The 54,934-nt window shown below is 71.7% G+C and carries 58 protein-coding genes and 1 tRNA gene (1 of these 59 cut by a window edge); 37 read left to right on the forward strand and 22 right to left on the reverse strand.

Features of this window, described 5'->3' with window-relative positions:
* Positions 1 to 1,058: phosphoenolpyruvate carboxylase (locus tag DW297_RS13925; RefSeq protein WP_136033404.1), on the reverse strand; the 1,058-nt coding region annotated here is incomplete at its 3' end.
* Positions 1,059 to 1,136: 78 nt separating this feature from the next.
* On the opposite strand from DW297_RS13925, the gene nhaA reads away from it, so the two are divergent.
* The 4 genes from nhaA (at position 1,137) to DW297_RS13945 (ending at position 5,195) form a co-directional block, all read left to right on the forward strand.
* Positions 1,137 to 2,342, forward strand: a complete 1,206-nt coding sequence (gene nhaA / locus DW297_RS13930; protein ID WP_136033406.1) for a Na+/H+ antiporter NhaA — start codon at positions 1,137 to 1,139, stop codon at positions 2,340 to 2,342.
* On the forward strand, positions 2,339 to 3,004 hold the full coding sequence (locus DW297_RS13935; RefSeq protein ID WP_136033408.1) for a MazG family protein: 666 nt from the start codon (positions 2,339 to 2,341) through the stop codon (positions 3,002 to 3,004). The genes nhaA and DW297_RS13935 overlap by 4 nt, the downstream gene beginning before the upstream one ends.
* 69 nt (positions 3,005 to 3,073) lie before the next feature.
* Positions 3,074 to 4,336 carry a histidine--tRNA ligase gene (gene hisS / locus DW297_RS13940; protein ID WP_240744635.1) on the forward strand — a complete coding sequence of 421 codons (1,263 nt, stop codon included), beginning with the start codon at positions 3,074 to 3,076 and terminating at the stop codon, positions 4,334 to 4,336.
* Positions 4,337 to 4,391: 55 nt separating this feature from the next.
* Entirely contained in the window at positions 4,392 to 5,195 is an 804-nt protein-coding gene (locus tag DW297_RS13945) for an SGNH/GDSL hydrolase family protein (protein WP_136033411.1), read from the forward strand.
* Here the strand turns inward: DW297_RS13945 and DW297_RS13950 are convergent.
* On the reverse strand, positions 5,167 to 5,703 hold the full coding sequence (locus DW297_RS13950) for a VOC family protein (RefSeq protein WP_136033413.1): 537 nt from the start codon (positions 5,701 to 5,703) through the stop codon (positions 5,167 to 5,169). The genes DW297_RS13945 and DW297_RS13950 overlap by 29 nt on opposite strands.
* A 95-nt stretch (positions 5,704 to 5,798) precedes the next feature.
* On the opposite strand from DW297_RS13950, the gene DW297_RS13955 reads away from it, so the two are divergent.
* Positions 5,799 to 6,578 carry an AraC family transcriptional regulator gene (locus DW297_RS13955; protein WP_136033415.1) on the forward strand — a complete coding sequence of 260 codons (780 nt, stop codon included), beginning with the start codon at positions 5,799 to 5,801 and terminating at the stop codon, positions 6,576 to 6,578.
* On the opposite strand, the gene DW297_RS13960 is transcribed toward DW297_RS13955, so the two are convergent.
* The gene (locus tag DW297_RS13960; protein WP_136033417.1) at positions 6,554 to 7,810 is read right to left on the reverse strand and encodes an APC family permease; all 1,257 of its coding nucleotides are present in this window, start codon (positions 7,808 to 7,810) and stop codon (positions 6,554 to 6,556) included. The genes DW297_RS13955 and DW297_RS13960 overlap by 25 nt on opposite strands.
* Positions 7,811 to 7,851: 41 nt before the next feature.
* Positions 7,852 to 8,322, reverse strand: a complete 471-nt coding sequence (locus tag DW297_RS13965; RefSeq protein ID WP_136033419.1) for a PaaI family thioesterase — start codon at positions 8,320 to 8,322, stop codon at positions 7,852 to 7,854.
* 100 nt (positions 8,323 to 8,422) lie between these two features.
* Between DW297_RS13965 and DW297_RS13970 the strand changes: the two genes are divergently transcribed.
* The 11 genes from DW297_RS13970 to DW297_RS14020 all read left to right on the forward strand — a co-directional run bounded on the left by DW297_RS13970 (position 8,423) and on the right by DW297_RS14020 (position 19,420).
* A complete protein-coding gene (locus DW297_RS13970; RefSeq protein ID WP_136033422.1) occupies positions 8,423 to 8,842 on the forward strand; it encodes a GntR family transcriptional regulator in 420 nt (139 codons plus the stop codon).
* Positions 8,839 to 9,909 (forward strand): DUF1648 domain-containing protein, encoded by a 1,071-nt coding sequence (locus tag DW297_RS13975; RefSeq protein WP_136033424.1) that lies wholly within the window; start codon positions 8,839 to 8,841, stop codon positions 9,907 to 9,909. The genes DW297_RS13970 and DW297_RS13975 overlap by 4 nt, the downstream gene beginning before the upstream one ends.
* Positions 9,906 to 10,898, forward strand: coding sequence for a CPBP family intramembrane glutamic endopeptidase (locus DW297_RS13980; protein WP_136033426.1), 993 nt, complete (start codon positions 9,906 to 9,908; stop codon positions 10,896 to 10,898). Before DW297_RS13975 ends, DW297_RS13980 begins: the two co-directional genes overlap by 4 nt.
* A 4-nt stretch (positions 10,899 to 10,902) precedes the next feature.
* Positions 10,903 to 11,562 carry an O-methyltransferase gene (locus tag DW297_RS13985; protein WP_136033428.1) on the forward strand — a complete coding sequence of 220 codons (660 nt, stop codon included), beginning with the start codon at positions 10,903 to 10,905 and terminating at the stop codon, positions 11,560 to 11,562.
* A 126-nt stretch (positions 11,563 to 11,688) separates the two neighbouring features.
* The gene (gene eno / locus DW297_RS13990; protein ID WP_136033431.1) at positions 11,689 to 12,969 is read left to right on the forward strand and encodes a phosphopyruvate hydratase; all 1,281 of its coding nucleotides are present in this window, start codon (positions 11,689 to 11,691) and stop codon (positions 12,967 to 12,969) included.
* Between the two features lie 75 nt (positions 12,970 to 13,044).
* The gene (locus DW297_RS13995; RefSeq protein ID WP_240744634.1) at positions 13,045 to 13,611 is read left to right on the forward strand and encodes an FtsB family cell division protein; all 567 of its coding nucleotides are present in this window, start codon (positions 13,045 to 13,047) and stop codon (positions 13,609 to 13,611) included.
* 47 nt (positions 13,612 to 13,658) lie between these two features.
* The gene (locus DW297_RS14000) at positions 13,659 to 14,198 is read left to right on the forward strand and encodes a DUF501 domain-containing protein (protein WP_136033433.1); all 540 of its coding nucleotides are present in this window, start codon (positions 13,659 to 13,661) and stop codon (positions 14,196 to 14,198) included.
* A complete protein-coding gene (locus tag DW297_RS14005) occupies positions 14,195 to 15,511 on the forward strand; it encodes a S8 family serine peptidase (RefSeq protein ID WP_136033435.1) in 1,317 nt (438 codons plus the stop codon). Before DW297_RS14000 ends, DW297_RS14005 begins: the two co-directional genes overlap by 4 nt.
* Before the next feature lie 25 nt (positions 15,512 to 15,536).
* Positions 15,537 to 17,036: an NAD(P)/FAD-dependent oxidoreductase gene (locus DW297_RS14010; protein WP_136033437.1), complete on the forward strand. Its 1,500-nt coding sequence runs from the start codon at positions 15,537 to 15,539 to the stop codon at positions 17,034 to 17,036.
* A 183-nt stretch (positions 17,037 to 17,219) separates the two neighbouring features.
* Positions 17,220 to 18,302: a hypothetical protein gene (locus DW297_RS14015; protein WP_168442874.1), complete on the forward strand. Its 1,083-nt coding sequence runs from the start codon at positions 17,220 to 17,222 to the stop codon at positions 18,300 to 18,302.
* A gap of 224 nt (positions 18,303 to 18,526) precedes the next feature.
* Positions 18,527 to 19,420, forward strand: coding sequence for a cation-transporting ATPase (locus DW297_RS14020; protein WP_136033440.1), 894 nt, complete (start codon positions 18,527 to 18,529; stop codon positions 19,418 to 19,420).
* 13 nt (positions 19,421 to 19,433) lie between these two features.
* On the opposite strand, the gene DW297_RS14025 is transcribed toward DW297_RS14020, so the two are convergent.
* A tRNA-Leu gene (locus DW297_RS14025) sits at positions 19,434 to 19,506 on the reverse strand.
* Positions 19,507 to 19,608: 102 nt separating this feature from the next.
* On the opposite strand from DW297_RS14025, the gene DW297_RS14030 reads away from it, so the two are divergent.
* The 3 genes from DW297_RS14030 (at position 19,609) to DW297_RS14040 (ending at position 22,815) form a co-directional block, all read left to right on the forward strand.
* Positions 19,609 to 20,856, forward strand: coding sequence for an alanine racemase (locus tag DW297_RS14030; protein WP_136033442.1), 1,248 nt, complete (start codon positions 19,609 to 19,611; stop codon positions 20,854 to 20,856).
* A complete protein-coding gene (locus DW297_RS14035) occupies positions 20,853 to 22,166 on the forward strand; it encodes a D-arabinono-1,4-lactone oxidase (protein ID WP_136033444.1) in 1,314 nt (437 codons plus the stop codon). The genes DW297_RS14030 and DW297_RS14035 overlap by 4 nt, the downstream gene beginning before the upstream one ends.
* 82 nt (positions 22,167 to 22,248) lie before the next feature.
* On the forward strand, positions 22,249 to 22,815 hold the full coding sequence (locus DW297_RS14040; protein ID WP_136033446.1) for a LemA family protein: 567 nt from the start codon (positions 22,249 to 22,251) through the stop codon (positions 22,813 to 22,815).
* 9 nt (positions 22,816 to 22,824) lie between these two features.
* On the opposite strand, the gene DW297_RS14045 is transcribed toward DW297_RS14040, so the two are convergent.
* Complete coding sequence (locus DW297_RS14045) at positions 22,825 to 23,724, reverse strand: hypothetical protein (protein WP_136033448.1); 900 nt, start codon at positions 23,722 to 23,724, stop codon at positions 22,825 to 22,827.
* Positions 23,721 to 24,980 (reverse strand): winged helix-turn-helix domain-containing protein, encoded by a 1,260-nt coding sequence (locus DW297_RS14050; RefSeq protein ID WP_136033450.1) that lies wholly within the window; start codon positions 24,978 to 24,980, stop codon positions 23,721 to 23,723. The genes DW297_RS14045 and DW297_RS14050 overlap by 4 nt, the downstream gene beginning before the upstream one ends.
* A gap of 85 nt (positions 24,981 to 25,065) precedes the next feature.
* On the opposite strand from DW297_RS14050, the gene DW297_RS14055 reads away from it, so the two are divergent.
* The gene (locus tag DW297_RS14055) at positions 25,066 to 26,262 is read left to right on the forward strand and encodes an AI-2E family transporter (RefSeq protein WP_136033452.1); all 1,197 of its coding nucleotides are present in this window, start codon (positions 25,066 to 25,068) and stop codon (positions 26,260 to 26,262) included.
* A complete protein-coding gene (ilvA, locus tag DW297_RS14060) occupies positions 26,259 to 27,488 on the forward strand; it encodes a threonine ammonia-lyase (RefSeq protein WP_136033454.1) in 1,230 nt (409 codons plus the stop codon). Before DW297_RS14055 ends, ilvA begins: the two co-directional genes overlap by 4 nt.
* 68 nt (positions 27,489 to 27,556) lie before the next feature.
* Here ilvA and greA read toward each other — a convergent pair whose 3' ends face one another.
* Both greA and DW297_RS14070 read right to left on the reverse strand, forming a co-directional pair.
* A complete protein-coding gene (greA, locus tag DW297_RS14065; RefSeq protein ID WP_136033456.1) occupies positions 27,557 to 28,045 on the reverse strand; it encodes a transcription elongation factor GreA in 489 nt (162 codons plus the stop codon).
* A 96-nt stretch (positions 28,046 to 28,141) separates the two neighbouring features.
* A complete protein-coding gene (locus DW297_RS14070) occupies positions 28,142 to 28,528 on the reverse strand; it encodes a DUF4307 domain-containing protein (RefSeq protein ID WP_136033458.1) in 387 nt (128 codons plus the stop codon).
* A 92-nt stretch (positions 28,529 to 28,620) separates the two neighbouring features.
* Here DW297_RS14070 and DW297_RS14075 point away from each other — a divergent pair, with 92 nt between their 5' ends.
* Entirely contained in the window at positions 28,621 to 28,890 is a 270-nt protein-coding gene (locus DW297_RS14075) for a hypothetical protein (protein ID WP_308194352.1), read from the forward strand.
* A 15-nt stretch (positions 28,891 to 28,905) separates the two neighbouring features.
* Here the strand turns inward: DW297_RS14075 and trhA are convergent, their stop codons facing one another.
* Positions 28,906 to 29,637 (reverse strand): PAQR family membrane homeostasis protein TrhA, encoded by a 732-nt coding sequence (trhA, locus tag DW297_RS14080; protein WP_136033462.1) that lies wholly within the window; start codon positions 29,635 to 29,637, stop codon positions 28,906 to 28,908.
* 97 nt (positions 29,638 to 29,734) lie between these two features.
* Between trhA and DW297_RS14085 the strand changes: the two genes are divergently transcribed.
* From DW297_RS14085 to DW297_RS14095, 3 genes are all read left to right on the forward strand, one after another.
* Complete coding sequence (locus DW297_RS14085; RefSeq protein ID WP_136033529.1) at positions 29,735 to 30,514, forward strand: isoprenyl transferase; 780 nt, start codon at positions 29,735 to 29,737, stop codon at positions 30,512 to 30,514.
* Positions 30,515 to 30,547: 33 nt separating this feature from the next.
* The gene (locus DW297_RS14090; RefSeq protein WP_136033464.1) at positions 30,548 to 31,678 is read left to right on the forward strand and encodes an aminotransferase class V-fold PLP-dependent enzyme; all 1,131 of its coding nucleotides are present in this window, start codon (positions 30,548 to 30,550) and stop codon (positions 31,676 to 31,678) included.
* A 158-nt stretch (positions 31,679 to 31,836) separates the two neighbouring features.
* Positions 31,837 to 33,219 carry a PhoH family protein gene (locus tag DW297_RS14095; protein ID WP_136033466.1) on the forward strand — a complete coding sequence of 461 codons (1,383 nt, stop codon included), beginning with the start codon at positions 31,837 to 31,839 and terminating at the stop codon, positions 33,217 to 33,219.
* A 70-nt stretch (positions 33,220 to 33,289) separates the two neighbouring features.
* On the opposite strand, the gene DW297_RS14100 is transcribed toward DW297_RS14095, so the two are convergent.
* From DW297_RS14100 to xseA, 5 genes are read right to left on the reverse strand one after another with little or no spacing between them, the layout of a single operon-like run.
* A complete protein-coding gene (locus tag DW297_RS14100; RefSeq protein WP_136033468.1) occupies positions 33,290 to 34,711 on the reverse strand; it encodes a class II fumarate hydratase in 1,422 nt (473 codons plus the stop codon).
* Positions 34,708 to 35,382 (reverse strand): carbonic anhydrase, encoded by a 675-nt coding sequence (locus tag DW297_RS14105; protein WP_136033470.1) that lies wholly within the window; start codon positions 35,380 to 35,382, stop codon positions 34,708 to 34,710. The genes DW297_RS14100 and DW297_RS14105 overlap by 4 nt, the downstream gene beginning before the upstream one ends.
* A complete protein-coding gene (locus DW297_RS14110; RefSeq protein WP_136033472.1) occupies positions 35,379 to 36,023 on the reverse strand; it encodes a DUF4245 family protein in 645 nt (214 codons plus the stop codon). The genes DW297_RS14105 and DW297_RS14110 overlap by 4 nt, the downstream gene beginning before the upstream one ends.
* Positions 36,020 to 36,259 carry an exodeoxyribonuclease VII small subunit gene (locus tag DW297_RS14115; RefSeq protein WP_136033474.1) on the reverse strand — a complete coding sequence of 80 codons (240 nt, stop codon included), beginning with the start codon at positions 36,257 to 36,259 and terminating at the stop codon, positions 36,020 to 36,022. Before DW297_RS14115 ends, DW297_RS14110 begins: the two co-directional genes overlap by 4 nt.
* Positions 36,260 to 36,295: 36 nt before the next feature.
* Complete coding sequence (gene xseA / locus DW297_RS14120) at positions 36,296 to 37,573, reverse strand: exodeoxyribonuclease VII large subunit (protein ID WP_136033476.1); 1,278 nt, start codon at positions 37,571 to 37,573, stop codon at positions 36,296 to 36,298.
* A gap of 64 nt (positions 37,574 to 37,637) precedes the next feature.
* Here xseA and DW297_RS14125 point away from each other — a divergent pair, with 64 nt between their 5' ends.
* From DW297_RS14125 to DW297_RS14135, 3 genes are all read left to right on the forward strand, one after another.
* A complete protein-coding gene (locus DW297_RS14125) occupies positions 37,638 to 38,720 on the forward strand; it encodes a 4-hydroxy-3-methylbut-2-enyl diphosphate reductase (protein ID WP_205812609.1) in 1,083 nt (360 codons plus the stop codon).
* Positions 38,721 to 38,722: 2 nt separating this feature from the next.
* On the forward strand, positions 38,723 to 39,511 hold the full coding sequence (locus DW297_RS14130; protein WP_136033480.1) for an IclR family transcriptional regulator: 789 nt from the start codon (positions 38,723 to 38,725) through the stop codon (positions 39,509 to 39,511).
* Between the two features lie 235 nt (positions 39,512 to 39,746).
* Entirely contained in the window at positions 39,747 to 40,286 is a 540-nt protein-coding gene (locus DW297_RS14135) for a DUF6264 family protein (protein WP_136033482.1), read from the forward strand.
* Positions 40,287 to 40,347: 61 nt separating this feature from the next.
* On the opposite strand, the gene fbaA is transcribed toward DW297_RS14135, so the two are convergent.
* A complete protein-coding gene (fbaA, locus tag DW297_RS14140; protein ID WP_136033484.1) occupies positions 40,348 to 41,376 on the reverse strand; it encodes a class II fructose-bisphosphate aldolase in 1,029 nt (342 codons plus the stop codon).
* 185 nt (positions 41,377 to 41,561) lie between these two features.
* Here fbaA and glpX point away from each other — a divergent pair, with 185 nt between their 5' ends.
* A complete protein-coding gene (gene glpX, locus DW297_RS14145; protein ID WP_136033486.1) occupies positions 41,562 to 42,548 on the forward strand; it encodes a class II fructose-bisphosphatase in 987 nt (328 codons plus the stop codon).
* A 193-nt stretch (positions 42,549 to 42,741) separates the two neighbouring features.
* Positions 42,742 to 43,026 (forward strand): hypothetical protein, encoded by a 285-nt coding sequence (locus DW297_RS14150; RefSeq protein WP_136033488.1) that lies wholly within the window; start codon positions 42,742 to 42,744, stop codon positions 43,024 to 43,026.
* A 26-nt stretch (positions 43,027 to 43,052) separates the two neighbouring features.
* On the opposite strand, the gene DW297_RS14155 is transcribed toward DW297_RS14150, so the two are convergent.
* Entirely contained in the window at positions 43,053 to 44,453 is a 1,401-nt protein-coding gene (locus DW297_RS14155) for a DNA recombination protein RmuC (protein WP_136033490.1), read from the reverse strand.
* A gap of 55 nt (positions 44,454 to 44,508) precedes the next feature.
* Positions 44,509 to 45,102 (reverse strand): 3'-5' exonuclease, encoded by a 594-nt coding sequence (locus DW297_RS14160; RefSeq protein WP_136033492.1) that lies wholly within the window; start codon positions 45,100 to 45,102, stop codon positions 44,509 to 44,511.
* 59 nt (positions 45,103 to 45,161) lie between these two features.
* On the opposite strand from DW297_RS14160, the gene DW297_RS14165 reads away from it, so the two are divergent.
* From DW297_RS14165 to DW297_RS14175, 3 genes are all read left to right on the forward strand, one after another.
* Positions 45,162 to 45,902 (forward strand): class I SAM-dependent methyltransferase, encoded by a 741-nt coding sequence (locus tag DW297_RS14165; protein ID WP_136033494.1) that lies wholly within the window; start codon positions 45,162 to 45,164, stop codon positions 45,900 to 45,902.
* A gap of 43 nt (positions 45,903 to 45,945) precedes the next feature.
* Complete coding sequence (gene ychF / locus DW297_RS14170) at positions 45,946 to 47,037, forward strand: redox-regulated ATPase YchF (protein WP_136033496.1); 1,092 nt, start codon at positions 45,946 to 45,948, stop codon at positions 47,035 to 47,037.
* Positions 47,038 to 47,521: 484 nt separating this feature from the next.
* Positions 47,522 to 47,830 carry a DUF7882 family protein gene (locus DW297_RS14175; protein ID WP_136033498.1) on the forward strand — a complete coding sequence of 103 codons (309 nt, stop codon included), beginning with the start codon at positions 47,522 to 47,524 and terminating at the stop codon, positions 47,828 to 47,830.
* Positions 47,831 to 47,851: 21 nt separating this feature from the next.
* Here the strand turns inward: DW297_RS14175 and DW297_RS14180 are convergent, their stop codons facing one another.
* A complete protein-coding gene (locus tag DW297_RS14180) occupies positions 47,852 to 50,209 on the reverse strand; it encodes a glycoside hydrolase family 65 protein (RefSeq protein WP_136033500.1) in 2,358 nt (785 codons plus the stop codon).
* A gap of 277 nt (positions 50,210 to 50,486) precedes the next feature.
* Here DW297_RS14180 and DW297_RS14185 point away from each other — a divergent pair, with 277 nt between their 5' ends.
* Positions 50,487 to 51,884, forward strand: a complete 1,398-nt coding sequence (locus DW297_RS14185; protein WP_205828307.1) for a M20/M25/M40 family metallo-hydrolase — start codon at positions 50,487 to 50,489, stop codon at positions 51,882 to 51,884.
* Positions 51,885 to 52,030: 146 nt separating this feature from the next.
* Positions 52,031 to 52,600, forward strand: coding sequence for an alpha/beta fold hydrolase (locus DW297_RS14190; RefSeq protein ID WP_136033502.1), 570 nt, complete (start codon positions 52,031 to 52,033; stop codon positions 52,598 to 52,600).
* Positions 52,601 to 52,649: 49 nt separating this feature from the next.
* Here the strand turns inward: DW297_RS14190 and DW297_RS14195 are convergent, their stop codons facing one another.
* Together DW297_RS14195 and DW297_RS14200 are read right to left on the reverse strand one after the other, a co-directional pair.
* A complete protein-coding gene (locus DW297_RS14195) occupies positions 52,650 to 52,949 on the reverse strand; it encodes a Fe-S cluster assembly protein HesB (protein WP_136033504.1) in 300 nt (99 codons plus the stop codon).
* Positions 52,950 to 53,055: 106 nt separating this feature from the next.
* On the reverse strand, positions 53,056 to 53,544 hold the full coding sequence (locus tag DW297_RS14200) for a GNAT family N-acetyltransferase (protein WP_205814405.1): 489 nt from the start codon (positions 53,542 to 53,544) through the stop codon (positions 53,056 to 53,058).
* A 119-nt stretch (positions 53,545 to 53,663) separates the two neighbouring features.
* Here DW297_RS14200 and DW297_RS14205 point away from each other — a divergent pair, with 119 nt between their 5' ends.
* Positions 53,664 to 54,215, forward strand: a complete 552-nt coding sequence (locus DW297_RS14205) for a Dps family protein (RefSeq protein ID WP_136033507.1) — start codon at positions 53,664 to 53,666, stop codon at positions 54,213 to 54,215.
* 58 nt (positions 54,216 to 54,273) lie between these two features.
* Here the strand turns inward: DW297_RS14205 and DW297_RS14210 are convergent, their stop codons facing one another.
* Complete coding sequence (locus DW297_RS14210; protein WP_136033509.1) at positions 54,274 to 54,798, reverse strand: DUF6328 family protein; 525 nt, start codon at positions 54,796 to 54,798, stop codon at positions 54,274 to 54,276.
* Between the two features lie 81 nt (positions 54,799 to 54,879).
* Here DW297_RS14210 and DW297_RS14215 point away from each other — a divergent pair, with 81 nt between their 5' ends.
* Positions 54,880 to 54,934, forward strand: partial view of a hypothetical protein gene (locus DW297_RS14215; RefSeq protein ID WP_136033511.1) — the start only. It continues 149 nt past the right edge of the window; 55 of the gene's 204 nt are visible here — the first part of the coding sequence; it begins with the start codon at positions 54,880 to 54,882; its stop codon lies off the right edge, out of view.

The following is a 54,934-nucleotide window of genomic DNA, read 5'->3' on the forward strand; positions in this document are numbered from 1 at the left end:
GCGAGCTCGGCGGCGACCTCGGGCTCGGCGGCCGCGAAGGCCTCCCACAGCGCGACGACCTCCGCGCTCGGGGGCGTGTCGTCGGCCGAGAGCGTGAGCGTGCGGCCGATGCGGTCCAGCGCGCGCTCGAGTCCGCGCAGCACGTGGTCGGAGGCGATCTGCGAGGCCTCGCGCGTGACGGCCGCGGTGACGAACGGGTTCCCGTCGCGGTCGCCGCCCACCCACGAGCCGATGCGCACGAAGGAGGGCACCACGGGCGCGCTGGCTCCGGACTCCTCGCCGCGCAGTGCGTCGTCGATGCGGCGGTACACGTGCGGCACCGTCGTGAAGAGCGTCTCGTCGAACACGCCCATGACGGTGCGGACCTCGTCGGTCGGGGAGGGCTTCTGCGCGCGCAGCGGGGCGGTGCGCCACAGCGTGTCGATCTCCTCCAGCATGCGACGGCGGGCGCGGTGCTCCTCGGCGCCGCCCGCGCTCGCGGCGTCGTGCTGCGTGAGCAGTTCCGACAGCCGGCGGATGCTCGACGACACCGCACGGCGGCGGGCCTCGGTCGGGTGCGCCGTGAACACCGGGTGGAAGCGCAGACCGGCGAGACGGCGGCGCGCCTCGTCCTCGCCGACCTCGTCGCGCAGGCGCGCGTAGGCCGTGGCGACCGTGTCGCTCGCGTCCTCCCGCCCCGGCTGGCCGGCCCGCTCGCGCAGCACGCGCACGCGCTGGTGCTCCTCGGCGAGATTCACCAGGTGGAAATAGCAGGTGAACGCCCGCGCGACCTCGTCGGCGCGGGCGATCGTGAATGACTCGGCGATCGCCGCGGCCCGCTCGAACGCGTCGGAGGTCTCGTCCTCGTAGGCCTGGATGGTCGCGAGGCGCAGACGCTCGACGTCGTCGAACAGGTCGTCGCCGCCGGCCTCGCGGAGCACCTGGCCGAGCAGCTGGCCCAGCATCCGCACGTCGGAGCGCATGGCATCGGGAATGCCGCGACCGGCTTCGAAACGACCGATCACGCGGATGGCCTCGGTGGGCGTCGGCTCGGAGAAAGCGGGGGAATCGGGGGTCACCCTCCGAGAGTATCCCGGGGTGAGAACGCCTCCTGCACGCATGACGGCCGGAGGACACCGCCGCCTACGATGGAGACGATGCGCATCACAGCGAACCCCCTCCGCGGTCAGCAGTTCCCCGCCGTCCTCCTGCTCGTCGCGGCCGGACTGGGGCTCCTCCTCGCGAACCTGCCCACCCACGACGCGATCGCGGGGCTGCTGGACGCGCACCTCGCGGTGCCGGGCACGGCGCTCGACCTGTCGATCGCGCACTGGGTCTCGGACGGTCTGCTGGCGGTGTTCTTCCTGGTGGTCGCGATCGAGCTGCGCCACGAGCTGACCCACGGCGAGCTCGACTCCCCGCGCAAGGCCGTGCAGCCGGCGATCGCCGCGACCGGCGGGGTGCTGGTCCCCATCCTGGTGTACCTGCTGATCGCGGGCGGCCCGGAGACGGCGTCCGGCTGGCCGATCCCCACCGCGACCGACATCGCCTTCGCGCTCGGTGTGCTGGCGATGTTCGGCCGCGGCCTGCCGTCGCGCGTGCGGGTGTTCCTGCTGGCGCTCGCGATCCTCGACGACATCATCGGCATCGTGTTCATCGCGGTGCTGTTCGCGCACGACGTGCAGTGGCTGCTGTTCGTGCTGGCCCTGGTCGGTGTGGCCGTGTTCTGGGTGCTCAGCCGGCTCCTGCACGCGAAGGGGCATCCGCTGATCGCGGTCGCGATGACCGTGGTCGGTGTGGTGACGTGGGCGCTCGTGGCGTCGTCCGGCGTGCACGCCACGATCGCGGGGGTCATGCTGGGGCTGGTGATGGCGCCGGTGCCCGCCGGCCGTACGCGGCACGCGCTCGAGCCCACGGTCAACGGGGTGATCCTGCCGGTGTTCGCATTCGTCGCGGCGTTCGTGGTGATCCCCGCGGTGGCGCCGACGGAGCTGTCGCCCGCGTTCTGGGCCATCGTGGTGGCCCTCCCGGTCGGCAAGATCGTCGGCATCACGGTGTTCGGCTGGTTCGCGATGCGCATCCGCCCGCGGGGAGCCGATCCGGCGCTGCCCTTCGCCGACATCGTCGCGGCGGGAGCGCTCGGCGGCATCGGCTTCACGGTGTCGCTGCTGCTCGCGAACCTCGCGTTCGCCGCCGACGCGGGCCTGCGCGACCAGGCGATCCTCGGGGTGCTGGTCGGCTCGCTCCTGGCACTGCTGCTCTCGGCGGTGATCGTGTCGCTGCGGGCCCGCTGGTACCGTCGCCTCGCCGGTGCCTCCTCCGCAGAGCGGGGCGGGCCTGACCGAGGAGCGGAGGACGCATGAGCGGGTCTGCCGACGAGTCGCGGCCTGACGTGGATGCGCTGCGGGCCGCGGCCGACACCATGCGGGCCGTGCGCGAGCGCTGCGTGTGGTCGCAGCGCATCACCCACCGCGACCTGGTGCCGTACCTGATCGAGGAGTCGCACGAGGTGATCGACGCCGTGGAGTCCGGCACCCGCGACGATCTGCGTGAGGAGCTGGGCGACCTGCTGTGGCAGGTGCTGTTCCACGCCGCGATCGCCGCGCAGGACCCCGACGATCCGTTCGACATCGACGACGTGGCCGCCACGCTCACCGAGAAGATGGTGCGCCGTCATCCGCACGTGTTCGGCGACGAGGTCGCCACCACGCCGGAGGAGGTGCTGATCCACTGGAACGCGGCGAAGGCCGCGGAGAAGCGCACGCGGCGCAGCGTGCTCGACGGCGTGCCACGGGGGATGCCGGCGCTCGCCCTGGCGCAGAAGCTGGTCGGCCGGGCCGCGGGGGCCGGTGTCACGGTGCCGCAGAGCCCCGTCGCGGCCACTCCGGCGTCCGAGGCGGAGCTCGGCGACGCGCTCCTGGCGCTGGTCGCGACCGCGCGCGCCGAGGGGTGGGATGCCGAGCGGGCGCTGCGCGAGCGGCTGCGGCTGCTGGAGGACGAGGTGCGCGGGGCGGAGGCCGGCTGACCCGACGCGCGGGTGCCGCCGACGACCTGGGAAGATGGACGGGTGGCTACTGTGAACCCGCCGCGCGGCATGCGCGACTTCCTCCCCGCCGACAAGGCCCGCCGTGAGCGCGTGCTCTCCGTGATCCGCGAGCGCTACCGCGCGCACGGGTTCGACGAGATCGAGACGCCCGTGGTGGAGGAGTACGAGCGGCTGCACGCGGGCATCGGCGGCGACAACGAGAAGCTGTCGTTCGCGATCCTGCGCCGCGGTCTCGACGCCGACGCGATCCGCGCCGCGGCCGACGACCCCGCCGCGCTGTCCGACCTGGGGCTCCGCTACGACCTGACGGTGCCGCTGGCGCGCTTCTACGCCAGCAACCGCGGTCAGCTCCCCGGTGTGTTCCGCTCCGTGCAGATCGCGCCGGTGTGGCGGGCCGAGCGGCCGCAGAAGGGCCGCTACCGCCAGTTCGTGCAGTGCGACATCGACATCATCGGGGATGCGTCGGGGCGGGCCGAGGCCGAGCTGCTCGTCGCATCGCTCGACGCCGTCGACGCGCTGGGGCTCGAGGGTGCCACCGTGCGCATCAACGACCGCCGCCTGCTCGACTGGATGCTGGGCCACCTGGGCTTCACGACCGAGGAGCGCCCGCAGGTGCTGATCACGATCGACAAGCTCGACAAGATCGGGCCGGAGGGGGTCGCGGCCGAGCTGCGCGAGCGCGGGGTCACCGCGACCGCCGTCGCCGCGTTCGAGGAGTTCCTCCGCCGCCCGCAGACGCTGGAGTACCACCCGTACGGGGAGCGGCAGATCCGCAAGGCGCTGCCCGAGGGCGTCCCTGACGAGCTCATCGCGCACCTCACCGGCATCGGCGAGGCCGTGGCGGCCGCACGCCCCGTGGTCGCGGAGCACGTCGAGATCCCGCTCGTGTTCGACCCGTTCCTCGTGCGCGGCATGGGGTACTACACGGGCACGATCTTCGAGCTCGCGCACCCCTCCGTCGGGTACTCGCTCGGCGGCGGCGGGCGCTACGACGGCATGATCGGCCGGTTCCTGAAGCAGGACGTTCCCGCGGTGGGATTCTCGCTCGGGTTCGAGCGGCTGGTCGACCTGGTCTCCGCCGACCCCGACACCGAGGCGCAGGCGATCGTCCTGGTCCACGATGCCGACGTGCCGGTGGGCGAGCTGGTCGCCCGCAAGGCCGAGCTCGTGGCGAGGGGGGCGCGCGTGCGGCTCGAGCAGCGCACCAAGAACCTCAAGGCGCTGCTGGAGCGTGCGGCCGCCGACGGCTACACCCACTTCGCGAGCGTGCGGGCAGGCTCCGACGAGCTCGAGGTCAAGACGCTCGGCTGATCCGGGGCTCGGTGGTGTTCACCGGGCGTTCACGGCGGTCGACTCGAATCGGGTCGTGCGTCGCCTCCGTCCCGTGTTCGCCGCCGTGTCCGCCGTCGCCCTGCTGACCGCGGTGCTGCGCCTCGTGCTGGTCCGTCAGGCCGCGCTCGCGCGACGGCGCATCGGCAAGCCGCTCGGGGAGGTGTCGCTCGATGCCGACCGGCTCTGGCGGCCGGGGCTCGACGGCGCCCCGCTCGACCTGCTGCTGGTGGGAGACTCGCTCGCGGCGGGGCTGGGGGCGCAGCGCCCCAAGCAGACCCTGGGCGGACGACTCGCCAAGGCGCTCGCGCGTGGTCTGGGGCGTCCGGTGCGCCTGCGTACGGTGGCGAGGGTCGGCGCGGAGTCGCGCGACCTCGCGACGCAGCTGGACGCGTTGCCGCCCGGGTACCGTCCGCACGTCGCGGTGGTCGTGGTGGGCGGGAACGACGTGACGCATCGCCTGCCGGTCGCCGAGTCCGCGCGGCACCTGGAAGACGCGGTGCGGCGGCTGCGCGACCTCGGCGCCGGGGTCGTGGTGGGCACCTGCCCGGATCTGGGGGCGCTCCGCGCGGTGCCGCAGCCGCTGCGCCGCATCGCCTCGAGCCTGTCGCGTCGGCTCGCCGCCGTGCAGGCGGAGGCGGCCCGCCGCGCGGGGGCCGAGCCGGTCGATCTGCGCCGCGCCGTGGGGCCGCTGTTCTTCGACGAGCCGGAGGCGATGTTCAGCCTCGACCGGTTCCACCCGAGCCCGCTCGGCTACCGGCGCACCGCGGAGGCGCTGCTCCCCGCCGTGCAGCGGGCGACCGTCGTCGCGCTCAGCTCGCGTCGGCCTGCCCCGCGCTGAACGACGCCGCCCATTCGGCGACGCGGCGCGCGCTCTCCTCGTCCGAGAGGTCTTCGACCCTGGTCATGATCGACCATCGCACGCCGAACGGGTCGCGGATGCTGGCGAAGCGGTCGCCCGACACGAAGTGCATCGCGGGCTCGCGCACGGTGGCACCGGCGGCCACGGCGCGCTCGACCACGGCGTCGACGTCGGGCACGTAGAGGCCGAGGGAATAGCAGGCGTCGTCGCCGGCGGGCGGCGGCACGAGGTGGTAGTCGGGACTGGGCTCGCCCAGCTGCAGTCGACCGGTGCCGAAGTCGAGGTCGGCGTGGGCCACGACGTCGCCGAACTCGGTCACGTCGATCACGCGGGCTCCGAACACGTCGCGGTAGAACGCGAGCGCACCGGCGGCGTCGGGGATCGCGAGGAACGGGGTGAGCGAGGTCACGCCGTGCGGGCGGCCGTCGGTCGTGTGCGCACCGGTCACGCCGGTGACGGGCAGGTCTGCGGGTGTCTGATCGGTCATGTCGCCACGGTAGATCGTGCGGCGCGCCGGGCGCTTGAAGATGCGCGACACGGGCGCCACGGCGTCGCGTCGGCGGTGCCCCCTACGCTGAGCGCATGGTGAATCCGACCAGGGGTGTGCTGTATCCCGCGCGATTGCCGCAGTTCCACCGCCTGCCCGCTCCGCCCGAGGTCCGGCACCTCGTGGCGTGGTTCTGGATCCCGGAGTGGGACATCGAGCCCGGACGCTCCTCTCGGCAGGAGGTGGTGTCGTATCCGGCGCTCAACCTCGTGGTCGAGCCCGACGCCGTGACGCTGTCCGGCGCGACCACCCGCCTGTTACACCGCGACCTGAGCGGGCGCGGCTGGGCCGTGGGCGCCCTCCTGCGTCCGGCCGCGGTGCCCGCGCTCGAGCCCGATCCGGCAGCCCTCGTCGACACCGCCCGCGCGGTCGCGGCACCGGAGCTGCACGACGGGGTGTCGGCGGCGATGCGCGCGGGGGAGGGGCGCCGGGAGCGCGCGGTCGCGGCGTTCTCCCGCTGGCTCGTGGCGAACGCGCCGGCGGACGACGACGATGCCCGAGGTGCGAACGCCGTGTTCGACGCCCTGTTCGGCGACGGGGCGGCGCTGACCCCCGAGGAGGCCGCGACGCGCCTGGCGGTGTCGGTGCGCACCCTGCAGCGCCTCACCCGACGGCACGTGGGGCTGTCGCCCGCGGCCATGATCCGTCGCCGACGGTTGCAGGAGGCCGCGCAGCGCGTGCGCGATGAGCCCGCGGTCGACCTGGCGTCGCTCGCGGCCGAGCTCGGGTACGCCGACCACGCGCATCTGACCCGGGACTTCCGGGCCGTGCTGGGCATCGCTCCGCGGGGCTACCGTTCCGCGCTGCGGGAGTGATCGGCGCGCCGTTCGAGCCGCAGCCGCACGAGTCGATAGGCCACCCCGGCGACGACCACGGCCGTTCCGATGAGGGACGCCGCCACGGGCAGCGTGTTCACGAGCACCAGGCAGCCGAGCGCGCCGACCACCTGGAGCGCGCGCGGCGACCGTCGGGCGGCACCGCGCTGACGGAAGGCCGCGGCATTGGCGATCAGGTAGTAGAGCAGCACCCCGAACGAGGAGAAGCCGATCGCGGTGCGCAGGTCGGCCGTCAGCACCAGCGCGATCACGACCGCCGCGAGCACGAGTTCCGCGCGCTGGGGCACCTGATGCCGGGCGTCGATGCGGGACAGGAACCGCGGCAGGTCGCCCTCCCTGGCCATCGCGAGCACGGTGCGTCCGATGCCGGTGAGCAGCGCCAGGAGTGCCCCGAGGGACGCGGCCGCCGCGGCGATCCGCACCAGGGGCGTCGCCCACGACCAGCCGGCGGCGACGAGCACGTCTGCCAGCGGCGCGGTCGCGCCCTGCACCTCGGCGCCGAGCACCAGCACCACGGTGAGGCCGACCAGCGCATAGACGACCACGGCGCCGCCGAGGGCCAGGGCGATCGCGCGGGGGATCGTGCGCGCGGGGTCGGTGACCTCCTCGCCCATCGTCGCGATCCGGGCGTAGCCGGCGAATGCGAAGAACAGCAGCCCGGCTCCCTGGAGCACGCCGTACGCGGTCGCGTCGGGCAGCGGGGCGGGGGTCGAGGTGGGAGCGGCGCCGAGCCCGAGGATCACCACGACCGCGAGCCCGAGCAGGGAGCAGGCGACGAGGATCCGGGTCAGCAGCGCGGTGCGGGTGACGCCGAAGCAGTTGACGACCGCGAGCGCCGCGACGGCGAGCACCGCGACCGGCGTCTGCCAGGCGGGCGGGACGGCGTAGGCAGCGAACGTCATCGCCATGGCCGCGCAGCTCGCGATCTTGCCGATCACGAAGCTCCAGCCGGCGACGAAGCCCCACCACGGGCCGATCTCGGCGCGCGCGTAGGCGTACGTGCCGCCCGCGACCGGGTGGACGGCGGCGAGCTGTGCCGACGCGGTGGCGTTGCAGTAGGCCACGAGGGCGGCGATCGCGAGGGCGATCAGGATGCCGCTGCCCGCCACGCCGATGGCCGGGGCCCACACGGCGAACACGCCGGCGCCGATCATCGAGCCGAGGCCGATCGCGACGGCGTCGGCGAGGGTCAGGCGTCGGGCGAGGGGCACGCGGCCATCGTCCCACGTGCCGGTGAACGGCCGGTGTCGCGTCAGCGGCGGGCGGCGGTGACGCGCTTCTTCTCGCGGATGTACACCTGGCGCCGCACGCTCGCCACGGTGTCGCCGTCGCGGTCGGTGATCACGGTCTCGAACCACTCGAGCACCTTGCCGCCGCCGTGGGCGCGCTGCCGCAGCTCCTCCGCCTTCTCCCGCGGCACCGAGAACTCGGCCGTGAGCACGCCGCGTCCCGGCTTGAGGAACTCGATCTCGCCGCGGGTGTCCCACACCACGTAGTCGCGCCCGAGCTGGTGCATCACGAGCATGAAGAAGTACGGGTCTGTCATGGCCGACATGGAGCCGCCGAACGCCGTCTTGACGTAGTTGCGGGTGAAGACGTTGACGTGCAGCTCGACGGTCGCGTGGGTCCAGTCCTCGCTGAACCGGCGCACGCGGATGCCGCTGAACAGGTTCGGGATCCACAGGCTCATGCCGACCGCGAGGCGGCGGGGGGTGATGCGCATGAGGTCAGTGTGGAGGATGCGGCAGCGACCGGCGAAGACGTCTGGAGGGTTGGCACAGTTGTTCTAGTTGACATAGAATAAATAGCGATAGGAGGTCGCCATGCTGATCCGCGTCGACGTCGACAGTCCGCACGCGCTGTACGACCAGGTCGCCGCGTCCATCCGGGCCGACATCCTGGCGGGCGCGCTCACCCCGGGCGACCGGCTGCCCGCGGCGCGCGACGTCGCGAGCGCGCTCGACATCAACCAGCACACGGTGCTGCACGCCTACCAGCGGCTGCGCGACGAGGGTCTCGTCGACCTCCGGCGCGGCAGGGGCGCGGTGATCGCGGCCTCTGCGGCCCCGCTGGTCGAGCTCGCGCACGAGATCGACGGACTCGTCCGTCGTGCCGCCGCGGTGGGGGTCTCCGCCGAGACGCTCGCCGGCATCGTCCGCACCCACCGCGCTCCCGTCGACGACCGGAGCGCCCGCGCCGCACAGCGGACCACACCGCGCACCACAGAGGAGGATTCGCCATGACGACCCACGACCTCACCCGCACGCCGCCCGCGCTGCTGCGGCGGGCGCGCCTCCTCTTCGTCCTGGTCGCGGTCGCCGTGCCCGTGGTCATCACGGCCATCGCCGCCGCGGTGCTGCTGTCCTGGCTGCCCTCGCTCCCCGGCACCGTCGCGGTGCACTGGGGTCTCGACGGCGCCGACCGCTTCGGTGCCCCGATCGTCTACCTCTGGCTGCTCCTCGGCGTCGGGCTCGGCCTCCCGCTCCTGATGGCCGCGACCACGCTCGCCGCGGTGGCTGCGCACTGGGGCGGAGCCGCCCGGCTGATGGGTGCGCTCGCGGCCGGCATGTCCGGGTTCGCCGCGGTGCTGAGCCTCGGGTCGCTGTGGATCCAGCGCGACCTCGCGTCGACCGCCGAGGTCCCGGGCATCGGCGTCGTGACGGCGCTCGCGTTCGCCGCTCTCCTCGTCACCGGAGGTGTCGCCTGGCTCATTCAGCCCAGGGTGAGGCCCGAGCCCGGGCGCACGCTCGAGCCGCGGCACGTCGTGCGGGTGGCCGACGGGGAACGGGTGGTCTGGGTGGGCACCACGACCATGCCCCGCGGGGCCCTGGCCTTCCTTCTGGTCGTCCTCCTCGGGCTGATCGCGCTGGCGGTGTGGATGCTCGCGGGCGGCATCACCGGGGCGTGGATCGCGGTCCTGGTGACCGTGGTGGTGGCGTTCGCCGTGGCCGCGACGGCGTCGTTCCGGGTCCGTGTGACACCCGAGGGCCTCACGGCGCAGGCTCCGCTCGGCTGGCCGCGTCAGCGCATCCCGGTCGACCGCATCGTGTCCGCGCGAGCCGTGACCGTCTCGCCGTTCGGGGAGTTCGGCGGATGGGGGTGGCGCTTCTCGCCGGACGGCCGCAGCGGCATCGTGATGCGACAGGGCTCCGCGATCGAGGTGGCGCGCCGCGACCACGGACCGTTCATCGTGACGATCGACGGGGCCGAGGAGGCCGCGGCACTGCTGCAGGCCTACGTCGATCGGGCCGCCGGGCGGACGGACCACGGGGGAGGGCCCGACGGGGCGACCGAGAGGAGCGGACGATGACCGTCGACGACACGACACGCGACGCGGAGGGAGCCGTGACGCGCGTGCCGTGGGCCGCGGTGCTCGTGTTCATCGCGACAGCCTGCGGCCTCGCCTGGCTGGTCGCCCTGCCGCTCTGGCTGGGTGCGGGGCTCGCTGAGCCGATCTCGACGCTCCTGCTGCCGGCCATGATGCTGACGCCCGCCCTCGCGACGGTGCTCGTGGTGTTCGTGATGCGGGTGCCCAGGCCGGGTGCGCGCCTGCGCTTCCTGGGGCTCTGGCCGCTGCGCCCGGCGAAGCGCGTCGTGTGGCTCCTGGTCGCGGCGTGGCTGATCCCCCCGCTGCTGGTGGGGCTCGGCATCCTGGTCTCCGCCGCCCTCGGCTGGGTGCGGCTCGACCCGACGTCCGGGGCGTTCGCGGCCGAGCTGGCACGGGCGCTCCCCGCCGGCACGCCGATGCCGCCGGTCGAGGTCGTGGTGTTCGCGCAGCTCGCGATGATCCCGCTCGGCGCGCTGGTCAACGCGGGGTTCGCGTTCGGTGAGGAACTGGGGTGGCGCGGGTGGCTGCTGCCCGCCCTGCGTCCGCTGGGCACCTGGCCGGCGCTGCTGCTCAGCGGCGTCATCTGGGGTCTCTGGCACAGTCCGGTGATCCTGCTCGGCTACAACTTCGGTCGCACCGACGTCACCGGCGTGCTGTTCATGGTCGGCGGGTGCGTCGCGTGGGGTGTGCTGTTCGGCTGGCTGCGCCTGCGCTCCGGGTCGGTGTGGCCGGCGGTCGTCGCGCACGGTTCGCTGAACGCCGCAGCCGGGATGGTGGTGCTGTTCGCCGCGACACAGCCCGACCTCGCGCTGGCGGGACCGCTGGGTGTCGCGGCCTGGCTGGTCGCGGCGGTGGTGATCCTCGTGCTGCTGCTGACCGGGCAGTTCCGGGTGCAGCCGCCGCTCGCGCCGCGGCGAGCCGGAGCAGCGGCGGCGACGCTTGACGCGCCGCGTGCGCCGGGGGTTGGCTGAGCGCATGGACTCCACCCCCGCCGCCTGGGCCGACGCCGACACCTTCCTCGCCGAGCAGCTCCTGGAGCCCGATCCCGCGCTCGACGCGGCGCTCGCCGCCCAACGGGCCGCGGGGCTGCCCGAGATCGAGGTCGCGCCCCTGGCGGGCAAGCTGCTGAACCTGCTGGTGCGGTTGAGCGGGGCGCGGCGGGTGCTGGAGATCGGCACGCTCGGCGGCTACTCCACGATCTGGCTCGCACGCGCCGTGGGGGAGGAGGGACGGGTCGTGACGGTCGAGGCCGAGGCGGACAACGCCGCGGTGGCCAGGGCGAGCCTCGATGCGGCCGGTGTCGGCGAACGGGTGGACATCCGCATCGGCCGCGGCGCCGACGTGCTCCCGACGCTGGTGGGCGGGTTCGACCTGGTGTTCATCGACGCCGACAAGGAGTCCAACACCGTGTACCTGGACTGGGCCGCGCGGCTCGGGCATCCCGGCACCGTGGTCGTGCTCGACAACATCGGCCGTGACGGTGAGATCGTGCGCGACGACTCGACCGATCCGAAGGTCATCGGCACCAGGGAGGGCCTGCGGATGCTGGGGGAGGACCCGCGGTTCGATGCGACCGCGCTTCAGACCGTGGGGCTGAAGGGCTGGGACGGCGTCGCACTGGCCCTCGTGGTCTGACCCGGCCCGCGCGCGGCATCCACCCGGCGCCGCCTGTCACCCCGGCGCCGTCGGAGCCCGGGGCTAGACTGGGGCGCGGATCGACGACGCTCCACACAACCTTTTCCCTGAGCAAGGAGCACATCAGTGGCACTGATCGAGGCTGTAGGCGCACGCGAGATTCTCGACTCGCGCGGAAACCCGACCGTCGAGGTGGAGGTGCTCCTCGACGACGGCATCGTGCAGCGTGCGGCCGTGCCGTCCGGTGCGTCGACCGGCGCCTTCGAGGCGTACGAGCTGCGCGACGGCGACAAGAGCCGCTACGGGGGCAAGGGCGTGCGCAAGGCGGTCGAGGCCGTGATCGACGAGCTCGGCCCGGCGCTCGAGGGCGTGGAGGCGAGCGAGCAGCGCATCGTCGACGAGATCCTGATCGAGGTCGACGGCACCGAGAACAAGAAGCGCGTCGGCGCGAACGCCATCCTCGGCGTCAGCCTCGCGGTCGCGAAGGCCGCCGCCGACTCCGCAGACCTCCCGCTGTTCCGCTACCTGGGCGGCCCCAACGCGCACGTGCTGCCCGTGCCGCTGTTCAACGTGATCAACGGCGGCGAGCACGCCGACAACGGCATCGACATGCAGGAGTTCTTCCTCGCTCCGATCGGCGCCGAGACCTACTCCGAAGCGCTGCGCTGGGGCGTCGAGACCTACCACGTGCTGCGTGCCGAGCTGAAGGCCGCCGGCTACGCCACGGGCCTCGGCGACGAGGGCGGCTTCGCCCCCGACCTGCCCAGCAACCGCGAGGGCCTCGACTTCCTGGTCAAGGCCATCGAGAAGGCCGGGTTCACCCCGGGCACCGACATCGCGCTGGGCCTCGACGTCGCCGCCACCGAGTTCTTCAACGACGGCGTGTACCGCCTCGACAACAAGGACTGGGACGCCGCGGCGCTGACCGAGTACTACGTCGGCCTGGTGAACGACTTCCCGATCGTCACCATCGAAGACGCACTCGCCGAAGACGACTGGGACAACTGGAAGCACCTCACCGAAGCGCTCGGCTCGAAGGTGCAGCTGGTCGGCGACGACCTGTTCGTCACCAACCCGCAGCGTCTCGCCGACGGCATCGCCCGCGGCGTGGCCAACTCGCTGCTGGTGAAGGTCAACCAGATCGGCACGCTCACCGAGACGTTCGACGCGGTCAGCCTGGCGCAGCGCTCCGGCTACACGGCCATGCTGTCGCACCGCTCGGGCGAGACGGAGGACACCACGATCGCCGACCTCGTGGTCGCCACGAACGCGGGTCAGATCAAGGCGGGTGCCCCGGCGCGCAGCGAGCGCGTCGCGAAGTACAACCAGCTGCTGCGCATCGAGGAGGAGCTCGGCGACGCCGCGGTCTTCGCCGGCCGCTCCGCGTTCCCGCGCTACCGGGCCTGAGCGCACACACAGTGACAGAGCCGCGTGAGCCGCGGCAGGACGACGCCGCCGAGGCGGCATGACGGAGGAGGAGCCGTGGCACGACGACCGGCTCCTCCTTCGTCGTCGTCGAACGCGTCTGCGCGCCCCGCGACGGCCAAGACCGCATGGCCGGCACCGTCCGCGAAGCCGGGGCGTCGAGCGCCACGGAGCGCGGAGGGCGCCGCGCCGCCGGTGGACGTGCGGGAGTGGGCGTCGGGGATCCGACTGTCCGCGTTCTCTGCGATCATGCTGTCGCTCGTGGTGCTCGGCGCCTGGGTGCTGGTCCCCACGCTCGGGACGTTCATCGACCAGCGGCAGAAGATCGCGGCGCTGGAGGCCTCGGTGCAGGTCAGCGAGGCCGAGATCGCCGCGCTCTCCGCCGAGCGCGATCGGTGGGACGATCCCGCCTACATCACGACTCAGGCGCGCGAGCGCCTGTATTACGTCAAGCCCGGCGAGGTCGTGTACCTGATCGACAACGACCTCGATCCGTCGGCGCTGCCGCGGGAGCAGGAACCGGTGAGCGACACCCTGGAGGAGCGCCCCGCGGACTGGATGCCGCAGCTGCTGCGCACGCTCGTGTCCGCCGGCCTCAGCGACACCGTGGCCGTCACCCGCTGAGCTTCCGCTCCGAGCATCCTCCCTGGAGCCTCCCCTACGCTGGTGTGGTGACGACGCCCCCGTTCCCCGCCCCCACGCCCGCCGAACTCGCCGTCGTGTCCGCGCAGCTCGGCCGCCCCGCGCGGGGAGTGGTCGGGATCGCGGCGCGGTGCCGCTGCGGCAACCCGACGGTGGTCGCCACCACGCCGCGGCTTCCGGACGGGACGCCGTTCCCCACGTTCTACTACCTGACCCATCCCGCGGCGACCGCGGCCATGTCGACGCTCGAGGCCACGCATGTGATGCCGGAGCTCGCCGCTCTGCTGGACGACGATGCGGAGGTCGCCGAGGCGTATCGCGCGGCGCACGACGCGTACCTGGCCGATCGCGCGCAGTTCGGTGAGGTTCCGGAGATCGACGGCATCTCGGCGGGCGGCATGCCCACCCGCGTCAAGTGCCTGCACGCTCTCGCCGGGCACGCCCTCGCGGCCGGCCCCGGTGTGAACCCGATCGGCGACGCGGCGCTCGAGCGCTCGTCCTGGTCGCCCGAGGTCTGCCGCTGCGAGGACCCCGGTGCGGCTGTGCGCGAGGCGGCGCGCTCGGCATGACCGGACGGCGGATGCTGCGCAGCGTGGTCGCCGCCGCCGCGGTGGCGACGACGGTGCTGCTGCTGGGGTCGAGCGCGACGGCGGCGACGCCGCCGCCGATCCCGGACGACCCCGCCGACCCGGTGCGCGCGGCGGAGTACTGGCTCGACGGCGCGCGGATCCGCGAGGCGTGGCAGACGACGCGCGGCGAGGGGACGACCATCGCGGTGATCGACACGGGCATCGGCAAGGTCCCGCAGACCTTCGGCGACGCGGTGGTCGGCGGCACGGACGTCTCCGGCACGGGGACGCCGGATGGACGGACGCCGCTGGGCGCGATCGACGGCAACCACGGGTCCTGGGTGGCGTCGCTCGCCGCCGGTCGCGGCGCCCCCGACGGCACCGGCATGATCGGCGTCGCCCCGGAAGCCAAGCTGCTGTCGGTGTCCGTGGGCTTCGGCGCGGCGGCCGCCGTGCCCTTCACGGAACAGGTGGCGAAAGCGATGCGGTGGGCGGTGGACAACGGGGCCGACATCATCAATCTCTCCTTCACCACCAACACCCTGGACTGGGACGAGAGCTGGGACGACGCGTTCCTCTACGCGTTCGAGCACGACGTGGTCGTGGTGGTCGCGGCGGGCAACCGGGGGAGCGGCACGAACATCATCGGCGCTCCCGCCACGATCCCCGGTGTGCTCACGGTGGGCGGTGTCGATCAGACGGGCACCGCGAGCATCGAGGCGTCGACGCAGGGCATCACGATCGGGATCTCGGCGCCCAGTGAGGGCCTGCTCGGTGTCTCGGCCGACGGGGAAGTCGTCAAGTGGAACGGCACGAGCGGTGCGGCACCGATCGTGGCGGGGATCGCCGCGCTCATCCGGTCGGCACATCCCGACATCTCCGCGAACGACGTGATCAACCGCATCATCAAGACGGCGATACCCGTACCCGATGCGCAGAAGCCCCGCGATCCGCTCTACGGCTACGGGCTGGTCGATGCTGCCGCGGCGATCTCGGCCACCCTTCCCTCGGTCGACACGAACCCGATGGGCGACCTGGCGGAGTGGATCCGGCTGTTCCGCCGAGCCGAGAGCGAACCGGCGCCGCAGCCCGAGCTGACCCCGGTCGCCGTGCCTCCGCTTCCCGATGCGGATCAACCGAGCGAGGCCGGCTCACCGCTGCTTCCCAGCGCCGAATCACTGCGCTACGGTACCCTGCCGCTCGTCGCACTCACGGTGCCTGGTATCCTGATAGCGCTTGGCGTCACCGCAGCTGCCCGGCGCATCCGATCGGCGCGCGTTCCCGTACGCCACAATCCCGACTCCGAGGAGTAGTTCTTCTGTGCCTCAGAACAGCACTGTGCCCAAGATCCTGATCGTCGGCGGGGGCTACGCAGGTTTCTACACCGCGTGGAAGCTCGAGAAGCACCTGCGCAAGGGTGAGGCCGACGTGACCATGGTGGACCCGCTGCCGTACATGACGTACCAGCCGTTCCTTCCCGAGGTCGCCGCCGGTTCGATCGAGGCACGTCACTCGGTGGTCGCGCACCGCCGCCACCTCAAGCGCACGCACGTGCTCACCGCCAAGGTGACCAACATCAACCACGCGCAGAAGACCGCGACGATCACGCCGCCCGTCGGCGAGCCGTACGAGTTCGCGTACGACCAGATCGTGGTCACCGCGGGTGCCGTCTCGCGCACGTTCCCGATCCCGGGCATCGCCGACAACGCGATCGGTCTCAAGACCATCGAAGAGGCCGTGGCGATCCGCGACAAGGTCATGTCGAACTTCGACAAGGCCGCCTCGCTTCCCGCCGGTCCCGAGCGCGACCGTCTGCTGACCGTGGTCGTCGTGGGTGGTGGCTTCGCCGGCATCGAGGTGTTCGCCGAGCTGCGCTCGCTGGCCTCGTCGCTCGTGAGCAAGTACCCGCAGATCCACTTCGAGGACACGCACTTCCACCTGATCGAGGCGATGGGGCGGATCATGCCCGAGGTGTCGCTCAAGACCAGCGAGTGGGTGCTCAAGGACCTCGCGAAGCGCGGCGCCAACGTGCACCTCGACACGCAGGTCACTGGTGCGATCGACGGCAACGTCGAGCTCTCGACGGGCGAGGTCATCCCGACCGACGTGATCGTCTGGACCGCGGGCGTCATGGCCAACCCGACCGTCGTGCGCGGCGGAGACCTGCCGATCGAGGAGCGTGGTCGCATCCAGACCCGCGCCGACCTGCGCGTTGGCACCCCGGAGGCCTTCGTCGAGGGCGCCTGGGCTGCCGGTGACGTCTCGGCCGTGCCCGACCTGTCGGGTGGTGGCGTCGGCGGATTCTGCGTGCCGAACGCGCAGCACGCGGTGCGTCAGGCCAAGCTCCTCGCGAAGAACCTGGTGGCGGTGCTCCGTGGCGAGGCGCCCAAGGAGTACTTCCACAAGAACCTCGGGGCCGTGGCCGGTCTCGGCCTGTACAACGGTGTCTTCCAGTCCGGCAAGATCGCCCTCAAGGGCTTCATCGCCTGGGTCGCGCACCGCGGGTACCACGGGCTTGCGATGCCGACGTGGGAGCGCAAGTGGCGCGTGCTGTGGGGCTGGTGGAACAACCTGTGGCTCGGCCGCGACCTGGTCAACCTCGAGACCGTGCAGAACCCGCGCTACGTGTTCGAGGAGTTCGCGGCGCGTCCGCGTCCGGCGGCACCGGCCGACGCGGCCCCGGCGGCTGCTCCGGCGAAGTCGGCTCCGGCCGCGAAGGCGGCTCCCGCCGCGGAGACCTCGGCCGATGTGAAGCCCGCTCCGAAGAAGGCGGCGGCGCCGGCGAAGAAGCCCGCCGCGAAGGCTTCGGCGACAGCGGAGACCGCGCCCGTCAAGTGACGACGACACCGAACGGCCCCGTACGCGAATGCGTGCGGGGCCGTTCTCGTTCCGGGCCGGACGTATGAGGGTGGAGACGCCGCAAGAGTTGGCCACGTAACATGTCAGATTGTACGCTTTTCGGGAGCGTGGACAAGGCCGTGTGGGCGGCCGTGTGGATCGTGCGCGATGCGAGGAGACCAGGTGGCGACGCGGAGTGGGGGTTCGATGCCGACGCTCAGCGTCTCGATCCGCGCCCTGCCGGGGCTCGAGAACCGGGCGGTCGCCCTGGCGCACGAGCTCCGCAGCGCTCCCGTCCAGATCGTCTCCGACGGGATCGAACCGTCGGCGCGTCGCGGTTCCCCGCGTCCCGTCTGGCAGCCGTGGAGCCGCCGGGCGACTCATCATCTCGTGCTCTCGGGTGACGTGGACGCGCATCCGGCGCTTCTCGCTCAGGTCCGCGACGCGGTGAGGCGTCAGCCCGCCGCGGTGCTGAGCTTCTTCTCGGGGTGGGACACCTACGCGTCGCACGCGGTGCGGATCGCTGCCTTCGCCGGGCGGCCGTGGGTCGCCCCGCCGGGGAAGACGGTGTCCGTCGTCGCCACCGTTTTGCCGGTCGCGGTCGCCGCCGAGCTCGCCGCCGCCGACGACAGCGCTCCCGTCGACGATGGGGAAGCGCTGTTCCGAGTCATCCGATCCCGCGGCCTGTCCCACTTCGCCAGCAACCCCAGCCTCGTGCAGGTCGCCGACCTCCGCCCGGATGGCGCGGGGGCGGCGCGAGGAGAGCGCGCGACAGCGTTCCTTCCGACGGCGGAGGCACCGGCGGCGTGGTGGGCAGGGGATCCGCTTCCCACACCGATGCAGATCCCGGCGATCCATGTGAGCGACGGCGAGCCGGTGTCATACGAGGCGCCCCTGGACGGAGATGATCGCTGGCGCATCCGGTCGAGGCGGGCGATCCCCGCTCCGCATTCGCGGCGGCTCACCCGCATCATCCGCGACCGCCTGCTGTGCACCGAGGTCGCCCGCAGCGATCTGCGTGCCGCGGCGTCGCTCCTGGGCGCGGCCTCGGTGCTGTGCGATCAGCTCCTGCTCGCGGCGCGCGCGGGGTCGCCTCCGGAGGGCTTCGGGGAGCTGAGCGCTCGGGAGTCCGCCGGGACGCTCCCCCTCGGGGCGCTGGGACGCACGGTCGCGGCGCTCTCGGAGGACGGCGGGCGCACCGAGGTGCATGCGGCGTTCCTCGCCATCCGCGACGACGTGCTCGAGGTGCTCGACGATCTCGGCTGAGCGGGCAGTGGAGAGGATCCATAGCCCTGCCCGCTAGGGTTTCGAAGTGCAAGGGGAGTACTCCCGTCTGCAGCGTCGTCGTCACTACGGACATGACATCGTGTCCCGGCCCGCTGGCCCTTCCGGGCGGAGGAGACCTTGGCGCCCGTTCGCGGGCTGCCTGGAGACCCCTGCCGATGCTGGACGTCGACCCTCCCGGTGGCCCGCCCCACGAAGGGATCACCATGGGAAAGCTCTCCCGACTCATCCGCCTCGCCTCCGACGCGCTCGACACGGGCGGCGCGACATCCTCGCGGCGGCCCGGGGACACGGGGCGGGAGTCCACCGATTGGGGCGGAATGATCCGCGGTGCGGTCGACCAGGTGCGCGGCACCCGCGACGCCTCGCCGTCCGCTGCACGACCGGGCGACCCGTACGCGCCGCCGCCCGCGCACGACGCGACCGCCCGTCGCGTCCAGGACCGGACACGACCCGCGGGGGCCTTCGCGTCGCCGCCCGCACCGCACCACGGCGGATCCGCGCTCTCCCCGCAGGATCGTGCCGCGATCGCCCGGTACGACTACCTGATGCAGACGGCCGATCCTCAGCGCATCGAGCAGCTCCACCGCGAGGCGTTCGCGCGGCTCACCCCGCAGCAGCGCGAGGTCGTGGCGGCGCGCATGCAGCAGGAGCTCCCCGCGGGTGATCGGCCGCGGTCGTCCGCTCCCGACGATCTGGCCAGGGCGGCCGGGCGGGCGGAGGCGATGCGACCGGGACGGATGCGCGGTCTGCTGTCCCGCGCGCGCGGCGTCGGGGCCGGCGGGGCTGCCGTCGCGGCGGGTGGTGCCGCCGTCGGTCTGCTCGGCGTCGTGGCCGGCGGTGCGGTGGTCAGCGCGGTCGCCGCGCCGCTGCTCGACCAGGCCGCATCGCTCGGCGTGGACTTCGGCGCCCTCGCAGAGGGCCTGGACGTCGAGGCGCTGGTATCCGGCGTCGATGTCGAGGCGCTGACGGGCGGCGCCGGAGATCTCCTGGGATCGGCGGGGGACGCGGTGTCCGGCCTCGGAGAGACCGCGACGGGCTGGGGCGACCGCCTGGGCGACCTGGGCGTCCCCGGGATCGGTGACCTGTTCGGGCGCTGACCCTCGGGTCCGGTGCCCCCGCTGGGACTCGAACCCAGACTGAGGCGATTTTAAGTCGCCTGCCTCTGCCATTGGGCTACGGGGGCCGCGTCGCCAGCCTAGCGCCGGCGAACGGCGGCCCCCGCACCCTCTGCGACGCGGTGTCAGGAGGGGTGAACCCGAGTGCGCTCAGGCCGTAGGGTGGGGGAGTGCTCGACCTCACCGATGAACTGAGCCCCGTCCAGGGCACCGCCGCGGTCGCCCCCGAGTGGGAGGATCCCGGCCGATACTGGCCCCGACTCTCGGCCGCCACGGGCCATCTGCCCGCCCCGGTCGCGGTGATCGACCGGGAGGCCCTCCGCTACAACGCGATGGATCTCCTCGTGCGGTCGGGCGGTCTGCCCATCCGCGTCGCCTCCAAGTCGGTGCGGGTGCGGGAGGTGCTGGATGCCGTACTGCGGCTGCCGGGCTTCCGGGGCATCCTCGCGTTCACGCTGGAGGAGGCGCTGTGGCTCGCCGAGACGCACGACGACATCGTCCTCGGCTACCCGACGGTCGACCGCGCCGCCCTGGAGCGGCTCGTCGCCGATGAGGCCGCGGCCCGACGGATCACCCTCATGGTGGACGATCTGGTGCACCTCGACCTCATCGACAGTGTCGCCGGACCGGGCTCTCGTCCCGAGCTGCGTGTCGCGATCGACGTCGATGCCTCGTGGCGCTCGCCGCTGCTGGGGCACATCGGCGTGCGGCGTTCGGCCCTGTTCTCCGCGGGTGAGGTGGCCGCGTTCGCGAGGAAGGTCGCGGCCCGTCCCGGGTTCCGGCTCGTCGGCCTGCAGATGTACGACGCGCAGATCGCCGGTCAGGGGGACGACGCGGGTCCGGACGCCCCGCTCATCCGTCTCGTGCAGTCGCGCTCGCGGGAGGAGCTGCGCGAGCGCCGGGCGGCGATCGCCGCGGCGGTCAGCGCCGTCGCACCCCTGGAATTCCTCAACGGGGGCGGCACCGGGTCGCTCGAGTTCACGGGCAGCGACGAGTCGCTGACCGAGGCGAGCGCGGGAAGCGGGCTGCTCGGCGGGCATCTGTTCGACGGCTACCGCTCGTTCCGGCCCGCGCCGGCCGCCGCGTTCGCGTTCGACGTCGTGCGGCGCCCGGCGGCCGACATCGCGACCGTGCTCGGCGGTGGATGGATCGCCTCGGGGCCCGCGGTGGCCTCGCGGCAGCCGCTCCCGGTGTGGCCGGCGGATCTCCGCACGCTGCCTCGGGAGGCCGCGGGCGAGGTGCAGACCCCCCTCCGCGGCCCGAACGCCGCGACCCTCGGCGTGGGCGATCGGGTGTGGTTCCGCCACGCGAAGAGCGGCGAGCCGGCCGAGCGGATCGATCGCTATCACCTGGTGTCGGGCGACGAGGTCATCGACGAGCTGCCGACGTACCGCGGCGAGGGGAGGGCGTTCCTGTGACGCGCATCGGCGGCACCTGGCAGAACTGGGGCCGCTCGGCGTCGGTGCGCCCCGTCCGCGTCGAGCGCCCGCGCAGCCCCGAGGGCGTGCAGCGCGCCGTGCGGGCCGCCGCGAAGCAGGGCCTGACGATCAAGGCGGTCGGCGCCGGCCACAGCTTCACCGGGATCGCCGTCGCCCCCGGCGTGCTGCTCGAACTGGACGACCTGCAGGGGCTCGTGTCCGCAGATGCCGCCTCCGGACGTGTGAGCCTCCTCGCCGGTACCCGCCTGCACCGGATCCCCGGGCTGCTCGCGCCGTACGGCCTGGCGATGCAGAACCTCGGCGACATCGACCGGCAGTCGATCTCCGGGGCCATCTCGACCGGCACGCACGGAACCGGTGCGACGTTCGGCGGGCTCGCGACCCAGGTCGTCGGCGTCACGCTGATCACGGCCGCGGGCGAGTTCCTCCGGATCGACGAGCAGCACCAGCCCGAACTTCTGCCCGCGGTGGCCGTGGGTCTCGGGGCCCTGGGCATCATCGTCGAGGTGACGCTGCAGTGCGTCCCGTCGTTCGTCCTGCACGCGGTCGACGAGCCCGTGCCGCTCGACGACGTGCTGTCGTCCGTGCACGAGCGTGTCGCCGCGTCCGACCACTTCGAGTTCTACTGGTTCCCGCACACCGACGTCGCCCTCACCAAGCGGCAGACGCGGCTTCCGGAGTCGACGGTCCGCAAGCCGCTGCCCGTCGTGGGCCGGTGGGTGGACGAGAGTCTGCTCTCCAACGGGGTGTACCGCGTGGTGTGTGCGGCCGGTCAGCTGGTGCCGGCGGTCACGCCGCCGTTCAGCCGCCTGGCCGTCCGGCTCACGGGCGACCGCGAGTACACCGATCTGTCGCACCGGGTGCTCACCCAGAGCCGCACGGTGCGGTTCCGCGAGATGGAGTACGCGATCCCCGCGGACGCGGTCGTCCCCGCCTTCCGCGCGGTGCAGCAGCTGATCGCGGACCGCGGCTGGCGGATCGAGTTCCCGATCGAGGTGCGTTTCGCCGCCGCGGACGACCGCTGGCTCTCCACGGCACACGGGCGCGCCAGCGCGTACATCGCCGTGCATCGCTATTGGCGTGCCGATCCCACGGCGTACTTCGAGGCCGTGGAGCGGATCATGAGGGAGCACGGCGGCCGGCCGCACTGGGGGAAGCTGCACACGCAGGACGCGGAGTCGCTGCGCGCGGTGTACCCGCGGTTCGACGACTTCGTGGGGCTACGGGACCGGCTCGACCCCGAACGGCGCTTCACCAACCGCTACCTGGACCGGGTGCTCGGCGCGTGATGCGGCCGGCGGCTGACGCGCCCAGTCCACGCGCAGCCTGCGCGTCTAGGATGAGAGAAACACGAGGAAGGGTGGGGCTCTGATGGAATGGCTCGTGCCGGTACTGATCGTCGTCGGGGTGATCCTGCTCGTCGGCATCTATCTCTGGGCCACATACAACTCGCTGGTGCAGCTCAACGTGCGCGTGGACGAGGCGTGGAGCGGCATCACGGTTCAGCTCAAGCGCCGAGCGGACCTCATCCCCAACCTGATCGAGACCGTCAAGGGCTACGCCTCGCACGAGAAGGCCGTGTTCGAGAACGTCACGCGGGCGCGTGCCGAGACCCTCACCGCGAGCGGCCCCGGTGAGGCCGGCATCGCCGAGGGACACCTCCAGCAGGCGCTGCGCAGCCTGTTCGCCGTGGCGGAGGCCTATCCGCAGTTGCAGGCGAGCCAGAACTACCTCCAGTTGCAGCAGTCGCTGGTCGACACGGAAGACAAGATCCAGGCGGCTCGACGCTTCTACAACGGCGGCGTGCGCGAGCTGAACACCAAGATCAAGGTCTTCCCCAACAATCTCTTCGCGAAGGGCCTGGGTTTCACCGAGCGCGAGTTCTTCGAGGTCGCCGACAGCGGCGCGATCTCCGAGCCCCCGCGCGTGCAGTTCTGACGCACGCCCTCACCACACCGTCAGCCGCAGCCCCTCCGCGGTGAACTCGACGTCGCCCCGCAGACTCCAGTCGCCGGTGCGGTAGGTGGTGGTGCGGGGCGCTCCGTCCTGTCCCGTCCCGGTCACGGTGGCGACGAGCACGCCGCCCGCCGCGGTGAAGCCGTCCGTCGTGAGCGTGACGGTGGGCTGCTGCTCGATCCGATACCGGACCTCGCTCACGTCGCGGAACTCGAGCCCCCACGGGAGCCGGATGCCGCAGCCCGGGGGCGGAGAGGGCGCCGGAGTCGTGCACGCCGTCAGGTGGTCGTCGAGGTGCTGTTGCGCGGCCTCCGTGGCCTCGGGCCGAAGGGAGGCGTCCACCTCGACCGCGGTCGTCTCGCCGGGAAGCACCGTGACCTCGCTGGTCCCGTCGAGCAGAGCGGCCGGGGCCGCCGCGACCGCGTAGGTGCCCGGCAGCAGGACGGTGTCGTCGCCGGCGGGGAGCGTCGCTGCGCCGATCGCGACCGCGGTGCCGGCCGTCGTGCTCGGCGTGACCGCACCGAGCCACGAGCCGTCCACGACCCAGCGACCGTTCACCGCGCTCATCGACAGGGTCGCGTCGTGCTCCTCACCGCCGAGTCGGAAGGACACCTCGACGCGCCGGTTCTCGCCGGTCCCGTGGGTCCCGGTCACGGCGGGCCGGGCGATGCGTCCGGTCGCCCCATCGAGCGCCGCGAGCGCCGTCGCGCTGACCTCCGCGCCCGTCGCCTCGACCGCCTTCGGGTCGCCCGACTCCACCGCGTGCAGGTAGGCGAGTGCCGCCTCCTCCGGTGACGGCGACCGCAGCGACGCGAACACGATCCAGCCTCCGACGGCGGCCACCACGACCGCCGCGGCGATCGCCGCCGCCCACCGGAGGCGCCTGCTCACGCCGCGCCCTCCCGCTCGTGCACGTGCCGCCGCACCGGTGCCCCGTCGCCCGTCGCCAGGGCGTCGTGCAGCGCGGAGGTGGCATCTCCCCAGCCCGACACCGACACGTGCTCGAGCCCCTGCCACGCGGCGGCGAGCCGCAGTTCCCGCGCGATCGCCTCCGCGTCGTCGGGCCGTGCCTGCGGCTCCCACCACGCCGACTGCACCTGCAGCGTGGAGCCGGCGCGCTCGGCCTTGAGGTCGACCCGCGCCACGATGCGGTCGCCCACCAGGACCGGGAGGGAGTAGTAGCCGTAACGGCGCTTGGCCGCCGGCACGTAGATCTCGATGCGGTAGTCGAGCTCGAAGGCGCGGAGCGCGCGCTCGCGGAACCACACCACGGGGTCGAACGGCGTGAGGATCGCGGCCGCCTCGACGCGGCGGGGGAGAACGGCGTCGCGGTGGCGCCACGCGGGGAGCGGGCGACCGGCGCGTTCCCATCCCCGCACGCGCACCGGCAGCAGCTCGCCCGTGTCCTCCAGCTCGGCGATCGCCCTGCCGATGGTGGCGCGGTCTCGGATGCGGTAGTAGTCCGCGAGGTCGGATGTGGTCGCCACGCCGCTCGAGCGGGCCGCGCGGCGGATGAGCTCGCGGATCGCGTCGTCGCGGGAGACGTCGCGCGCGCGGATGTGCTCCGGGATGACGTGCTCCGCCAGGGCGTACGTGCGCTCGAAGCCGCGCCGCCCGCTGACGGCCACGTCTCCCGTGCGCCACAGGTGCTCGAGGGCGAGCTTGACCTCGTCCCAGTCCCACCATGTGCCGCGCTCGCGGGGAGCGTCGGCGCGCAGGTCGGCGGGGCGGAGCGGGCCGCGGTCGCGCAGTTCCGCCTGCACCCACGCGACCGTGCGGGCGTTGGTGCTGAGCCACGAGTCCTCGCCGGCCCAGCGACGACGGAACGCGTCCATGCGGAACCGCCAGAGCGGCCAGTCCTCGACCGGGATGAACGTGGCCTCGTGAGCGAGGTACTCGACGTAGTGCGTGGTGCGCGACAGGAAGAGCCGGTCGAGCAGGGCCGGATCGTACGCGCCGAGCCGGGAGAACAGCGGCAGGTAGTGCGACCGGGCGAACACGTTGACCGAGTCGATCTGCAGCACTCCGAGCCGCTCCATCACGCGGTGCAGGTGGCGGTTGGAGACGGCAGCGGGTCGCGCGCGTGTGAACCCCTGCGCGGCGAGTGCCATGCGGCGTGCCTGCGCGGAGCTGAGGGAGTCGGTCACGCGGCCAGCGTAACGCCGGCGTCGGACATCTCTCTCGCGGGGTAGATGCGCCGAGCGGCATACCGCATGACCGTAGACTGAGGCGATGAGCGAGGACCAGCGACCCCGGCTGCGCGATCTGTTCCGTCCGCGCCCCGTGTCCACCGACCGGACCGTGACCACCGAGGCCGACGAGGCCGTGCCTCTGCCGCTGCGCATCACCGCGAGCTACGCCTGGCGCCTGTTGCTGATCGCGGCAGCCATCGGCGTCTTCATCTGGCTCGTGATGCTGCTGAAGCTCCTCGTCATCCCGCTCATGGTCGCGATCCTCATCACGGCGCTGCTGTGGCCGGCCTTCTCGTGGATGCTGCGGCGCGGCGTGCCGCGCTGGCTCGCGATCGCGATCTCGCTGATCGGCACGGTCGCGATCGTCACGGGTCTCATGTGGCTCGTGGTGTGGCAGGTCAGGGAGCAGCTGCCCGACGTCCAGCAGCGCACCACCGAGGCGTTCGATCAGTTCCAGGTCTGGCTGCACGACGGGCCGCTGAACCTCTCCGACACCCAGATCGCCGACTATCTCCAGCAGGGTCTCGACCTCATCTCCGAACAGGCGCAACTGCTGTGGACCGGCGCCCTCGCGATCGGCACGACCGTCGGTCACGTGGCCACGGGCGCGTTGCTGGCGCTGTTCATCCTCATCTGCCTGCTCGCGGACGGCGCCGGCATCTGGCGCTGGACGCTCAAGGTCTTCCCGCGTCGCGCTCGTCCCGCGGTCGACGGGGCCGCGCGCAACGGCTGGGCGACGATCGTCAACTACGCCCGCACGCAGCTGTTCGTGGCGACGATCGACGCGATCGGCATCGGACTCGGCGCGTTCCTGCTCCAGGTGCCGCTCGCGCTTCCGGTCGCCGTGCTCGTCTTCCTCGGCTCGTTCATCCCGATCGTGGGTGCGGTCGTCACCGGCGCCGTCGCGGTGTTCCTCGCGCTCGTCTACAACGGCCCGTGGATCGCGCTGTGGATGCTGGTGGTCGTCCTGGCGGTGCAGCAGATCGAGGGACACATCCTGCAGCCGATCATGATGGGCTCGGCCGTCAAGGTGCACCCGCTCGCCGTCGTGCTCGTGGTCGCGGGTGGCGCGATGATCGCGGGCATCCCCGGCGCCCTGTTCGCCGTACCGCTGGCGGCGTTCGTGAACGTCGCCGCGGTCACCATCAGCTCGGGCTCGTGGCGCACCGGCGTCGGTCCGAGCGGAGACCTGATCTGGAGCACAGTCCCGCGACAGCGGACACGGAGGAATCGATGAGCCAAGTCCCCAGCCTGACCGAGTTCGAGCACGCCGCTCAGAGTCTGGCTGAGGTGATTTCGCACACGCCGACCCTGCCCTCCCGGGCCCTCTCCGACGCCCTCGGCGCTCCCGTGCTGCTGAAGATGGAGAACCTGCAGCGCACCGGGTCGTTCAAGATCCGCGGTGCGGCGTACCGGCTCTCCCGGCTCAGCGCGGAGGAGCGCTCGCGCGGCGTCGTCGCGGCATCGGCGGGCAACCACGCGCAGGGGGTCGCGCTGGCCGCCCAGGCGCTCGGCATCCCCGCCACTATCTTCATGCCGCTGGGCGTGCCGGTGCCCAAGCTCCTCGCCACGCGCGGCTACGGTGCCGAGGTCGTGCTGGAGGGCGAGACGGTGGCGACCTCGCTGCGCCTGGCCGCGGAGTTCTCCGAGCGCACCGGGGCCGTGCTCATCCACCCGTTCGACCACCGCGACGTCGTGATCGGTCAGGGCACGCTCGGCCTCGAACTGCTCGCCGACGCGCCCGAGGTCGACACGGTCGTGCTCGGCATCGGCGGCGGCGGCCTCATCGCGGGCGTCGCGGCGGCGGTCAAGGCGCGCGCGGCGGAGCTCGGCCGCACCGTCCGGTTGATCGGGGTGCAGGCCGAGAACGCCGCTGCCGTGCCCCCGTCGCTGGAGGCGGGGGAGCCGGTCGACATCGTCACGCGGCCGACCATCGCCGACGGGATCCTGGTCGCGCGTCCGGGCGACGTGCCCTTCGGGATCATCCGCGATCTCGTGGACGAGGTCGTGACGGTGTCCGACGACGACCTGGCGCGCGCGATCGTCCTGCTGCTGGAGCAGGCGAAGGTGGTCGTGGAGCCGGCGGGTGCCGCGGGGGTCGCGGCGATCCTCGCGGGCAAGGTGTCGCCGAACGGCACGACCATGGCCGTCCTGTCCGGCGGCAACATCGACCCGCTCCTGCTGCAGCGCGTCGTGGCCCACGGCCTCGCCGCCTCGGGGCGCTACCTCACGATCCGGATCCCTCTGCCGGACCGGCCGGGCCAGCTCGCCCGCGTGTCGGAGCTGATCGCCGAGGCGGGAGCGAACGTCATCGAGGCCATGCACACCCGGCACGGCCACGGTCTCCAGATCAGCGACGTCATCCTCGAGCTGAGCGTGGAGACGCGCGGACCGGAGCACTCCGAGCACACGCTCGACACGCTGCGGCGCGCGGGCTTCGCCCCCCTCGTCGTGCTCGACTGAGCCACCCGCGCACACGACAGCGCCCCTCGTCCGTGTGGACGAGGGGCGCTGTGTCGTTCGCGGGGGGCTCAGCCCGTGTAGGTCTCGACGTTGACGATCTCGACGCTGATGGCGCGACCGTTCGGCGCCTCGTACGACGACTTCTCGCCGACCTTGAGGCCCAGGATGGCCTGTCCGAGCGGGCTCGCCTCGCTGTAGACGTCGAGGTCGCTGCCCGCCGCGATCTCGCGGCTGCCCAGCAGGAAGACCTCTTCGCCGCCGGCCACGACCGCGGTGACGACCGTACCGGGCTCGACGATGCCGCGGCTGGCGGGCGCCTCGCCGACCTTCGCGGTCTTCAGCAGGCTCTCCAGGGTGCGGATGCGCGCCTCCTGCTTGCCCTGCTCGTCCTTCGCGGCGTGGTAGCCGCCGTTCTCCTTGAGGTCGCCCTCCTCGCGGGCGGCCTCGATGCGCTTGGCGATCTCGTCGCGGCCGACGGTGGAGAGGTGCTCCAGCTCGGCGACGAGCCGGTCGTACGCTTCCTGCGTGAGGAACGGAACCTGAGCGTCCGTGGACATGACGAAGCTCCTTCTATCGGGATCCCGCCGAGCAACCGCGGGGGATATGCCAAGACGCCCCGGCACGTGCCGGGGCGTCGTCTGTCTGCCCCCAGTCTAGGCGACCCAGCAGGTGTTCACCAAACCTGTCGTGGCCTCTGCGACCGTGGGGATGCGCTCCGAGCGGGTCTGCGAGTGACGATCCGTGGCGGGCAGCTCGACCACCTTCCAGCCGACCACTCCGAACTCCTCGTCGAGCGCCTCGAGCACGCAGACGACGTCCTTGCCCTGCACGCCGGTCACCTGGAAGCGCACGTCGACCGCGTGCTCGTCGACGAGCTCGAAGCCCAGGTCGTCGGCGTCGACGGAGCTCATCGACTGCGCGACCGTCATCCAGGCGAAGGCGCCGACGACGACCAGGGCGATCGCTCCGGCGATGATCCAGGGGAGCCGGCGGCGTCGGGTTCGGCCGTAGCGTTCGTCGAGCTCGGTGGCGGTCGTCACAGGGAGGGTCTTCCGGTCGTTAGGCTGGTGATACCAGGTTATGCGACCTGCGTACGAAAGGCCGATTCATGCGTGCTCTGTCCGAGACTCCGATGCCCACGCCCTCCATGACCGTGGCGCCGGAGGCCGTGACCCCGGGGTTCGTCGGCTTCGCCGCGATCGTCGTGGTGGTCCTCGCGGTCATCCTGCTCATCTGGGACATGAACCGCCGCATCCGCCGCGTGCGGTATCGCGAAGAGGTGCGCGAGGAACTGGATGCCGAGCAGGCCGCGCAGGCGGCGCAGGCCGGACCCGACGCGGACGACGCGTCGACCGCGGCGCCGGAGGACGCGAGCGACGACGGGCGACCGGACGGCCGCTGACGCCTCACTGCGGCGTCACGGGGCGCCGAGCGAGGGGGAGAGCGGCTCCAGCGCGATGAGCAGGCACGCGGTCCAGTGGCACAGGAACGCCAGCACCGTGCACACGTGGAAGATCTCGTGGAAGCCGAAATGGCCGGGCCACGGGTTGGGCTTCTTCAGCGCGTAGACGATCGCCCCGCCCGTGTAGAGCAGGCCGCCGACGATCACCAGCACCATCATCGCCACGTTCGCGTTGAGCAGGTCGACGATGTACATCACCGCCGCCCACCCCAGCAGCAGGTAGAGCGCGACATACAGCCACCGGGGCGCGTTGATCCAGAAGACGCGGAACAGGATCCCGAGGAGGGCCCCGCTCCACACGAGGATCAGCAGGAGCGCGCCCTTGTCCGGGGGAAGGGCGAGCGTCGCGATCGGCGTGTACGTGCCGGCGATGAGCAGCAGGATGTTCGCGTGATCGATGCGCTTGAGGATCACCTTGACCCGCGGCCGCCAGTTGAAGCGGTGGTACATCGCCGAGTTGCCGAACAGCAGCAGCGACGTGGCCATGAAGACTGCCGCGGCCCACTTGGCCGGCGCGCCGTGCGACAGGACGATCAGCACCACGCCGGCCGCGATCGCCACGGGGAACGTGCCCGCATGGATCCACCCGCGCCAGGTGGGCTTGATCTCGGTCGCCGCATCGGCGGCAGCCGCCTCGAGGAGCGGCAGTTTGGGGACATCGGTGCCGGGCTCGTCGGAAGTGCTCACGCCCTCACTCTAAGCCGCGTCGCATGCCGTCGACGGCACATGCCCGCGGGATCCGCACGCCGCGCGCCGGCGCACGGCAGGGTAGCGTAGGTGGGTGATGTCACGCGAGAGCCCGGGCCGCGGGCCGCTGTACCGGCTGTACACCAGCCGGCTGCGTCGTCACCTCGATCCGGCCTCCGTTCCGCACCACGTGGCCATGATGATCGACGGCAACCGTCGTTGGGCGCGCCAGCTCGGCTTCGCCACCCCGGCGGAGGGACACCGCGCCGGTGCCGCCAAGATGCACGAGTTCCTCGGCTGGTGCGACGAGCTCGGCGTGCGGGTCGTCTCCCTCTACCTGCTCTCCAGCGACAACCTGCGCAAGCGCGACTCGGCGGAGCTCGCGGATCTCATCGAGATCATCGCCGAGCTCGCGGAGGCGCTGTCGCGGGAGGGCAACTGGCGGGTGCAGCACGTGGGCCGCTCCGACATCCTTCCCGCGGAGCTCGCGGCCGTCCTCGCCGCTGCGGAAGAGCGTACGAAGGACCACACCGGGCTCCATGTGAACCTCGCGGTCGGATACGGCGGTCGCAACGAGATCGTCGACGCGGTGCGCAGCATCATCACGAAGCACGAGGCCTCCGGCGGCACGATGGAAGACCTCGCCGCACACCTCACGCCCGAGATGATCGGCGAGCACCTCTACACGGGCGGGCAGCCCGATCCCGATCTCGTGATCCGCACCAGCGGAGAGCAGCGCCTGAGTGACTTCCTGCTGTGGCAGAGCGCGCACAGCGAGTTCTACTTCGTGGAGGCGCTCGGCCCCGATCTGCGCCAGGTCGACTTCCTCCGCGCGATCCGCGACTATGCCGACCGCGACCGCCGCTTCGGTCGCTGAGGCCGTGGCACCGCACCGTGCCACAATGACGACGTGAGCGCACTCGAGGACTACGTCGGCACGTTCGACACCGAACCCGGTTATCTGAACTGGGCGGCCTTCGGACCCCTCTCGCCCTCGGTGCGCGAGGAGGTGTTCGCGGATGCGGATCTCCTCGCGAGCGGGCGACCGTCGTCCCTCGCGCTCGTCGCGGAGCGCATCGGCCAGGCGCAGGAGACGGTCGCGGAGCTGCTGGGAGCGGACGCCGCGGACGTCACCCTGCAGCCGTCCTCCACGCACGGGCTTCAGCACGCGCTGTACGGCCTCACCGGCACCGTCGTCGCGTCCACCGCGGAGTTCCCGAGCGTCAGCCTCACGCTGGAGCGCGCATCGGCCGCGTCGGACCGGGCCCTGACGCCGCGGTGGATCACACCCGCCGACGGCCGGGTCTCACCGGAGGCCGTGGCCGCGGCGCTGGACGACGAGGTCACCGCGCTCATCGTCAGCCACGTCGACTTCCGGACGGGGTACCGGGTCGACCTCGCGGCGCTGCGCGACGTGCTCGGGCCCGACCGGCTGCTGATCGTGGATGCGGTCCAGTCGTTCGGCGTCGTCGACGTGGACTACACCGCAGCCGACGTGGTGATCGGCCACGGCTACAAGTGGCTCAGAGCGGCCAGGGGGAGTGGCTTCGCCTGGTTCTCTCCGCGCGCCAGAGAGCGCATCACCCCGGTCCTCTCCGGTATCACCGGCACAACGGCGACCGGGCTGGTGGTCGACGCGCTCCCCGGTCCCGCCGAGTCCGCGCGCGCCTACACCGTCAGCGTGCCCGACACCCTGGCTGCAGGGCGCCTCGCGATCGGAGCACGCGACGTGCGCGACGCCGGGGTCGCGGCGATCGAGTCGCGGCTCGCGGAGCACGTCGACACCGTGATCGAGATCGCGGACCGACACGGCATCGAGGTCGTGTCGCCGCGCGAACGCGAGCACCGCGCCGGCATCGTGGCCCTCGCGCCCGAGGAGCCCGCGCGACTCGCCGCCGCCCTCGCGAACGCCGGCCTCGTCGTGACCGCCCGCGGATCGTCGATCCGGATCGCGCCCCACGCCGGGACCGACGCCGAGACGCTCCGCCTGCTGGACGAGACCCTGCAGGCGTTCGGCCAGACGACGTTCATCAGCTCTTAATATTCGCTGGCGTGTCGAGCCCGTGTTAATCCGGGGAGCGGTCGTACGGTCAAGGCATCGGGCAAGGCGCCCGGTCGGGTCGGCCTCCAGGTTCGCGACTCGTGACCCCCTGGTCGACTCGTTCGCATAGCCGGGAATCCCCGGGTCGGGAGTGGGTCGTGACCACACGTTCAGCGCAGCACACCGCCAGCACCGCGCAGCAGTCCACCCGTCAGTCCTCGAGAAGCACCTCGGCCGCGCAGCCCGATCAGGACCTGCGCACCTATGTGCTCGACACGTCGGTCCTGCTGAGCGATCCGCAGGCATTCTTCCGATTCGCGGAGCACTCGATCGTGCTGCCCGTCGTCGTCATCAGCGAGCTCGAGGGCAAGCGGCACGACCCCGAGATCGGCTACTTCGCCCGCCAGGCGCTCCGTCACCTGGACGACCTCCGGGTCGAGCACGGGCGTCTGGACTTCCCGGTCGAGGTCGGCGAGGGTGGCACGCTCCGCGTCGACCTCGGTAACACCGACCTCTCCGTGCTGCCCGTCGGCATCCGCCTGAGCGACAACGACAGCCGCATCCTCTCCGTCGCCATGCACCTCGCACAGGACGGACAGGACGTCACGATCGTCTCGAAGGACCTCCCGATGCGGGTCAAGGCCGCGTCGCTCGGCCTGCGCGCCGAGGAGTACCTCGCCGAGCAGGCCGTGGACTCCGGGTGGACCGGCATCGCGAGCCTCGACCTGTCCGGCGACGACATCAGCGACCTCTATGAGAGCGAGGTCGGGATCAGCGAAGACGTCAACGGGCTCCCCGTCAACACGGGTCTCATCATCCACTCGGAGCGCGGATCGGCGCTCGGGCGCGTCACCGGCGACGGCGAGTTCCGGCTGGTGCGCGGCGACCGCGACATCTTCGGGATGCACGGCCGCTCGGCCGAACAGCGCATCGCCATCGACCTGCTGCTCGACCCCGAGGTGGGCATCGTGTCGCTCGGGGGTCGCGCCGGAACGGGCAAGTCGGCCCTCGCCCTGTGCGCCGGACTGGAAGCGGTGCTCGAGCGGCAGCAGCAGAAGAAGATCATCGTCTTCCGGCCGCTGTTCGCCGTGGGCGGCCAGGAGCTCGGGTACCTCCCCGGGGATCAGGGCGAGAAGATGAACCCCTGGGGTCAGGCGGTGTACGACACCCTCGGATCGGTCGTCTCGGGCAACGTGATCGACGAGGTCGTCGAGCGGGGGATGCTCGAGGTGCTGCCGCTCACCCACATCCGCGGACGCTCGCTGCACGACGCGTTCGTGATCGTCGACGAGGCGCAGTCCCTCGAGCGCAATGTGCTGCTCACGGTGCTCAGCCGCATGGGCCAGAACTCCCGCGTCATCCTCACGCACGACGTCGGTCAGCGCGACAACCTGCGCGTCGGACGCCACGACGGCATCGCCAGCGTGATCGAGACGCTCAAGGGACACGACCTCTTCGGCCATGTGACCCTCACCCGCTCGGAGCGTTCCGCGATCGCGGCCCTCGTCACCGAACTCCTGGAGGGCGGAGAGCTCAGCTGACGAGGCCGGGAAAAAGCGGATGCCGCGGGGACCAGATCCTCGCGGCATCCGTCGTCTCAGCGACCGGTGATCATCCGGGATGCGTCATCGACAGCAGGTCGAGCTTCTCGTCCAGCTGCTCCAGCGTCAGGTCGCCGCGCTCGACGTAGCCCAGGTCGATCACCGCGTCGCGCACCGTGATGCCCTTCGCGACAGAGTGCTTCGCGATCTTCGCGGCGGCCTCGTAGCCGATCAGCTTGTTCAGCGGCGTCACGATCGACGGGCTCATGCCCGCGAACGCGGCGGCACGGTCGAGGTTCGCCTGCAGGCCGTCGATCGTCTTGTCGGCCAGCACGCGCGAGGCGTTCGCAAGGAGGCGGATCGACTCGAGCAGGGCGGTGCCCATGACCGGGATCGCCACGTTCAGCTCGAACGCGCCGGACGCACCGGCCCACGCCACGGTCGCGTCGTTGCCGATGACACGGGCGCACACCATCAGCACGGCCTCGGGAACGACCGGGTTGACCTTGCCCGGCATGATCGAGGAGCCCGGCTGCAGATCGGGGATGTGCAGCTCGCCCAGACCCGTGTTGGGGCCGGAGCCCATCCACCGGAGGTCGTTGTTGATCTTGGTGAGCGACACCGCGATCGTGCGGAGCGCGCCGGAGGCTTCGACCAGGCCGTCGCGGTTGGCCTGCGCCTCGAAGTGGTCCTTGGCCTCGGTGATGGGCAGCTCGGTCTCGGCGGCGAGCAGCTCGATGACCTTCTGCGGGAACCCGAGCGGCGTGTTGATGCCGGTGCCGACCGCCGTGCCGCCCAGCGGGACCTCGGCCACGCGGGGGAGGGCGGACTGCACGCGCTCGATGCCCAGGCGGATCTGACGGGCGTAGCCGCCGAACTCCTGTCCGAGGGTGACCGGCGTCGCATCCATGAGGTGCGTGCGGCCGGACTTGACCGCGTCCTTCCACAGCTCGGCCTTGGCCTCCAGCGCGACGGCGAGGTGGTCGAGCGCGGGGATCAGCGTGTCGATCAGGGCCTGCGTGACCGCGATGTGCACGGAGGTGGGGAACACGTCGTTCGACGACTGCGAGGCGTTGACGTGGTCGTTCGGGTGCACCGTCGCGCCGAGGATGCGCGTGGCGAGAGTGGCCAGCACCTCGTTCATGTTCATGTTCGAGGACGTGCCGGAGCCGGTCTGGTACGTGTCGACCGGGAACTCGCCGTCGTGGGCGCCGGACGCCACCTGGTCGGCGGCCTGGGCGATCGCGTCGGCGATGGCACCGTCGAGCGTGCCGAGTTCCTTGTTCGCCAGCGCCGCCGCCTTCTTGATGCGCGCGAGCGCGGCGATCTGCGCCGACTCCAGGCCCTTGCCGGAGATCGGGAAGTTCTCCACGGCGCGCTGCGTCTGCGCACCGTAGAGCGCGTTCACGGGCACACGCACCTCACCCATCGTGTCGTGTTCGATGCGGTAGCCCTGCTCGTTCGCGCCGCTGAGCTGGTTGGCGTCGGTCATTCCGAACCCTCCTTGGTTGCGGGGACGGTCCCCTCGGTGTCGATCCCGACCGTGATGACGGGCACAGCCTCGCCCTCGGCCAGACGGTAGTTGGCGCCGACGATCCCGAGGCGGCCCTCGGCGACGGCGTTGCTGATGATCTCCGACGACTGCAGCAGGTCGTGCACCGTGTTGCGCAGGTGCTCGCGGCCGACCAGCTCGGCGTCGATGTCGGCGACCGTGGCGCCCCCGCTCTCCGCCAGCACCTTGCGGGCGGCGGGCACGATCGGCGCGATCAGCTTCCAGATGTGCGGGGGGAGCGGTGCCGCATCGATCGCGGTGCCGTCGATCGCGGCTCGCACCGCGCCGCACGAGTCGTGCGCGAGCACCACGATGAGCGGCACCTCCAGCACCGCGACCGCGTACTCCAGGCTCGCGACGATCGACTCGCCCATCACCTGACCGGCGTTGCGCACCACGAACAGGTCGCCGAGGCCCAGGTCGAAGATGATCTCCGCCGCGAGGCGGGAGTCGGCGCATCCGAAGAGCGTGGCGACCGGGTGCTGGGCGGCGGTCAGGTCTTTGCGGCGGGCGACGTTCTGGTTCGGGTGCTGCGGCTCGTCGCGGACGAAGCGGCGGTTGCCTTCCTGCATCTGCGTCCAGGCGGCGGAAGGAGTGAGCGGGTGGGTCATCGGGCCTCCGTGACGGTGCGGATCTGAGGGACGAGCGACTCGGCGAGCTCGGCGGTCGAGTCCGCCGAGCGGGAGCCGTAGAGGAGCACGTAGTCGTCGCCGGCCTGCGTGCCGATGGCGTACGAGATGTTGGCGTCGGCGCCGGCGTTTCCTGGCTTGTACACGTCCCACTCCAGCCCGCCGATGCGGATCGTGTCGGTGGGGGCGATGCCGTTCAGGCGCTGCGGGGCCCAGGAGGCGTCGGCGCCGAAGGCCTGCGCGAGCTTGATGAACCCGCGCTCGTCCTGGGCCGCGGGGGCGAGCGTGACCTCCCAGACGACCGTGGCTCCGCTCTGCAGTTCCGCGGCGTTGACGCGCCAGAACTTCCCGGTCTCCGGCACGATCACGGGCCCGCCCATGGACGACTCGACATCGGCGGCGATGCCTGCGACGTCGATGGGCTTCTGCGCCACCGGCTCGCCGCGCGGGACCACGAGCACGATGACGAGCACGACCGCGAGGGTCACCAGGAGCGCGGCGACCAGGTTGCGGACGGTCTGGCTGGATCGATACGCCTTGCTGGATGCGGCCTTGCGGGCCGCGGTCTCCTCCGCCGTCTCCGGACGGCCGAGGTCGGCGTTGATCGCGGGGCCCTTGCTCATGACGCCCCGTCCGTCTCGGCGTCACCGGCGGCGGCGCGTGCCGCTTCCAGGCGGCGCTTGGCGCCCAGCAGCCATTCCTCGCAGCGGGCGGCGAGCGCTTCTCCACGTTCCCACAGCGCCAGCGACTGCTCGAGGGTCGGAGCGCCCTGCTCCAGCTCGGCGACCACGCGGACGAGCTCGTCCCGGGCGGCCTCGAACGACAGCGTGTCCACAGGGGTGTCGTTCAGCGCGCTCACTCCTCCATCCTACGTCGTGGCACGGACGCGCCCGGTTCAGGCGCCTTCCGCGATCTCGCCCTCCGAGCGCGCGGCGACCGACCCGCGGTCGACCGTGATCGTCAGGGCGCTACCGGCCGGGGCGTCCGCTGCATCCCGCAGGATCACGCCCCCGTCGAGGTGCGCGATCGCATAGCCGCGGGCGAGGGTCGCGGCGGGGGAGAGGGCACGCAGCGACGCCCGCAGCTCGCTGGTGCGACGGCCGGCGTCGTCGAGCTGACGCTGCACGGCATCGCGTCCGCGCGACACCAGCAGCCAGGACTCCTGCGCGCGGGTGTCGATGATCGGATCGGGCGAGCGCAGGACCGGTCGCGACCGCAGCTGCTCGAGCTGAGCGATGTCGTGGGTGAGGCGCTGCGTGACCCGCGTGGTCGCGCGCGACCGGAGCTGGGCGATCAGCGCGCGCTGCTCGCCCACGTCGGGCACCACGCGCTTGGCGGCGTCCGTCGGGGTGGAGGCACGGAGGTCGGCAACGTCGTCGAGGAGCGGATGGTCGTTCTCGTGCCCGATGGCGCTGACGACCGGGGTGCGCGCGGCCGCGACCGCGCGCACCAGCCGCTCGTCGCTGAAGCCCAGGAGCGTCTGGGGGTCGCCGCCGCCGCGGGCGATGATGATCACGTCCACGTCGGGGTCGGCGTCGAGCCGGGCGAGTGCGGCCAGGGTGTCGGGCACGCAGCGGTCGCCCTGGACGGCCGCGTACTCGGTGCGGAAGCGCACCTGCGGCCACCGCAGCTCGGCGTTGCGGTGCACGTCCTTCTCGGCGTCGGAGCGCTCGCCCGTGATGAGTCCGATCACGTGCGGGAGGAAGGGGAGGCGCAGCTTTCGGCCGGCGTCGAAGAGCCCCTCCTGCCGCAGCTGCACGCGCAGCTTCTCCAGGCGCTCGAGCTGATCGCCGAGGCCGACGTGCTTCATGGCCGAGACCGCGAAGCTGAAGTCGCCCGACTTCACGAAGTAGTCCGCCTTGACCGCCGCGACCACGTGGTCGCCGACGCCGAGATCGGCAGGGATGCGCCCGCGCACGCTCGACCAGATCCGGATCGAGATCTGCGCGTCGGAGCGCGTGTCCTTCAGCCGGGCGAACACGTTCCCGGCGCGCACGTTCCACGACGTGATTTCGCCCTCGACCCACACCGTGTTCCAGCGGGCGACGAAGTCGCGGATGGTGGCGTTGAGCCGGGCGACGGAGGTGGGCGCCTGTGCGGTGGAGTCACGCGGGGCGACGGCGTCGGCGGGCGGGGTCTCACCCGGTCCGGTCGTCGCTTCGAAGACTGTCATCTGCTCCCGTTCCCGCCCGGGCTCTCCCCGGCCTCGCACAGCTGTACGGCGATAGAATTCCGGTGTGACCTCGACAGCCGTGCATCTTCCCGTCCCCCGCCTTCCTCGCGTGCGTGCGGCGGCAGGGCGGCTTCAGGATAACCCGGTGCCAGGACGCAAGCGCGTGCTGCTCGCCGCGCCGCGCGGATACTGTGCCGGCGTGGATCGCGCTGTGGTGGCGGTGGAGAAGGCCCTCGAGCGCTACGGCGCCCCGGTTTATGTGCGCAAGCAGATCGTGCACAACATCCACGTCGTCACCGAGCTCGAGGCGAAGGGGGCGATCTTCGTCGAGGAGGTCGACGAGGTGCCCGAGGGAGCCCACGTCGTCTTCAGCGCGCACGGGGTCTCTCCCGCCGTGGTGAACGCCGCGTCCGACCGGGGACTGCACGCGATCGACGCGACCTGCCCGCTCGTGACGAAGGTGCACCGTGAGGCGGTGCGGTTCGCGCGCGACGACTTCGAGATCCTCCTGATCGGGCACGACGGACACGAGGAGGTCGAGGGCACCGCGGGCGAGGCCCCCGACCACGTCACGGTCGTCAACTCTCCCGAGGAGGCCGACACCGTCCAGGTGAAGGACCCGTCGAAGGTGGTGTGGCTGTCGCAGACGACGCTCTCGGTCGACGAGACGATGGAGACCGTCAATCGTCTGCGCACCCGCTTCCCCGAGCTGCACAACCCGCCGTCCGACGACATCTGCTACGCCACCCAGAACCGCCAGGTCGCGATCAAGAAGGTCGCGGCGGGCGCGGATCTGGTGATCGTGGTCGGATCGGCCAACTCCTCCAACAGCGTGCGCCTGGTCGAGGTCGCGCTCGAGTACGGGGCGAAGGCGGCGTACCGGGTCGACTACGCCGAGGAGATCCAGCAGGAGTGGCTCGACGGTGTCGAGACCGTCGGCGTCACCAGCGGCGCCTCGGTGCCGGAGGTGCTGGTGCGCGAGGTGCTCGACGCGATCGGCGACGCGGGGTACCGCGACGTCGAGGAGGTGCGCACCGCGGAGGAGGACCTCATGTTCTCCCTGCCGAAGGAGCTGCGTCAGGACCCGTCCGGCCAGCGCGACGCCCGCGCCCTCGGAGGCCGTGCCTCCGCCGGAGGAGGCGCGTAGCGTTGAGCGCGGCGGAGGCGGAGCCGACCCTCATCGGGTCGGTGCAGCGCGCGCTCCGCCTCGTCGACATCGTCGCGAACTCCCCGCGACCGCTGCCGCCCAAGATGCTCGCCGCGATCACGGGTCTCACTCCCGGCACCACGTACAACCTGGTGCGTACGCTCGTGCACGAGGGCTACCTGAGCGCGGAGCCCGACGGCCTCGTGCTCGGCACCCGGTTTCCGGCGTTCCAGCAGCAGGGCGACTCGCGCGGCGTGTTCCTGGCCCGTGTGCGCGCAGCGCTCCGGGCGGTCACCGAGGACCTCGGCGCGACGGCCTATCTCTCGCGCTTCGCGGACGGCGAGCTGCATCTCGTGGACATCGTCGACGCGGAACGCAACCCCCGGGTCGAGCTGTGGGTCGGGCTGCACTCCAGCGCGCATGCCACGGCCCTCGGCAAGCAGATCCTGGCCGAGCTGCCCGACGAGGAGCGTCGCGACTACCTGTCGCGTCACCGCCTGGAGGAGCTCACCCCGCGGACCATCAGCGACCGGCGGACGCTGCTCACCCAGCTGGAGCAGTCGCCGGGCTGGGCTGTCGACCAGGAGGAGTACGCGATCGGCGCGACGTGCGTGGCGGTGCCGGTGATCGCCCCCGGGGTGACGGCCTCGCTCGCGATCTCGCTGCCGGCGGACCAGGCGGTGGTGGATCGCCGGCTCGTCTCCCGCCTGCAGCGCTCCGCCCGCAACCTGTCGCTGCAGCTCGGGGCCGACGCGCTCGGCAGCGGGCAGGGCGACGAGTTCACTATCTGAATTCCGACCCCTGGTTCTTCCGGCCGCGGGTTCCTACCATGGAAGAAGCAGCGCGATACAGAGCGCTGCCGATCGCCAGAGGCGTCCCCAGCGCCGGCGACCGACCTGGATGAGGAGCGTCCCCAGTGCTCCTCTCCCGCGGCCCCCGAGGAGTCCCCACTTCTCCGGGGCCGCCACCGTCTCCGGAGGTCTTCGGCTGGGAGCCGGTCGGAGACACGCGCGTTAGCATGGCGGCATGACAGATCAGCGCCCGCGCTACGGTGAGATCGCGACGCCGGAGGAGCAGCGCCTGGCCCGCGGTCTGCCGCTCATCGACGAGGCCGTGCCGGCGCCCACGGCTCCGGCGTTCCCCGCCCCGGCACACGCGCCGGCCCCGGCGGTGGACGCCCCGCGCCGCCGGCCCGTCGACCGGATCGTGACCATCGCGCTGCTCGCCTACGGCCTCGTGAACGTCGTGGTGACCGGACTGTCCTACCTCGATATCGGCCGCGTCATGAACGAGACCATGTCGATCCTCGGGATCGAGGGGGAGTTCACCAACTACGCCATGGGTCGTCCCTGGGGGACGATCGCGGCGATCGTGCTGGTCCTGGGCTGGTGCATCACGGCGGCGCTGTCGATCCGGCGCCTCCGCCGTGGTCGCTCGACGTGGTGGCTGCCGGTCGTCGGCGCGATCGTGACGGTGATCGTGGTGTCGCTGTGCCTCGCCGTGCCGATGATGAACGACCCGGCCTTCCTCGCCTACCTGGAGCAGACGGCCGGCACCGTCCGCTGATCTCCCGTGAACGAGAAGGGGCCCGGCACAGTGCCGGGCCCCTTCGTTCGTGATCCTGCGATCAGCTCTTCGACTGACCGTGCGAACCGAGCTGACGCGTCGACTCGACCACGCGAGCGGCCATCGCCGACTCGGCGATCTTGCCCCAGGCGCGGGGGTCGTACTGCTTCTTGTTGCCGACCTCGCCGTCGACCTTCAGCACGCCGTCGTAGTTCTTGAACATGTAGTCCGCGATCGCGCGGGTGTAGGCGTACTGGGTGTCGGTGTCGATGTTCATCTTGACGACGCCGTTGGCGACCGCGAGCGCGATCTCCTCGTCGGTCGAGCCGGATCCGCCGTGGAAGACGAGGTCGAGCGGCTTGGGTCCGGTGTTGTACTTCGCGGCGACCTCGGCCTGGATCTCGCCCAGCAGCTCGGGGCGCAGCTTCACGCCGCCGGGCTTGTACACGCCGTGCACGTTGCCGAACGTGAGCGCGGCGATGTAGCGGCCCTGCTCGCCGAGGCCCAGCGCCTGCACGGCCTGGTCGACATCGCCGAACGTCGTGTAGAGCGCCTCGTTCGAGCCCTCGTGCGCGACGCCGTCCTCCTCGCCGCCGACGACGCCGATCTCGACCTCGAGGATCGCGTTGATCGCCTTCATCCGGGGAAGGAGCTCCTTGGCGATCTCGATGTTCTCCGCCAGCGGCACGGCCGAGCCGTCCCACATGTGCGACTGGAAGATCGGGTTGCGGCCGGCCTTGACCTCTTCCTCGGAGGCGGCGATCAGCGGCTCGACGAAGCCGGCGAGGGCGTCCTTCGGGCAGTGGTCGGTGTGCAGCGCGACGGTGACCGGGTAGTTCTTGGCGACCTCGGTGGCGTAGCGCGCGAAGGCGAGGGCGCCGGTCGCGCGGGCCTTCACCGTGTGACCGGCGAAGTAGTCGGCGCCGCCCGTGGTGACCTGGATGATGCCGTCGGAGCCGGCCTCGGTGAGTCCCTGCAGGACGGCGTTGATGGTCTGCGAGCTGGACACGTTGAACGCGGGGTATGCGAAGCCGCCGGCCTTCGCGCGGTCGAGCATTTCGGCGTACTGATCCGGGGTGGCGACGGGCATGAGAACTCCTGCGGTAGGTGAAGCCGGGACAGGTGCCACTCTATCGGGGCGCCTGTCCGGCTCGTGCAGGCGAGCGGAGCGTTCGGCGGCGCACGATCTGCCGTGCTGTTAAGAAGTGCGATTCCTTCGCGAGATACCGGCGGAAAGTAGGGCTGTTCGCGCGCCTACGTAGCTAGGCTGGCCGCATGGTGAGTCTGACTGCCGACCTGAGCCCGCTCCGTCCCGACCGCAACCTGGCGATGGAGCTCGTCCGCGCGACGGAGGCGGCAGCGATCCGCGCCGTGCCCTTCATCGGTCGCGGCGCGAAGGAGGCGGCCGACGGTGCCGCGGTCGACGCGATGCGCGCGTTCCTCGGCACGGTCGACTTCCAGGGCCGCGTGGTGATCGGCGAGGGGGAGAAGGACAACGCCCCGATGCTGTTCAACGGCGAGGTCGTCGGTACCGGGCAGGGCCCGCTGTGCGACATCGCGGTCGACCCCATCGACGGCACGTCCCTCACGGCCGCCGGACGACAGAACGCCCTCTCCGTGATCGCGGTGTCCGACCGCGACACGATGCTCGACGCGTCCAGCGTCTTCTACATGGACAAGCTCGTGACGGGACCGGCGGGCGTGGGCGTGGTCGACATCCGGCTCCCGATCGGCGAGAACATCCGCCGGCTCGCGGGCGCGCTCGACAAGCCGGTCGACGAGATCGTGGTGTCGGTGCTGAACCGTCCACGGCACGAGCAGCTGATCCAGGACATCCGCGATGCGGGCGCCGGCACCCGGCTGATGAGCGACGGCGATGTGGCCGGCGGGATCAACGCGGCCCGCCACGATGCGCGCACCGACATGTGCGTGGGCGTGGGCGGGAGCCCCGAGGGCATCGTCACCGCGTGCGCCATCAAGGCCCTCGGCGGTCACATCCAGGGGCGGCTGTGGCCGCGGGACGACGACGAGCGCCAGCGCGGGATCGACGCGGGACTCGACATGGACAGGGTGTACGAGGCGGACGACCTCGTGCGCGGCAACAACACGATCTTCGTGGCGACGGGCGTCACCGACGGACAGCTCGTGGCGGGGGTGCGCCGGGAGCGCGGCTACGTCTACACCGAGAGCGTCGTGCTGCGCGGGGCCTCGGGAACACTGCGCCGCATCGCCTCGGAGCACCTCGTGTCGAAGTGGCTGTGACATTTCCTTCCGCGGCTGATCGACTGCTCTGAGCTCGAAGGCTGCCCGTGTCGGGCGACGCCATCGTTATCGAGCCGGTACCGGCGCGCGCGAACCGTGGCACCGGTCGCGCGAGGCGTCGTGTCACAATTGTCACTGGGTTTGTCGCCGTCGACGGAGCCGCCAGGCACCGCAGGCACAGGAGGGCGAACGCATGACAACGCAGCACACGAGTGGCTCGACCAGCGCCGCACCGACCAAGATCATCACCACCAACACGGGACGCATCCTCCGGGTGAGCGCCGATGCCGAGGCCGCCGTGACCACACCGGCCGCCCCCGCGAAACCGCAGGTTGACCCGGCTCGTCGGGCCGACGTGCTGTTCCGCGTTCGACGTGACGAGGGCCACGAGATCAGCGCCTGGTGGATGATCGGCGCCTTCCTCGCCACAAGCGGCCTCGTCATCCTGCTGCTCAGCGGCGTGCCCGGCGTCGCCTGACGCGTCCTCGTCCTGGCCGTTCCGGCTCATTCGTGGCGGGACGTCTGCGCCTCATCCAGGCGTCGTCGCACCTCGCCGACGTCGGCCCTGAGGCCGTCCAGGAGGTCCGGGGTCTCGCCCGGCGCCGCCGCGGGCTCCGCTGCTCCGGAGGCCGTGCGTGACACGCCGCTGTCCACCGGCACGGCCGTGGATGCGGGTTCGACCGCCGCCGCGGCTTCGGAGGTCGGCGCGGCATCGACGGTCGGCCCGGCCCCACCGGTGCCGATCAGCTCCGCCGCGGTGAAGCGACGACCGTCCGCTGTGACGACGGGCGGAGCGCTGAGCGCGGACGCGTCCACTCCGGGGAACTGCCGCGCCGTCACGAGCACACGCGACTCGAGGGACCCCGCGAACCGGTTGTAGCTGTCGACCGTGCGCTCGAGCGCCCGGCGCAGATCGTCGGCATGACCGGCGAGCGTGCCGAGGCGCTCGTAGAGCTGCGTGCCCAGGGTCAGCAGACGACGTGCTTCGGTCGACACCTCCTGCTGCGTCCACGTGTAGGCGACGGTCTTCAGCACGGCCCACAGGTTGACGGGGGAGGCGAGGGCCACACGGCGGCTGAAGGCGTAATCGAGCAGCGTCGGGTCTTCGTCGATGGCCGTCGCGAGCAGCGACTCGCTCGGCAGGAAGCAGATCACGAACTCGGGACTCGCGTCGAGGCCCGACCAGTACGCCTTCTTCGCCAGGGCGTCGACGTGTGCGCGCACGGCCTTCACGTGCTTCTGGAGGTGTGCGCGACGCTGCGCCTCGTGCGCGTCGCCAACGGGCAGCGCCGAGGCCTCGAGGTAGGCGTCGAGCGGAACCTTCGCGTCGACCGCGATCGACGTGCCCCCGGCGAGCCGCACGACCATGTCGGGGCGCCCCTGCCCGCGGTCCGAGGAGATCGTGGTCTGCAGATCGAAGTCGACGTGGCGCGTGAGCCCGGCGGCCTCCACCACCCGGCGCAGCTGTGCTTCGCCCCACACCCCGCGCGTCGCGGTCGACTTCAGCGCTCCGGCGAGCGATTCCGTGGTCGCGCGCAGGGCCTCGTCGGACTCCTGCGCACGCCGCAGCTGTTCCGCGAGGGTGCCGAACTGCTCGTGCCGCTCGTGCTCGATGGCCGCGACCTTGGACTGCATCTGCTGCAGACTCTCGCGCACCGGGGCGAGCGCCTGCAGCACGGCGTTCTGCTGCTGCACACGCAGGGCCTCGGCGCGCTGCTCCGCGCGGCCGTGCTCGACCGCGTCGCGATACAGGTCGTACTGCCGGTCGCGGTCGTCACGGGCGGCCGCGAGCTCGGCCTCGGCACGGGCGAGCTCGGCGGCGCCCCGACTCGCGCGCAGGAACCAGCCCAGGGCGACGCCCGCGGCCACGGCCACGAGGAGCAGAACGATCGTCAGCGCATCCATGGGCCCATCGTGCCCCCGGGGTCGGACATTCGCCGGGAGGCACCGCTGAGCGGTCTCAGGCGACCGCGCGCTCCAGGGCGGGGAGGGCGGGCTCGGTCACCCGCAGGCTCAGGGCGTCGGCGAGGGCGAAGACGTCGGCGGCCGCGGCGCGCCGAGCGGCATCGACCACGATGTGCGCGCATGCGCGGGCGTCGGCGAGGGCATCGTGATGGGAGAACTCGTCGTACCCGGCGGCGGCCGCGGCGAGCGGGAGCCGGTACGAGTCGAGCTGGTAGGTCTTGCGGGCCACCTGCAGGCTGCACAGCGAGCGGTAGGGCGGGCAGATCTGACCCGTGGCCTCCGCCGCACGGCGCAGCACGTTGAGGTCGAATCCGGCGTTGTGCGCCACGAGCACGTCGGCACCGGCGAAGGCGCACAGACGGTCGAACTGATCCGCCCAGGAGGAGGCCGTCGCGACGTGCTCCGGCCGGATGCCGTGGATGCGGACGTTCCACTCCATGAACTCGTCGTGACCGGGCGGCGGCTGGATGAGCCAGCCCGCGGTGGCGACGACCTCGCCGCCGCGCACGCGGACGAGTCCGACGGCGCAGGCGGAGGCCGGGCTGGAGTTCGCGGTCTCGAAGTCGATCGCAGTGAAGTCCAGTGGCACGTCTTCACTCTCTCCCGGGCCTCCGACGTCGGGTCGCAGACTCGCCGTAGGCTGGCCACATGAGCGACGAGCAGGCGACCTCCTTCGGCGGCCAGGCGGGCAGCTACGAGGTCGGTCGCCCCGAATACCCGTTCGAGGCGGTCGCGTGGATGCTCGACCGCGCGCCGGCAGGAGCCCGCCGTATCGCCGACGTCGGCGCGGGCACCGGCAAGCTCACCCGTGCCCTCGTCGCGGGGGAGGGCGCGGAGGTCGTCGCGGTGGATCCGGATCCCGCGATGCTCGCCGCCCTGCGCGACGCGGTGCCCGGAGTGCCCACTTTCGTCGGCACGGCCGAGCGCCTCCCGCTGCCCGATGCGAGCGTCGACGCGGTGGTGCTGGGCCAGGCATGGCACTGGGTCGATCCGGTCGTGGCCTCCGCGGAGATCGGCCGCGTCGTGCGCCCCGGCGGGGTGCTCGGGCTGGTCTGGAACTTGCGCGACGAGCGGGTGGACTGGGTGCGTCGCCTGACCGACATCATGCACGGCAGCAACGCCGAGATCATGCTCGCCGCGGGCGACCCCGTGGTGGTCGCGCCGTTCGGCGGGCTGGAGCAGGAGCGCTGGGAGTGGGTGCGTCCGGTGACGCGCGAGATGATGCACCGCATGGCGTCGTCGCGCAACTACGTCATCACGGCCGGCGACGCGGAGAAGGCGCGTATCCGGCGCGACATGGACGCCCTGTTCGACGAGCTGGGGCTGCACGACGACGCCGCGATCGAGCTGCCGTACGTGACGAGGGCGTTCCGCGCCGTGCGCGACTGAGCCCGCACGGCAGCATCGGGGGCCCCAGGTAGACTCGTACCCCGTGGCTCTCACTATCGGTATCGTCGGCCTGCCCAACGTCGGCAAGTCCACCCTCTTCAACGCTCTCACCAAGAACGACGTGCTCGCGGCGAACTACCCGTTCGCGACGATCGAGCCGAACGTCGGCGTGGTGAACCTGCCCGACCCGCGGCTCGAGAAGCTCGCCGAGATCTTCGGCAGCGAGCGCATCCTCCCCGCCGCCGTGTCGTTCGTCGACATCGCGGGCATCGTGCGCGGAGCCAGCGAGGGAGAGGGACTCGGCAACCAGTTCCTCGCGAACATCCGTGAGGCGGACGCGATCGCCCAGGTCGTGCGCGGCTTCTCCGACGACGACGTGGTGCACGTCGACGGTGCGGTGAACCCGGCGTCCGACATGGAGACCATCAACGCCGAGCTCATGCTCGCCGACCTGCAGACCGTCGAGAAGGCGATCACCCGGTACGAGAAGGAGGTGCGCGGGAAGAAGATCGACCCGTCGGTCCTCGAAGCGGCGCAGGCGGCGAAGGACGCGCTGGAGCGCGGCGTGCTGCTGTCCACGAGCGGCCTCGACCTCGCGCCGATCCGCGAGCTCGGCCTGCTGACCGTCAAGCCGGTCATCTTCGTGTTCAACGTCGACGAAGCCGTGCTCACCGACGACGCGCGCAAGGCGGAGCTCGCGGCCCTGGTCGCCCCCGCGCAGGCGATCTTCCTTGACGCCAAGATCGAGTCGGAACTGAAGGACCTGGACCCGGAGGACGCGGCCGAGCTGCTCGCCTCGACGGGCCAGGAGGAGTCCGGCCTCGACCAGCTCGCACGCATCGGCTTCGACACCCTCGGGCTGCAGACGTACCTCACCGCCGGACCGAAGGAAGCGCGGGCGTGGACGATCGGCAAGGGATGGAAGGCCCCGCAGGCCGCCGGCGTGATCCACACCGACTTCGAGAAGGGCTTCATCAAGGCCGAGATCGTGTCGTTCGACGACCTCGTCGCCACCGGCTCCGTGCAGGAGGCCCGCGCGAAGGGCAAGGCCCGGCTGGAGGGCAAGGACTACGTCATGCAGGACGGCGACGTCGTGGAGTTCCGTATCGGAAACACATCTGGCGGGTCGAAGTAAGCCGCTAGACGACGTCATTCAAGGGCAGGCGACGATGCGGTCGTCGGTTCAAGAGTGCGCCAACGGGGTGTTTACATCCTCCGAATCCATGGCGGTACGAATGACCCCCGCGCCCAGTCCGACGAGCGATCCAAGTGCTCCGCCGACAACCGCAAACGCGGCGCTCCATGCAACGCCCGACGTTCGAGGATCAACGAACTGGGGATTCTCCGAATAGGTCACCATCGCTCCTGGCAACCAGGCAAGCACGACCAGGACGCCCACTAGCGCACCGCACGCGAACCCAACCGCGACAAAGACCAGCATCCGGCGTCCGACGGAGAATATCTTGCGGGTTGAGGGAGCCATCAGTCAAAGATATGGCGTATGAGCGCAGTCTGGAAGCGGAACGACCTGCGCAGGACGGCGACGTCGTGGAATTCCGCTTCAACAACTGATGCGGGAAGTGGTCGCCGGTGTTCCTGGGAACGCTTAGAGTTCGATCATGGGAAAGCTGGAGTACAACAGCTCGCGGCCGCCGATCGAGGTCGACGACGACGTCCTGGTGCATCTGAAGATCGTGATCTCGACGAAGCTCCGCCGTCAGGAGAGCTTCATGATGACGTGGCCCTCGGGGAAGAAGCATCCCGGGCGCCTCTCGGCGTGGATGCACCCGAGCATCCCGCTGGTCCTGGAGTTCGACGAGGAGCCGCCGCCGAAGATCGACCCGGCGCGGCTCGAGCGCATGATGGAGCGCCTGAACGCCCGGGGCGAGCTCGTGCTCGACGAGCTCAGCGACGAAAGCTCGGCCTGACACGAGGTCGCGCGCGCGGGCTCACCCCTCCTCGCGCGCTTCGCCGGGCTCTCGCCAGCGCGGCTGCGACGGCTCGGGGGTGAGCGGGGACTCCGGTGGCGGCGTGGGCAGGGTCACGGACTCGCCCGCGGTGAGCTGCACCGCTCGGCCCGCGTGCCGCACCGTGACGGGGTCGCCCGCGCTCAGGCGGTAGGTCGTGTCGTCGGGCGTGATGTCGACGTGCAGGATGCACCCGTGCAGGCGCACCCCGAACCCGAGCCGCGTGATGTTGCGGGGGAGCCGGGGGTGGAACGAGAGGCCGGCGTCGCTGTCGCGCATGCCTCCGTAGCCCGCGGTGATGCCGGTCCAGATGCCCGCGAGCGCCGCGATGTGCAACCCCTCGGCGGTGTTGCCGTGGAGGTCGTCGAGGTCGAGCGCGGCGAGCTCCGCGAGGTATGCCGCGGCGAGGTCGAGGTGCCAGAGCTCCGCCGCGATCACCGCCTGCGCCATGGCCGAGAGTGAGGAGTCGCGCACCGTGAGGGCCTCGTAGTACGCGAACGCCCTGGCCTTCTCCTCCCGCGTGAACTCCTCGTGCTCCGTGTACAGCGCGAGCACCAGGTCGGCCTGCTTCGCGACCTGCTTCCGGTACAGGTCGAAGTACGGGAAGTGACTGTGCAGCGGGTACTGCTCGGGTCGCGTGGCGTCGAAGTCCCACACGGCATGCCGCGTCGACCCCGCGAACTGCTCGTGCACGCGGCGCCGCTCGTCGAACGGCACCGTCATCGCGTCAGCGGCGTCGTTCCAGCGCGAGACCTCGGCGTCGTCGACCCCGAGCCGCTCCGCGACCTCGATGTGGCGTCGGGCCGCGGCCACCGCACCGCGCAGGTTCCGTCGCGCCGCCAGGTTCGTGTAGGTGTTGTCGTCGACGATCGCGGAGTACTCGTCAGGGCCGGTGACCCCGTCGAGATGGAAGCCGCCGTCGTCGTCCCAGCGGCCGAGCGACAGCCACAGCCGCGCGGTCTCGATCAGGATCTCCGCGCCGGCGTCGCGCTCGAAGTCGCGGTCTCCCGTCGCCCTGACGTACTGCATCACGGCGCCGGCCACCGCCGCGTTGATGTGGAACGCCGCCGTGCTGGCCGGCCAGTAGCCGGAGCTCTCGCGTCCGTCGATCGTGCGCCAGGCGAAGGTCGCTCCGTCCAGGTGCAGGGTGCGCGCGCGTTCGCGGGCATGATCGAGCGTCGCATACCGCCAGCGCAGCGCCTGCAGCGCCGCGTCCGGCGCCGTCGAGGTGAGCACGGGGAGCACGAACGACTCGAAGTCCCAGAACGTGTGCCCCTCATAACCCGAACCCGTGAGCCCCTTGCCCGGCACCGAGCGCACCTCGGCGCGTGCCGCCGCCTGGAACACCTGGAAGAGCGCGTACCGCACGGCCTGCTGCAGGCGGGGGTCGCCCTCCACCCGCACGTCGCCGCACTCCCAGTACGCGTCGAGCGCCTCGCGCTGGCCCGTCGCGACCGACTCCCACCCGAGGCGCACGGCCTCCTCGACGGCCTCGTCCGCGCGGTCGCGAAGCGTCTGGGGCGTCAGCGAGTCCGACCACTCGTGGCCCACGAACTTCACGACCTCGAGCTCCTCGCCCGCCGCCAGAGCCACATGGATGCGAGTGCGCGCCAGGTCGCGGTCGGCCTCCACCGTGACCGTGGGCACGGTAGCGGCGGTCGAGGAAACGGTGTGGTCCGCGCTCACCGCCACGTGGATGCCGCTGCGCCTGGTGCGGTGCAGCAGCGTGGCGCGCGACCCCAGCACCGCGGAGTCCACGGCCTGGAGCGGGCGGGAGAGCAGCTCCTGCACACGGGGATCGGCGTGCGGCGACGGCAGCGGCTCGTTCGCCAGCACCTCCGACAGGACTGTGACGGCCACGGACTCCAGGGCCGTCACGCGATACCGGACAGCGGCGAGCGAGCGGTGTCGCAGCGAGACGAGCCGGGTGGACGCGACCTGCACGCGCCGACCCTCCGCCGACTCCCACTCCAGCTCGCGGTGCAGCGTCCCGTCCCGCAGATCGAGGCGCCGCTCATGCCGGTGCACCGTGCCGTGCTCCACATCGAACGGCTCATCGTCCACGAGCAGACGGATGAGCTGCCCGTTGGGCACGTTGATCACGCTCTGCCCGGTCTCCGGATAACCGTAGCCGTCCTCGGCATGCGGCATCGGATGATCCTCGAAGACCCCGTTGAGGTAGCTGCCGGCGACCCCGCGCGGGTCGCCCTCGTCGAGATTGCCGCGCCAGCCGATGTGCCCGTTGGAGAGTCCGAACACCGACTCCTCCTGCGCCAGATGCTCGACATCCACCCCGGCGATGCTCACCGACCACGGCTCGACGCGGAACGCCGCCGTCATGCCCGTGCGGTCCGGACGTCTCGCGGACGGCGGGGCCGTTCGGGGAAGTGCGGGGCGGGGCCGACGTGGAGCATGGCGTTCCCTTCTGCCGAAGACCGGGAACTGCGACGCTAGCGCGCGGTCTGCACCGGCACGAGGGAGTTGCGCCGAGCCGGGCGGGTCGGGTAGACGACGGCCGGCGGCCCGCGCGCCTCGGGCGACGGCGAGCGGATAGCCGGTGCTCGCCCCCGCCGTCAACCCCTGGTCCCCGCCCCGTGGTGCAGACCAGGGTGGTCGCATGGCGGAGGATTCTCAGGAGAACACGGACCCGATCGCTGGCTTCCTGCGCGCGAACCTCGATGAGATCGTCGACCGGCTCTCCGCCTGGGTCGCGATTCCCTCGGTGTCGGCGGACCCTGACAGGCGGCAGGACATGGAGCGCTCCGCCCGATGGATCGCGGGGGAGCTGCGCGACGCGGGACTGCGCACGACCCTCCTTCCGGTCGGCGAGTCCGTGACGGTGTACGGCGAGAGCGCGCCCGTCCCTGGGGCTCCCACCGTGCTGGTCTACAGCCACCACGACGTACGCCACGCCAAACCGGAGGAGTGGAGCGAGACCGCGCCGTTCACCCCCGTGCGCCGCGACGGACGACTGTACGGCCGCGGGGCGTCGGACGCGAAGGGACAGGTGCTCGCGCACGTCTGGGCGCTGCGCGCCGCTGCCGCTGTCGACGGCGCGCTCCCGCGCGTGAACCTCAAGCTGCTGATCGACGGGGAGGAGGAGATCGGATCGCCGAACCTCCGCCGTCTGCTCGACGAGGAGCCGGAGCGCTTCGCCTGCGATCTCGTCGTCTTCTCCGACACGATCCAGTGGCGGGTGGATGCCCCCGCCCCGGTGACCTCGATGCGCGGCACCCTGACGGCGACGCTCACGATCAGGGGACCGGAGCGCGACGTGCACAGCGGTGTCGCGTCCGGGGTCACGCTCAACCCGGCGCTCGTGCTGTCCCGCGTGCTCGGCGGACTGCATCACCCGGACGGGCGCATCGCGATCCCCGGCTTCCATGACCGCGTCGCCGAGACCTCCGCCGAGCGCAGGGCGGAGTTCGCCGCCCTGCCGTTCGACGAGCAGGACTGGATCACGCGCACCGAGACCCGGGCGATCGTCGGCGAGGACGGGTTCACGCCGCTGGAGCGTCTGTGGACGCGTCCGGCGATCGAGGTCATCTCGCTGCTCGCCGGCGATCCGGACGGCATCGAGCGATCGGTCATCCCGCGCGAGGCCACGGCATCGCTCAGCGTGCGGACCGTGCCCGACCAGCGCATCCCGGACATCGCGGACCTGCTCCGCTCCCACGTGGCCGCCGTGATGCCCGACGGGGCGACCTACACGCTCGAGGTCGACGAGGACATCGCCCAGGAGCCGTACGTCTCGCCCCCTGGCGAGGTGACTGACGCGCTCGAACGGGCCCTCGGCCGCGGATTCGGCATCCCGGTGCAGGGCCGCATGGGCAACGCCGGGGGAGGCCCGGCCGACTGGCTGTCGCGACACCTCGACGCTCCCGTGCACTTCCTCGGCACGGGTCTTCCCGAGGACCACTGGCACGCGAGCGACGAGAGCCTCGACCTGCGGATGCTCGTGGGCGGTGCCGCGACGCTCGCTCACCTGTGGCGCGAACTGGGGCGCCCACGGTGACTCCGCCGGGGGTCGCGAGGAGGAGGCGCGGCCCCCGGCGGGCTACGCTGGACGCAGGCGGTCTCGGCCGCGGCGCGGGTCGCAGGAGCCCGGCGTGGACGACCGCCTGCGTCCCTGACACCGACGGCACGAGGAGACCGACGCCGATGACCGACACCCAGATCTTCGAGCCAGACGGCCGCGCCATCCCCTTCGTGGACGAGGGCGACGGACCCGTCAAGCTGGTGCTCATCCAGGAGCGCGACCTGGCCGCCGACGTGCTCGGTGTCGTGGGGCACTACCTCGCCGAGGAGGCCGGATTCCACGTGCTGCGCATCGGCCACCGCGCGGACGGCGTCGACGCCTCGCTCGACGACCGCGTGGCGGACGCGCTCGCCGTGATCGACCACGTGGGCCTCGAGGACACCTGGATCGGCGGGCACGGCTTCGGAGGCACGGTCGCCCGCTCCTTCGCCGTCGCGCACCCCGACCGGGTGAACGGGTTGGCGCTGCTGGGGGTGGAGGACGTGGAGGTTCCGCTGGCTCCGGTGATCCCGGTGCTGCTGATCCAGGGGACAGACGACACGGAGACCCCGGAGACGAACGCCGAGCGCCTGCAGGCCGCCGCTCCCGAGCGTGCGAGCATCAAGCGGATCGACGGCGGCGGCCACCTCTTCCCCATGACGCACCCGATCGAGACCGCCGTGGTGCTCGAGGAGTACCTCGACTGGGACTGAACGCACGGATGCCGCGACCGAGTCGGCCGCGGCATCCGGAGTCCGTGGGTCAGGCGACCTGCGGGAGCACCGCGAAGGAGACGGAGCCCTCGTCATCGACTCCCGCGTCCAGGATCTTGTCGTCGAGAGCGGCCGCCGCCGCATCGTCGAGGAACAGGCGTGTTCCCTGGATCTCCACAACCTGATCCGCCGGTTCCGGGTCGGCCGTCACGGCGACGGCGAGGTGCGCCGCCCCTGCGTCATCCTGAGCCGGGGCGGAGTGGATCCGCAGACCCGCGTCCGGCGCGTCGTTCTGTCGACTCACGAGGGTCGAGACGATGGCGGTGGCGTTGTCGGTGAGGGTGAGCACGAAGCTCTCCTTTCCGGTCGGGTCGTGCCGCGGTCGCGACACGTGCTTCCACGATCCCCGTCACCGCCGCGAGCCTCCACCCCCTTGCGTCATCCGAGCCTCGCGTTTACTCTCGCAGCCGCTTGCGCAGGAACACCTGCGCGGTGCCGTCCCCGTCGGGCACGCGCTCGTGCTCGACGTAGCCGCACGACTCATACAGCCGGATGTTCGCCTCGCTGAGGCTTCCCGTGAACAGCTCGGCGACTGGTGCCCGCGACGCCTGCTCCGCGGCCTCCAGCAGCCGGCGGCCGATGCCCTCGCCCTGCATGTCGGGCGCGATGGCGATGCGCCCGATGAGCAGCAGGTCGTCCTTCTCGACGTACCGGATCGCGCCGACCAGCCGTCCGTCGATGCGAGCCGTGAAACCGGACTCGGACCTCAGCTCGGCCTCCAGCTCCGCGAGCGTCTGGGTCAGCGGCGGCATGTCCACGCTGCCGTAGATCGCCGCTTCCGACACGAAGGCCGCGCGCTGGACGGTCAGCACCTCGCCCGCGTCGGCGTCGCTGATCGGCGAGATCACGATCTCGGGGCCCTCGTTCTGTTCGGTGCTGGTCACGCTTCCGCCTCTCTCTGCGTCCGGGGGACTCCGCCACGTTCGACCGTGAGCCCGGCGAGTGTCAACCCCCTCGATCCGGCGAGGCGCGGGCGGCTACGGTCGCGGAAGGAGGTCACACCATGGCAGACACCAAGACGAAGAAGACCGGCGGCGCGAAGAGCGGCGCGAGCACGCGGGCCAAGACCACCCGGCAGCAGAACGCGGAGAAGGGGTTCACCGCTTCGCCCACGCTCGCCGCGAACCTGCAGGCGGTGCTCGTCGACCTGATCGAGCTCTCGCTGCAGGGCAAGCAGGCGCACTGGAACGTCGTGGGCAGGAACTTCCGCGACACGCACCGCCAGCTCGACGAGATCATCGAGGACGCGCGCACGTTCAGCGACACCATCGCGGAGCGGATGCGCGCGCTGCACGCGGTGCCGGACGGTCGCAGCGCCACCATCGCGAAGACCACCACGCTGCCCGAGTTCCCCACCGGCGAGGTCTCGACCACCGAGACGATCGACCTCGTGACCGAGCGGCTCGAGGCGACGGTGGCCACGCTGCGCGGGGTGCACGATGACGTGGACGAGGAGGACCCCACCTCGGCCGATCTGCTGCACGCCGTGATCGAGCGCCTGGAGCAGTTCGCCTGGATGGTGAGCGCCGAGAACCGCAGCCCCGCCGGCCGCTGAGGACCGGAGTGGAGAGCCATCGCCGTCGCCGTCGCGCACCCGCGCGCGGCGGCGGCGATCAGGTGTCGGCGCGAGCCCTCGCACGCGCGCGACGCAGGAATCCCGGCAGCGCCATCCACAGTCCCGTGACCAGCACGAGCGCCGCGATCAGCGCGACGAGTCCGGCGGTGCGGTTCACGGTGAAGTCGACGATGAGCGTCGTGACACCGATCGTGAGCGCACCGATCACCACCAGGTCCACCTTCACGATGCGCGCCGCGATACGGACGAGCTCCGGCTTCTGCCGGGTGCCGAACAGCGCCCGGTGCATGCCGACCGGAGCGAGGGCGAGGATGGTCGCGATCGCGGCCAGGGCCACCAGCACCACGTACAGATCGCGCTGCAGCTCGTCCATGTCGGTGAAGCGCGGCTGGAACGCCACGGCGAGCAGGAACCCGGTGAGGATCTGCGTGCCGGTCTGCATCACCCGCAGCTCCTGCAGCAGCTCATCCCAGTTGCGGTCGGCGCGCTCATTCGGGGTCTCGTCACGGCCGTCGTCGCGGTCATCCCGATCGTCCGGGCCACGGCGTGCATCTGCTGTCATAGCCTCAGTCTCGTGGCGCGGCTTCGGTCGTGTCCAGAAGGTTGCGTCCCGGCTCGCCGCCCCCTTTCGAAAGGACTCGAAATGACGCTTCCCCCGATCGACGAGTGGTGGCCGGAGCTGTCCGACGACGCGCGCC

This window comes from Microbacterium sp. PF5 (assembly GCF_004794315.1).
Lineage (GTDB): Bacteria > Actinomycetota > Actinomycetes > Actinomycetales > Microbacteriaceae > Microbacterium > Microbacterium sufflavum.

Bases quoted from the DNA above. Each gene is read 5' to 3' on its own strand.
- nhaA (WP_136033406.1), top strand. From the start codon at position 1,137: ATGCGCATCACAGCGAACCCCCTCCGCGGTCAGCAGTTCCCCGCCGTC.
- DW297_RS13935 (WP_136033408.1), top strand. From the start codon at position 2,339: ATGAGCGGGTCTGCCGACGAGTCGCGGCCTGACGTGGATGCGCTGCGG.
- hisS (WP_240744635.1), top strand. From the start codon at position 3,074: ATGCGCGACTTCCTCCCCGCCGACAAGGCCCGCCGTGAGCGCGTGCTC.
- DW297_RS13950 (WP_136033413.1), bottom strand. From the start codon at position 5,703: ATGACCGATCAGACACCCGCAGACCTGCCCGTCACCGGCGTGACCGGT.
- DW297_RS13955 (WP_136033415.1), top strand. From the start codon at position 5,799: ATGGTGAATCCGACCAGGGGTGTGCTGTATCCCGCGCGATTGCCGCAG.
- DW297_RS13965 (WP_136033419.1), bottom strand. From the start codon at position 8,322: ATGCGCATCACCCCCCGCCGCCTCGCGGTCGGCATGAGCCTGTGGATC.
- DW297_RS13970 (WP_136033422.1), top strand. From the start codon at position 8,423: ATGCTGATCCGCGTCGACGTCGACAGTCCGCACGCGCTGTACGACCAG.
- DW297_RS13975 (WP_136033424.1), top strand. From the start codon at position 8,839: ATGACGACCCACGACCTCACCCGCACGCCGCCCGCGCTGCTGCGGCGG.
- DW297_RS13980 (WP_136033426.1), top strand. From the start codon at position 9,906: ATGACCGTCGACGACACGACACGCGACGCGGAGGGAGCCGTGACGCGC.
- DW297_RS13985 (WP_136033428.1), top strand. From the start codon at position 10,903: ATGGACTCCACCCCCGCCGCCTGGGCCGACGCCGACACCTTCCTCGCC.
- DW297_RS14005 (WP_136033435.1), top strand. From the start codon at position 14,195: ATGACCGGACGGCGGATGCTGCGCAGCGTGGTCGCCGCCGCCGCGGTG.
- DW297_RS14020 (WP_136033440.1), top strand. From the start codon at position 18,527: ATGGGAAAGCTCTCCCGACTCATCCGCCTCGCCTCCGACGCGCTCGAC.
- DW297_RS14040 (WP_136033446.1), top strand. From the start codon at position 22,249: ATGGAATGGCTCGTGCCGGTACTGATCGTCGTCGGGGTGATCCTGCTC.
- DW297_RS14055 (WP_136033452.1), top strand. From the start codon at position 25,066: ATGAGCGAGGACCAGCGACCCCGGCTGCGCGATCTGTTCCGTCCGCGC.
- ilvA (WP_136033454.1), top strand. From the start codon at position 26,259: ATGAGCCAAGTCCCCAGCCTGACCGAGTTCGAGCACGCCGCTCAGAGT.
- greA (WP_136033456.1), bottom strand. From the start codon at position 28,045: ATGTCCACGGACGCTCAGGTTCCGTTCCTCACGCAGGAAGCGTACGAC.
- DW297_RS14075 (WP_308194352.1), top strand. From the start codon at position 28,621: ATGCCCACGCCCTCCATGACCGTGGCGCCGGAGGCCGTGACCCCGGGG.
- DW297_RS14085 (WP_136033529.1), top strand. From the start codon at position 29,735: ATGTCACGCGAGAGCCCGGGCCGCGGGCCGCTGTACCGGCTGTACACC.
- DW297_RS14100 (WP_136033468.1), bottom strand. From the start codon at position 34,711: ATGACCGACGCCAACCAGCTCAGCGGCGCGAACGAGCAGGGCTACCGC.
- DW297_RS14105 (WP_136033470.1), bottom strand. From the start codon at position 35,382: ATGACCCACCCGCTCACTCCTTCCGCCGCCTGGACGCAGATGCAGGAA.
- DW297_RS14110 (WP_136033472.1), bottom strand. From the start codon at position 36,023: ATGAGCAAGGGCCCCGCGATCAACGCCGACCTCGGCCGTCCGGAGACG.
- xseA (WP_136033476.1), bottom strand. From the start codon at position 37,573: ATGACAGTCTTCGAAGCGACGACCGGACCGGGTGAGACCCCGCCCGCC.
- DW297_RS14135 (WP_136033482.1), top strand. From the start codon at position 39,747: ATGACAGATCAGCGCCCGCGCTACGGTGAGATCGCGACGCCGGAGGAG.
- fbaA (WP_136033484.1), bottom strand. From the start codon at position 41,376: ATGCCCGTCGCCACCCCGGATCAGTACGCCGAAATGCTCGACCGCGCG.
- glpX (WP_136033486.1), top strand. From the start codon at position 41,562: ATGGTGAGTCTGACTGCCGACCTGAGCCCGCTCCGTCCCGACCGCAAC.
- DW297_RS14150 (WP_136033488.1), top strand. From the start codon at position 42,742: ATGACAACGCAGCACACGAGTGGCTCGACCAGCGCCGCACCGACCAAG.
- DW297_RS14155 (WP_136033490.1), bottom strand. From the start codon at position 44,453: ATGGATGCGCTGACGATCGTTCTGCTCCTCGTGGCCGTGGCCGCGGGC.
- DW297_RS14165 (WP_136033494.1), top strand. From the start codon at position 45,162: ATGAGCGACGAGCAGGCGACCTCCTTCGGCGGCCAGGCGGGCAGCTAC.
- DW297_RS14175 (WP_136033498.1), top strand. From the start codon at position 47,522: ATGGGAAAGCTGGAGTACAACAGCTCGCGGCCGCCGATCGAGGTCGAC.
- DW297_RS14180 (WP_136033500.1), bottom strand. From the start codon at position 50,209: ATGACGGCGGCGTTCCGCGTCGAGCCGTGGTCGGTGAGCATCGCCGGG.
- DW297_RS14185 (WP_205828307.1), top strand. From the start codon at position 50,487: ATGGCGGAGGATTCTCAGGAGAACACGGACCCGATCGCTGGCTTCCTG.
- DW297_RS14190 (WP_136033502.1), top strand. From the start codon at position 52,031: ATGACCGACACCCAGATCTTCGAGCCAGACGGCCGCGCCATCCCCTTC.
- DW297_RS14205 (WP_136033507.1), top strand. From the start codon at position 53,664: ATGGCAGACACCAAGACGAAGAAGACCGGCGGCGCGAAGAGCGGCGCG.
- DW297_RS14210 (WP_136033509.1), bottom strand. From the start codon at position 54,798: ATGACAGCAGATGCACGCCGTGGCCCGGACGATCGGGATGACCGCGAC.